General features: G+C 72.8%; 45 protein-coding genes, 1 tRNA gene and 1 pseudogene. 22 read left to right on the plus strand and 25 right to left on the minus strand.

Annotated elements, in window-relative coordinates:
- The 3 genes from E1291_RS09250 to E1291_RS09260 all read right to left on the minus strand — a co-directional run.
- The coding region (locus tag E1291_RS09250) for a chaplin family protein (protein WP_131737327.1) at positions 1-600 on the minus strand (600 nt) is incomplete at its 3' end.
- Between the two features lie 146 nt (positions 601-746).
- Positions 747-1,394, minus strand: a complete 648-nt coding sequence (locus E1291_RS09255; protein WP_131737328.1) for a hypothetical protein — start codon at positions 1,392-1,394, stop codon at positions 747-749.
- Between the two features lie 99 nt (positions 1,395-1,493).
- On the minus strand, positions 1,494-2,804 hold the full coding sequence (locus E1291_RS09260; protein ID WP_242614040.1) for a M20/M25/M40 family metallo-hydrolase: 1,311 nt from the start codon (positions 2,802-2,804) through the stop codon (positions 1,494-1,496).
- Positions 2,805-2,929: 125 nt separating this feature from the next.
- Between E1291_RS09260 and E1291_RS09265 the strand changes: the two genes are divergently transcribed.
- Positions 2,930-3,015: transfer RNA gene (locus E1291_RS09265), tRNA-Leu, on the plus strand.
- On the opposite strand, the gene E1291_RS09270 is transcribed toward E1291_RS09265, so the two are convergent.
- Positions 2,980-3,567 (minus strand): transposase, encoded by a 588-nt coding sequence (locus tag E1291_RS09270; RefSeq protein ID WP_131737329.1) that lies wholly within the window; start codon positions 3,565-3,567, stop codon positions 2,980-2,982. The two genes, E1291_RS09265 and E1291_RS09270, sit on opposite strands and share 36 nt — an antisense overlap.
- A 465-nt stretch (positions 3,568-4,032) precedes the next feature.
- On the opposite strand from E1291_RS09270, the gene E1291_RS45060 reads away from it, so the two are divergent.
- The 3 genes from E1291_RS45060 to E1291_RS09290 all read left to right on the plus strand — a co-directional run bounded on the left by E1291_RS45060 (position 4,033) and on the right by E1291_RS09290 (position 5,219).
- The gene (locus E1291_RS45060) at positions 4,033-4,224 is read left to right on the plus strand and encodes a hypothetical protein (protein WP_370770965.1); all 192 of its coding nucleotides are present in this window, start codon (positions 4,033-4,035) and stop codon (positions 4,222-4,224) included.
- Between the two features lie 171 nt (positions 4,225-4,395).
- On the plus strand, positions 4,396-4,599 hold the full coding sequence (locus E1291_RS09285) for a cold-shock protein (protein WP_131737330.1): 204 nt from the start codon (positions 4,396-4,398) through the stop codon (positions 4,597-4,599).
- A 320-nt stretch (positions 4,600-4,919) separates the two neighbouring features.
- Complete coding sequence (locus E1291_RS09290; RefSeq protein ID WP_131737331.1) at positions 4,920-5,219, plus strand: hypothetical protein; 300 nt, start codon at positions 4,920-4,922, stop codon at positions 5,217-5,219.
- A 406-nt stretch (positions 5,220-5,625) separates the two neighbouring features.
- On the opposite strand, the gene E1291_RS44550 is transcribed toward E1291_RS09290, so the two are convergent.
- The 3 genes from E1291_RS44550 to E1291_RS09305 all read right to left on the minus strand — a co-directional run bounded on the left by E1291_RS44550 (position 5,626) and on the right by E1291_RS09305 (position 7,542).
- The gene (locus tag E1291_RS44550; RefSeq protein WP_131737332.1) at positions 5,626-6,189 is read right to left on the minus strand and encodes a LysR family transcriptional regulator; all 564 of its coding nucleotides are present in this window, start codon (positions 6,187-6,189) and stop codon (positions 5,626-5,628) included.
- A 63-nt stretch (positions 6,190-6,252) separates the two neighbouring features.
- Complete coding sequence (locus E1291_RS09300; RefSeq protein ID WP_131737333.1) at positions 6,253-6,549, minus strand: hypothetical protein; 297 nt, start codon at positions 6,547-6,549, stop codon at positions 6,253-6,255.
- Positions 6,550-7,146: 597 nt separating this feature from the next.
- Positions 7,147-7,542 (minus strand): STAS domain-containing protein, encoded by a 396-nt coding sequence (locus E1291_RS09305; RefSeq protein ID WP_131737334.1) that lies wholly within the window; start codon positions 7,540-7,542, stop codon positions 7,147-7,149.
- A gap of 845 nt (positions 7,543-8,387) precedes the next feature.
- Between E1291_RS09305 and E1291_RS09310 the strand changes: the two genes are divergently transcribed.
- A complete protein-coding gene (locus tag E1291_RS09310; protein WP_131737335.1) occupies positions 8,388-8,873 on the plus strand; it encodes an STAS domain-containing protein in 486 nt (161 codons plus the stop codon).
- A gap of 71 nt (positions 8,874-8,944) precedes the next feature.
- Here E1291_RS09310 and E1291_RS09315 read toward each other — a convergent pair whose 3' ends face one another.
- The 5 genes from E1291_RS09315 to E1291_RS09335 form a co-directional block, all read right to left on the minus strand.
- Positions 8,945-9,712 carry a GAF and ANTAR domain-containing protein gene (locus E1291_RS09315; RefSeq protein WP_131737336.1) on the minus strand — a complete coding sequence of 256 codons (768 nt, stop codon included), beginning with the start codon at positions 9,710-9,712 and terminating at the stop codon, positions 8,945-8,947.
- A gap of 88 nt (positions 9,713-9,800) precedes the next feature.
- Positions 9,801-10,433: a GAF domain-containing protein gene (locus E1291_RS09320; RefSeq protein ID WP_131737337.1), complete on the minus strand. Its 633-nt coding sequence runs from the start codon at positions 10,431-10,433 to the stop codon at positions 9,801-9,803.
- A 602-nt stretch (positions 10,434-11,035) separates the two neighbouring features.
- A complete protein-coding gene (locus tag E1291_RS09325; RefSeq protein WP_131737338.1) occupies positions 11,036-12,196 on the minus strand; it encodes a N(5)-(carboxyethyl)ornithine synthase in 1,161 nt (386 codons plus the stop codon).
- 216 nt (positions 12,197-12,412) lie between these two features.
- A complete protein-coding gene (locus E1291_RS09330; protein ID WP_165495033.1) occupies positions 12,413-14,113 on the minus strand; it encodes a SpoIIE family protein phosphatase in 1,701 nt (566 codons plus the stop codon).
- A gap of 203 nt (positions 14,114-14,316) precedes the next feature.
- Positions 14,317-14,535, minus strand: coding sequence for a DUF5994 family protein (locus E1291_RS09335; RefSeq protein WP_131737340.1), 219 nt, complete (start codon positions 14,533-14,535; stop codon positions 14,317-14,319).
- A gap of 483 nt (positions 14,536-15,018) precedes the next feature.
- On the opposite strand from E1291_RS09335, the gene E1291_RS09340 reads away from it, so the two are divergent.
- From E1291_RS09340 to E1291_RS09365, 6 genes are all read left to right on the plus strand, one after another.
- Positions 15,019-15,423 carry an STAS domain-containing protein gene (locus tag E1291_RS09340; protein WP_165495034.1) on the plus strand — a complete coding sequence of 135 codons (405 nt, stop codon included), beginning with the start codon at positions 15,019-15,021 and terminating at the stop codon, positions 15,421-15,423.
- 127 nt (positions 15,424-15,550) lie between these two features.
- Complete coding sequence (locus tag E1291_RS09345; RefSeq protein ID WP_165495035.1) at positions 15,551-16,162, plus strand: GAF domain-containing protein; 612 nt, start codon at positions 15,551-15,553, stop codon at positions 16,160-16,162.
- A gap of 379 nt (positions 16,163-16,541) precedes the next feature.
- Entirely contained in the window at positions 16,542-18,089 is a 1,548-nt protein-coding gene (locus E1291_RS09350; RefSeq protein ID WP_131737343.1) for a TIGR02677 family protein, read from the plus strand.
- A complete protein-coding gene (locus tag E1291_RS09355; RefSeq protein ID WP_131737344.1) occupies positions 18,086-19,264 on the plus strand; it encodes a TIGR02678 family protein in 1,179 nt (392 codons plus the stop codon). The genes E1291_RS09350 and E1291_RS09355 overlap by 4 nt, the downstream gene beginning before the upstream one ends.
- The gene (locus E1291_RS09360; protein WP_242614041.1) at positions 19,261-23,322 is read left to right on the plus strand and encodes a TIGR02680 family protein; all 4,062 of its coding nucleotides are present in this window, start codon (positions 19,261-19,263) and stop codon (positions 23,320-23,322) included. Before E1291_RS09355 ends, E1291_RS09360 begins: the two co-directional genes overlap by 4 nt.
- Entirely contained in the window at positions 23,319-24,560 is a 1,242-nt protein-coding gene (locus E1291_RS09365) for a TIGR02679 family protein (RefSeq protein WP_131737345.1), read from the plus strand. The genes E1291_RS09360 and E1291_RS09365 overlap by 4 nt, the downstream gene beginning before the upstream one ends.
- 86 nt (positions 24,561-24,646) lie before the next feature.
- On the opposite strand, the gene E1291_RS09370 is transcribed toward E1291_RS09365, so the two are convergent.
- The gene (locus E1291_RS09370; RefSeq protein ID WP_165495036.1) at positions 24,647-26,203 is read right to left on the minus strand and encodes a long-chain-fatty-acid--CoA ligase; all 1,557 of its coding nucleotides are present in this window, start codon (positions 26,201-26,203) and stop codon (positions 24,647-24,649) included.
- Between the two features lie 523 nt (positions 26,204-26,726).
- Here E1291_RS09370 and E1291_RS09375 point away from each other — a divergent pair.
- The 4 genes from E1291_RS09375 to E1291_RS09390 all read left to right on the plus strand — a co-directional run bounded on the left by E1291_RS09375 (position 26,727) and on the right by E1291_RS09390 (position 29,838).
- Complete coding sequence (locus tag E1291_RS09375) at positions 26,727-27,365, plus strand: zinc-binding dehydrogenase (protein WP_207400646.1); 639 nt, start codon at positions 26,727-26,729, stop codon at positions 27,363-27,365.
- Positions 27,366-27,377: 12 nt separating this feature from the next.
- Positions 27,378-27,797, plus strand: a complete 420-nt coding sequence (locus tag E1291_RS09380) for a hypothetical protein (RefSeq protein WP_131737348.1) — start codon at positions 27,378-27,380, stop codon at positions 27,795-27,797.
- 60 nt (positions 27,798-27,857) lie between these two features.
- On the plus strand, positions 27,858-28,496 hold the full coding sequence (locus E1291_RS09385) for a GNAT family N-acetyltransferase (RefSeq protein WP_131737349.1): 639 nt from the start codon (positions 27,858-27,860) through the stop codon (positions 28,494-28,496).
- 172 nt (positions 28,497-28,668) lie between these two features.
- Positions 28,669-29,838 carry a hypothetical protein gene (locus tag E1291_RS09390; RefSeq protein WP_131737350.1) on the plus strand — a complete coding sequence of 390 codons (1,170 nt, stop codon included), beginning with the start codon at positions 28,669-28,671 and terminating at the stop codon, positions 29,836-29,838.
- Positions 29,839-29,909: 71 nt separating this feature from the next.
- Here E1291_RS09390 and E1291_RS09395 read toward each other — a convergent pair whose 3' ends face one another.
- The 10 genes from E1291_RS09395 to E1291_RS09435 all read right to left on the minus strand — a co-directional run bounded on the left by E1291_RS09395 (position 29,910) and on the right by E1291_RS09435 (position 42,351).
- Positions 29,910-30,575: a response regulator gene (locus E1291_RS09395; RefSeq protein WP_131737351.1), complete on the minus strand. Its 666-nt coding sequence runs from the start codon at positions 30,573-30,575 to the stop codon at positions 29,910-29,912.
- Positions 30,572-31,972 carry a sensor histidine kinase gene (locus E1291_RS43180; RefSeq protein ID WP_131737352.1) on the minus strand — a complete coding sequence of 467 codons (1,401 nt, stop codon included), beginning with the start codon at positions 31,970-31,972 and terminating at the stop codon, positions 30,572-30,574. Before E1291_RS43180 ends, E1291_RS09395 begins: the two co-directional genes overlap by 4 nt.
- Before the next feature lie 132 nt (positions 31,973-32,104).
- Entirely contained in the window at positions 32,105-32,932 is an 828-nt protein-coding gene (locus E1291_RS09405) for an ABC transporter permease (RefSeq protein ID WP_131737353.1), read from the minus strand.
- Positions 32,929-33,882, minus strand: a complete 954-nt coding sequence (locus E1291_RS09410) for an ATP-binding cassette domain-containing protein (RefSeq protein WP_131737354.1) — start codon at positions 33,880-33,882, stop codon at positions 32,929-32,931. Before E1291_RS09410 ends, E1291_RS09405 begins: the two co-directional genes overlap by 4 nt.
- 71 nt (positions 33,883-33,953) lie before the next feature.
- Entirely contained in the window at positions 33,954-36,464 is a 2,511-nt protein-coding gene (locus E1291_RS09415; protein ID WP_131737355.1) for an FtsX-like permease family protein, read from the minus strand.
- Positions 36,464-37,207, minus strand: coding sequence for an ABC transporter ATP-binding protein (locus tag E1291_RS09420; RefSeq protein ID WP_131737356.1), 744 nt, complete (start codon positions 37,205-37,207; stop codon positions 36,464-36,466). Before E1291_RS09420 ends, E1291_RS09415 begins: the two co-directional genes overlap by 1 nt.
- 286 nt (positions 37,208-37,493) lie before the next feature.
- Positions 37,494-40,298, minus strand: coding sequence for a glycoside hydrolase family 2 protein (locus tag E1291_RS09425; RefSeq protein ID WP_165495037.1), 2,805 nt, complete (start codon positions 40,296-40,298; stop codon positions 37,494-37,496).
- Between the two features lie 189 nt (positions 40,299-40,487).
- Positions 40,488-41,381, minus strand: coding sequence for a superantigen-like protein SSL4 (locus tag E1291_RS09430; RefSeq protein WP_131737358.1), 894 nt, complete (start codon positions 41,379-41,381; stop codon positions 40,488-40,490).
- Between the two features lie 89 nt (positions 41,382-41,470).
- On the minus strand, positions 41,471-41,626 hold the full coding sequence (locus E1291_RS41885) for a hypothetical protein (protein WP_165495038.1): 156 nt from the start codon (positions 41,624-41,626) through the stop codon (positions 41,471-41,473).
- 11 nt (positions 41,627-41,637) lie between these two features.
- Positions 41,638-42,351, minus strand: coding sequence for a class E sortase (locus E1291_RS09435; protein WP_131737359.1), 714 nt, complete (start codon positions 42,349-42,351; stop codon positions 41,638-41,640).
- 139 nt (positions 42,352-42,490) lie between these two features.
- Between E1291_RS09435 and E1291_RS09440 the strand changes: the two genes are divergently transcribed.
- Together E1291_RS09440 and E1291_RS09445 are read left to right on the plus strand one after the other, a co-directional pair.
- The gene (locus E1291_RS09440; protein ID WP_131737360.1) at positions 42,491-43,681 is read left to right on the plus strand and encodes an HtaA domain-containing protein; all 1,191 of its coding nucleotides are present in this window, start codon (positions 42,491-42,493) and stop codon (positions 43,679-43,681) included.
- A 276-nt stretch (positions 43,682-43,957) separates the two neighbouring features.
- Positions 43,958-44,464 (plus strand): YegP family protein, encoded by a 507-nt coding sequence (locus tag E1291_RS09445; RefSeq protein WP_165495039.1) that lies wholly within the window; start codon positions 43,958-43,960, stop codon positions 44,462-44,464.
- Positions 44,465-44,597: 133 nt separating this feature from the next.
- Here E1291_RS09445 and E1291_RS09450 read toward each other — a convergent pair whose 3' ends face one another.
- Positions 44,598-46,118: a sugar transferase gene (locus tag E1291_RS09450; protein ID WP_242614042.1), complete on the minus strand. Its 1,521-nt coding sequence runs from the start codon at positions 46,116-46,118 to the stop codon at positions 44,598-44,600.
- 27 nt (positions 46,119-46,145) lie between these two features.
- Positions 46,146-47,450: a glycosyltransferase family 4 protein gene (locus tag E1291_RS09455; protein ID WP_131737362.1), complete on the minus strand. Its 1,305-nt coding sequence runs from the start codon at positions 47,448-47,450 to the stop codon at positions 46,146-46,148.
- A 241-nt stretch (positions 47,451-47,691) separates the two neighbouring features.
- Here E1291_RS09455 and E1291_RS09460 point away from each other — a divergent pair, with 241 nt between their 5' ends.
- The 5 genes and pseudogenes from E1291_RS09460 to E1291_RS09480 form a co-directional block, all read left to right on the plus strand.
- Positions 47,692-48,471: an Ig-like domain-containing protein gene (locus E1291_RS09460; RefSeq protein ID WP_131737363.1), complete on the plus strand. Its 780-nt coding sequence runs from the start codon at positions 47,692-47,694 to the stop codon at positions 48,469-48,471.
- A 2-nt stretch (positions 48,472-48,473) separates the two neighbouring features.
- Positions 48,474-49,484 carry a sulfotransferase gene (locus tag E1291_RS09465; RefSeq protein WP_131737364.1) on the plus strand — a complete coding sequence of 337 codons (1,011 nt, stop codon included), beginning with the start codon at positions 48,474-48,476 and terminating at the stop codon, positions 49,482-49,484.
- Positions 49,481-51,100, plus strand: a complete 1,620-nt coding sequence (locus E1291_RS09470; RefSeq protein WP_131737365.1) for a hypothetical protein — start codon at positions 49,481-49,483, stop codon at positions 51,098-51,100. The genes E1291_RS09465 and E1291_RS09470 overlap by 4 nt, the downstream gene beginning before the upstream one ends.
- Complete coding sequence (locus tag E1291_RS09475) at positions 51,097-51,585, plus strand: hypothetical protein (RefSeq protein ID WP_131737366.1); 489 nt, start codon at positions 51,097-51,099, stop codon at positions 51,583-51,585. Before E1291_RS09470 ends, E1291_RS09475 begins: the two co-directional genes overlap by 4 nt.
- A gap of 202 nt (positions 51,586-51,787) precedes the next feature.
- Positions 51,788-52,170 (plus strand): annotated as a pseudogene (locus E1291_RS09480) (ornithine cyclodeaminase family protein); the annotation flags it as partial.

Below are 52,170 nucleotides of genomic sequence, written 5' to 3' on the forward strand. Positions count from 1 at the left end.
ACCCGAGCGGCGCGGGGCCGCGACGAGCGCCGGACCGTCGCAGGTCGCCGCGGCGTTGCCCGCGATGGCCGTGGCGTTGCCGCAGACCGAGACGGGGGCGCGGCCGGGGGCCTCCACCTGGTTCCCGCCGAGGACGGCGAGATCACCGCCGGTGGTCCGCGTGCCGGATCCGCCACCGCCGTGGACGGCCGCTCCGCCCGCGCACTCGGCGCGGCCGTTTCCGACGGCGTTGCCGCAGACCTCGGCGGGCGCCGACAGCGGCGCCTTCACCTGGTCGCCGGACGTGACGCCGTTCTTGCCGGAGGTCGTCAGCCCACCCTGGGCGGCGGCCGCACGACCCTTGTGGGGTGCCTTGCGTCCGCCTCGGGCGGCGTTCGCGACGACCGAACCGGACGAGCATCCGGCCGCGGCGTCGCCCGCGGTGGCGATGGCGTTGCCGCAGACGTTGATCGGAACCTGGCCCGAGATGTCGGCCTGGTTGCCGCTGAGGACGCCCGCGTCGCCGCTCGTCGCGTCGGCGAAGGCGGTGGCGGGGACGACGCTGACGCCGAGAGCGACGAAACTCGCGGTCAGCAGGGTGCCTCTGGCCCACGTGCGCATAGTGCTCCGTTCGGGGAGATGTGATCGGAAGGAGGACGAGACGTGCGTCACCGACGCACCGATCTCGTGGGGGTGACGTGCCGTCCAGGCACGTCCCGGACCGGCCCGAGCCGCACGGGGTCCAGGTCCGGAGCCTGCGGCCGGGACTAGTCGGGCGCGAAGGACGGCTCGTCCGCGGCGGTGCGGACGGCCGGGGGCACCGGGCGGAGGGCGGGCGGCGGCGAGACGCGCGGCCGTCCAAGAGCCCAGGCCGGGGCGCCGGGGAGCCCGACGGGCCCGCCGGACGGGGAGAGACCGCCGATCTTCGAACGCGAGTCGGCGGGCGCGTGAGCCGGGGCCACGGGCGCGGGCGTGTGCCTGACGCGGCGCATCTGCGGCGCGGCCTTCTCCTTACGCACCCCGGCACTCCGCGCGAGATGCGGACGCTGAACACGCGGCGCATGGGCCCGCGGCAGGGGCACCGGCGCCTTCGCGGGCCGCCGATGACGGGCCGGGACGGCCTGCACCGGCGCGGCGTGCGCGTCCGGCACGGGTGCCATCACCACCGGGCGACGGGCCACCTCGGGCACGGAAACGGGCATGGGCACACTGGGCGTGACCACCTGGTTCACGACGCGTCCCAGCACGGGCGGCGCCGCCCTCTCGACGATCTCGGAGGTCGCGGGCAGCTCGTCGGCGTGCGCGACGCCGCCCAGCAGCCAGCCCGCGATCACCAGCCCGGCGACCGCGAGCAGCCTGCGGAGGACGCGGCGCAGCGGGACGGGAACCGCCCGCGCCCGCGCCACGTCGTCCACTTGTTCGCCTCCACCCGGTCAAGGACGGCCCAACCGTCCCTTACACATGGTGACCGTAGCACCACGGATCGCACCGGTGGCGGCAATCGGAGGAGAAAATCAGGACCGATCAAGGAAATGGTCGAGGACCCGGACACCGAAGCGCAGCCCGTCCACGGGAACGCGCTCGTCGACCCCATGGAACATTCCGGAAAAGTCCAACTCTGGGGGAAGTCGCAGCGGAGCGAAACCGAAGCAGCGCATCCCCAGCCGGGCGAACGCCTTGGCGTCCGTGCCGCCGCTGAGGCAGTACGGGACGGGCAGGGCGCCAGGGTCCTCCGAGGTCAGAGCCGCCTCCATCGCCGCGACGAGCGCCCCCTCGTAGTCCGTCTCGAGCGCGTGGTCGTGATGGACGAAATCCCGCTGTACGTCCGGTCCGAGCAATTCATCCACGGTGGCGAAGAATTCCGCCTCATACCCGGGAAGGAACCGTCCGTCCACCTGAGCGCTGGCACTTTGCGGAATGACGTTCGTCTTGTACCCGGCGTCCAGCCGCGTGGGGTTGAGCGTGTTCTTGAGCGTCGCCCCGATCATCCGCGCCAGCGGCCCGATCTCCGCCAGGCACTTCTCCGGCTGCTCGGGATCGAACTCGACCCCGTACGCCAGGCACGCCCGCTCCAGGAAGGACCGGACGGTCTTGGTCAGCCGCACCGGGAACTCGTGCGTCCCCAGCCGCGCGACCGCCGCGGCCACGGCCGTCACCGCGTTGTCGGGATGCACCATCGACCCGTGCCCCGCGGTCCCCTTGGCGGTCAGGTTCATCCACGCGATGCCCTTCTCCGCCGTCTCGATGAGGTACATCCGCCGGTCACCCGGAACGGTGAGGCTGAACCCCCCGACCTCCCCGATGGCCTCCGTGCACCCCTCGAACACCTCCGGGTGCTCGTCCGCGAGCCACTGCGCCCCCCACTTGCCCCCGGCCTCCTCATCGGCCGTGAAGGCCAGCACGACGTCCCTGGGAGGCTTCCTCCCCTCCCTGAGCCGCTGCCGCGCGACCGCGAGGATCATCGCGTCCATGTCCTTCATGTCCACGGCCCCGCGGCCCCAGACGCACCCGTCGGCGATCTCCCCGCCGAACGGATCCCGCGTCCAGTCCTCCTTGCGCGCCGGCACCACGTCCAGGTGCCCGTGCAGCAGCAGGGCGTCGCGCGTGGGGTCCTCCCCCTCGATCCGCGCGACGAGACTGGCCCGTCCCGGATGAGACTCGAAGATCTGCGACTCCAGCCCCACCTCCTCCAGTTTCTCGGCGACGTACTCCGCCGCCACCCGTTCCCCGGGCCCGGAGTGGTCCCCGGGGTTACTGGTGTCGATCCGGATGAGCTCCTGGCAGAGCTGGACGACCTCATCCTCAGCGGTCGGCTGCTGGGTCACAATCATCACCTTCACGCCTGGTGGTAACGCGTACCGTCCCATGGTGCCCCGGCGATCGACTTCGCCGCGAGTCGGGACCTTTGGTATGGTGAAGCCCGCCGCGGCCGAGCCGCGGTCTGCGACCGGTCCGGGTGGCGGAATAGGCAGACGCGCTAGCTTGAGGTGCTAGTGCCCTTTACGGGGCATGGGGGTTCAAGTCCCCCCTCGGACACACATCATTTGCACATGTGGAAGCCGGGATCACCCGCGCTTCCACAAGCTGCTTCTGCGGGAAGTACGTCATCCGCAACCCGAGCTTCCGGTACAGCTCCGCCTTGTCGTCAGGGTCCGCGCCCACGACGGCCTGAGCCAGCTCACCGGTGCGGCACAGCAACTCCGCCATCCCATCACGCGCGGGGACCCGATCCACCGGAGTCGCGCGCTGCTCGCCCTCCAACCGGGCCCGTTCCCGCTCGGTCTCGTTGATCCATGCCGCGACCTGGACGGCGTCCGCGCCCGCGTCCAGCACAGCTCGGCACCCCCCAAGACGCCGATCACAGGCGGCCAGCCGCTTGCGCACCTGGGCAACGGCCGGGTTTTCCTGCCTACCCGCCGGCCCCGCCAGCGCCTCGATCGCGGCCTGGACTCGTGCCGGCGAGAACGCCGTGACCAGCCACGCGTGTCGGCGGCCGACACCCGTGGTGCAGACTTTCCTGCGCATGTGCAGCCCCACGATGCGGTGGGTGCGCATCAGCCGTTCCACCCGCTGGTGATTGACGTGCACGCCCCTGGTCGTGCAGCTCGCCGGTGATCCGCGGTTCCCCGTAGGTGCCGCCGGTGTCGGCGTGGATCCTGTGGATCTGGGCGACCAGCACCGCCTCGGCGGCGGCCCGACCGCCCCGGCCGGTCTCGGCGGCCCGCAGTTGTGCCTGGACGGCGTCGAAATCGTCGACGCGGAAGTTGAGGATCATTCGGCCGGGCTCCTCGTTCTTCACCTCGACGTCGTCGCGCTGATCGATGACCGGCAGCAGCCCGGCCAGCCGGTACCCGCCGAGCCCGGTCCGGCGCAGAGCATCCCCGGCCCGGCACCGAGATCGACAGCGAGCCGGACGATGAGGACTACCCGGCCTACAGCACGGGCCGGACCGCCGAGGGCGTCACTCCCGGGTTCCCGCACGGCCTGGACGCCGCGAAACTGTTCGTCCCGCAACGCTCGGCCGGCGGCCTCCGCCGCTACTCCCGCTACCCGTTGCGCCTGGCGCACCGCGCCCGCGATCTGGTCGATCACGGCACCGCCCTGGAGGCGGCCCGCCGCGTCATCATCGTGGAAGACCGGCTCGCCGAAGCCCAGCGCAGCGCAGCAACGACCAACTCCAACATCGCCCCGACCAGAACCCCGCCCAGAAGACCGGAGGGGGCTGACCCCGACGAATTCCGCTGATCTGGTGTAGGGTCAGAACCAATGGTTGTAGTCGAGTTTTGCGAACGTGGAAACGCCCGCGGAGTTCTTCCGGCGGGCGTTTGTCTTTTGGGGGCGACTCCAGGCGGGCGTACGGCCAGCAGCCCGGACCACGCACACACGTGATCCGTCGCCCGATTGAGAGGACACCAAATGACTCAGGGAACCGTGAAGTGGTTCAACGCCGACAAGGGGTTCGGGTTCATCGCCCCCGATGACGGCACCGCCGACATCTTCGTCCATCAGTCTGTGATCGACAGCGACGGCTTCCGCACCCTGGAAGAGGACCAGAAGGTGGAGTTCACCTCCATCCGCGGCCCCAAGGGCATGCAGGCCGACCTGGTCCGCGCGCTCTAACAGCGCGCACCAAGCACAGAGCACCGACGGGCAGGACCGTGCAAGCGGCCCTGCCCGTCGGCGCGACCAAGGCGAAGACCCCGATTGCGCCGATCACTCAGGACGATGTCCTGATCCCACCAGAGCCATCGAAAGAGCTCCTCCCGAGGTGATGACCTCAGGCAGCTCCCCAGGGCAAGCCTCGAGAGGGACTGCCGCGGTATAACGGAAGTCGGCCGTGTAGGCGGGCGGCGGCCTGGCGGGCGTGTCGTCTGGCCGGTCGGTGTGTCCGCCCCTGCATAGGGTGTGGCCACCCCCTTGCACTGAGAGGTACCGGCCCCATGAGGCTCGAGCTCACCAACTACGAGGCCCTGTACGGCTGGGGCGTCGTCAACAACAGTGCCGCTTGGCATGCTCAGCGCAACCGCAAGCCGTCTGCGGCCGAACAGGCCGTGGCGGACATCCTCTTCGCGGCTTACGACTGCCGGACCAGCACCACGACCACGGTCGAGCTCAGTGACGACGAGCGCGCGCGCCTCGCCGAGTTGGTCAGCGAACACATCGCGGCGTGGGTGAAGCGTGGCCAGGAGAACGCCGCAGCACCTCACCTGCGCTCGCTGGTCGTGAAGCTGGACGACTGACCTGCCTGCCGCGGGCAGCCCCGACGAAAGTTCCGCCTCGCCGACGATGTCCTGCCCGTCCCTGCGCGGAAATGGTTTTCCGACGCCCGTAGACTCAGACCCTCCGTAGACGGACCGCAACCGGTTTGTCGGCCCCGTGCACGCGAGGACTGTTCTTCCACCCTGACTCGATCAGAAGTGCGGATGCGGGGTTACCAGGCGGGCGTCGGGCGTGGCCCCAGCGGGTTGGCGCTCACTTCCGTACTCGGTTTCAACCAGCGGCTGGTTGAGTTGGGCGTGGCCAACTCCTTCGTTGCCGGCCAGGACCACCGGGCCCGGCCAATCCCGCGCGGTCGTTCGGGGATACCGCCGGAACGGGCTGAACCGATCACCGTGAGCGAGCCGGGACCGATCGTGGTTCTGGTGGTCAGCCGGTTGTCTGGTGTGCGCTGGTCAGCCAGCCGAGTCGTTCGGACAGGTTGCGGGCGCAGGTGACGATGGCGCGTACGTGGTCGGAGTCGTCGGCCGCGCGCCACAGGATCGACCAGGGGTAGGAGGAGGCCGGTTGGGTGAGCGGGCGCCAGATCGTGCCGGGGAGGGCGGAGATGCAGGAGGAGGGCACGCAGTGGTGGATCACCAGGTCGGGGTGGAGTGCCTGGGCCTCGTGCAGGATCTGCGGCATCGAGTCGTAGCTGGCGTCGACGATGCCCACCCGCAGTGCCGGGGAGGTGCCCTGGGCGGTCCGGGCGACCTGGGCGGCGCGCTCCACGTGAGCCAGGATCCGCCGCGCCTCGACCAGGAAGGCCGCGCCCGCGGGGGTCAGAGCGACGTAGTGGGTGGTGCGGTCCAGCAGGCGCACGTCCACTTCCCGTTCCAGCCGCTGTATCTGCTGGCTCAGCGCCGACTGCACGATGTGCTCGCGGGCCGCCGCGCGGCCGAATTTGAGCTCCTCGGAAACGGCGACGAAGTAGCGGAGCTGGCGCAGTTCCACATCTCCCACCTTCTGAGCTGGAACAGCGAGACCCGCTCACCGAGCCTACCCCGTGGCACTGCTCTACAGGGGTTCGCTGATCCAGTGCCAGACGCCGCCCTCGTGCCGTGCGCGGACGAGTTGCCCGCCGCTGGAATCGGCGAGCTCGGCGACCGCCCGGATCAGCTGACGATGGAAGTCATCGGGCGGACGGGCGCCGGACGAGCCTTCCAGGAGGGTCACACTGACCTTGGCGTCATCGCGAAGCTGCGCGGTCAACCGCCCGGTCTCGTCCAGGCGGAGCATCACGATCGCTTCAGCGCGAACGATGTCGTGGCCGGCGCTGGCCGCGACCCATACCTCGGTCACCGTCCCGCTCATGGACCTCATCTCCTCGGCTCCGTCAGCTCCCCTACCCAACATAAACGGTTCGACATCACGTCCGTCAAACACGGGCGTCCAGAATCGGGGCCACTACCGGTTGAACGGGCAAGGGCGCGACCTTTGTGCGGAGTCCCGCCACCCGCTCCCGGTTTCGCACGCTCGCCGTCCCTGGTCTGGCTGGTGACGTCCCCCTGTCATCTTCTGAAGAGAAAGGACGTTCGGAAAACGGCCGCTTCCCCCACTGCGGACCAAGGGTTGAATGAAAGTGCACGGGCTTGCCGACCCGGTGGCCGTACTCTCCGCGGTGCGCCGGGGCCGCCGGCCGGCCGCGACGGCCCATGGAAGCGCCGCCCCGGCAGCGCTTCGGCCGCACTCGCGGCACCCGGGGCCGTCACCCCGAACCCAGTGACCGTGACCAGGATCGGCGAAGGGAGCCCGATGACCATGAAGGATGACTACCTCGGGCTGATGAGGGGGCTCATCGGCGGCATGGCCATTGCGCTGGCCCTCATCTGCGCGCTCATCGCGGCGGTCGCCGTCGTCGTCTCCTGACGGTTTGCCGCATCTCCTCTTCTTGCGCAGGCGTGATCGCGGTCATGCGGCGAATCCGGCGTGGACGTCCAGGGCGGGATGGACGGTGAGTACGCGGTCGAACCCGGTGACGCGGAGTAGCCCGGCGACCTGCGGGCCGGGGGCGGCAAGGCGCACGACGATGCCGAGCCCGTCGGCGCGGCGCCGGATGCCGACCAGCACGGCCAGTCCGGCCGCGTCGGCGGACGTCACCTCGCTCAGGTCGAGGATCAGCAGGCGCCCGCTGCGCCCCAACACGCCGAGCAGGTGCCCGCGCAGCGCTGGAGCGGCGGCGCCGTCCACCTTGCCCGACAGCGCGATGATGGTGTGGCCGGGGCGCGGGCGGGCGGGCATCTCGACTTCGTCGAGGGCCCGGACCGGGCTCCCGGCAGCGGACGCGGTGGCGGTGGGCGTGGTCATGGTGATCTCCGATCGTCGGTGGGCGGGAGTGGCGGTCCCGAGGAGGTGAGGGCGGCCGGCGGGCCGGGGAGGCGGTCGTGCCGGTAAATCGCCGGGTTCATCGATGCCTCGGCTTCGGCCCGGGGCGTGGCGTGGCGGCCGGGACGGTGCACAGGTTGACGCGGCGGCCGTCCCCGGGAGGAGTCGCGGGGGCGCGGCCCGCAGCCGAGGATGGCGACAGGCTGATCTCTCGGCGGAGGCGGTTCGGTTCGGTTCGGTGTGCCGGATATTTTCATCCTACCCGATAATTGCCAATATGCGAAAAATAGAACGAGCCTGGGCGATTCACTCGCGCACCGGGGCCCGCGGCTCCCCGGAGTGCGAGAAACCCGCCTCCATTTCCGCCGATTTCCGGTCGAGGCGACGGATTATCAGCGCGAGTGATGGGGTGTACATGGATTGACCGTGTCCATCCTCGGGTCATCGCGCTTGACTGATATGTGGCCGGTCCAACTGCCTGGGAAAACTCGGCCTGCCCACCTGCCACCGGCCGGCCTTCGTTCCGCTGGACGGTGCGACCGCCGGGCCCGGCTACGTGCGAGCCGCCCACGCCTCCACCGCGAAGCCGCTCACGGGAGATCCTCCGTCCTGGGCAGGGGCCGACCCGAGTCCTTCAGGGCTGGAAGCGCCTGGACCGGCCGGAACTCATCGTGTTGCCGAAGGCATCGCAGCTCGCCTCCACATTGAAGGGTCGCAGGGTTAGACCGCTGATCGTGCGCGGCCTAAGCTGGTGCGACGGCGGCAGTCGTCTGTCGGCCGCTCCAGACCCTGGCGGCGTAGCGCACACGCTCCAGGGAAGGGTCGTCATGACGGCATTCGAATCACCACCCCCGTCCTTCGTTCGACCGGCGGCGTGGACGCTGCGCGACAGCACGACCCGCGACCGCGTCCGAACCGGGGCGCGGGTCGGTCTCCGGCGGACGGACGTCGACTGCGGCGCCGGATCGACGGTGATGCTGCTGGCACTCGCCGGGGAGGTCGACGCGGCCAACAGCGGCTGGCTGACCGTCCAGCTCAGCGCCATGATCACCAGCGCCTCCACCGTCCACACCGGCGCCGCGCCGAGCAGTGGCGTGGTCATCGACCTCACACTCGTCAGGTTCTGCGACGCCAGCGGCATAACTGCCCTGGTCAAGGCATTCAAACACGCCCGAAATCAGCGCTTACGCCTGGAATTGGCCGGAGCCAGAGGGCGGGTCGACCGCATCCTTCGCCTGACCGGCATCGACGACGTCCTCCACCTGCATGCGGAGCCGAAGGATGCGTTGACAGCGCTGAACAGCCGAACATGACCATCACCGCACGGCCCGGCTGCCGAACACGCATCGCGCCCCTCGTCACCTTCCCCCGTCATCGTCCGCGGTCAGGTGTGGTCGGCGCGGCGACCGGGATCGTTCGGCGGACGCAGGGCGCCCACCACGGCCGGGTCGTCGTCGATGACGGCCTGGGCGAGGTCGGCGAGCTTGCGGTTGGTGTTGCGGGCCTGGGTGCGCAGGGCGGTGAACGCCCGGTCGAGTGAGGTCCGGTGACGTTCGGCGAGCATGCCCTTGGCCTGCTCGATGATCACGCGGCTGTTGAGGGCGATCTGCAGTTGCTGGGACAGCAGTTCATGTTCGCGGGCCGCGCGTTCGCCCAGGATGCCGATGGTGGCCACGTCGGCCATCGCCTGCCCCAGCCCCTGGATCGTGGTCGCCCCGTCGGTGGCCGGGACGGTGGAGGGGGTGGTGAACAGGTTCATCGCGCCGATGACCCGCTCCCGCATCCGCATCGGCAATGCCAGCACCCCGCCGTAACCGGCGTCGAGCGCCGCGGGAGTGAACAGCGGCCACCGGTAGGCTTCGGCGGCCAGGTCGGCGACCCTGATGGGCCGGCCGGTGGCGAAGCAGTCAAGGCAGGGGCCCTGCCTTGACTGGAGCTGGAACAACTCCAGCAGCCGGCTCTGTTCGCTGGAGGCCGCGACCACCTGCAGCTCGTCGGCCTGGTCGGTGAGCAGGATCCCGGCCGCCTCCACGTCCAGCAACTCCACGCAGCGCTCGGCCAGCCGGTGCAGGAACTCGATGAGATCGAAGTCGGCCACCAGGGTGTCTGCCAGCTCGACGAACACCTCAGCGAGTCGTTGTTGCTCTGGCATGCCTGCTCAGTCCATTTCCTTGGCCCAGTAGCTGGGGTGCCTTGTCGTGTGACGCTGTCCGTCGTCGACCGCGGTGGCCATCGTGTCGTCAGCTATCAGGGAAGTCGTCGGGATGAAATCGCAGCCGCCGGTCCACCACCTGGCGGGCCAGCCGGGCCAGTGGAACGCCTTCGCTGAAGGCGCGGGCGCGCAATGCCGCGAACGCGTCCTGTAGGCCGACGCCGAGCTGAACCGCGACCATCCCGGTCGCCTGGTACACCTCGATCCGGCCCTCGCCCGGCCCGCCCAGCGGCCACGCCCCCTGATCCGAGCCCGCCCCGTTCAGCGGAGGCCAGCCGGCGGCCAGCATCACCGCCACGGCGGTACGGCACAGCGTCACCGCGTCGGCGACCTGTTCCCCGGTCAGCGGCCCCGGCTTCGCCCGGTACAGGGTGAGGGCACCCAGCCGGATCGCCCCCGCCTGCAGCGGGAAGGCGAACACCGCCCGGGCCCCGGCGGCCGTGGCCACCGGCGCGAACATCGGCCACCGGGAGGCCCCGGCGGGCGCGGACACATCGGCGACCAGCACCTGACCTCCGGAGGCCCCCGCCTCGATGCCCGGACCTTCCCCCAGGGTGAACTGCTGCTCGTCCAAAAGCGCGGCCACCGCGTCGGTGGCGTGCGCCCGCTGCCGCCGGTCCGGCCGGGCCGCCACGGACAGCCCCGCCCCGTCAACCTCCACCGCCACCACGGCGGCCCGGCACACATGCGCGGCCGATACCGTCTCGCCGTCCGCGCACCCGGAGACCAGCGCCCACAACCGGGCCGCCCGCGCCTCGCCCGCCGCTGGTATCGCAGCTCACCGCCTCACCCTGCCCGAGGCGACCGAATGGCCATGCCCTCACCCAGCCTGCCACAGCTTCCCGCACGGGCGTGGACAGGGCGCTCACCCCATCGCACGACGATGGTGTGACCGCGAGCGTGACGACGGACGTTCCACCCCTCGGTACCGCCTCGTCCCGGAGCCGGGCGGAGGCGGCTCTGCGGCGTCACCTATTGCGAAACGGGGTTGCTCCAGTCCTACACGCGCAGGTGCTGCGGCGTCTCCACGCGGTCGGCGGGCCTCTACGCCCCGAACTGGAGAACTGACTTCGCCGCAGGTCGCCGTCGCCGGGATTCTCGAACCCGCCTACGACGTCGCCGGCGACAACCTCCTCCTCATCGGACGGCGCGGCGGCACCGCCGACCACCTCGCCAGGCCGCCGCCATGACGCCCGCCGCCCGTGTTCGCCGATACCGTCCGCCGATCCGTGGCGTCGCGGCGGACGGATCGCCTCACCGCGGTCAGAGCCGGGAGTGCGGGTAGGCGGGTGAACGGTGCTGGAAGGACAGGATGTCGGGGTTCTGGACGACGCCCTCACGGATCTCCACGGCACGCTCGAAGGTCTCGCCGGTCCCCCGGTCCGAAGGGCCGTCGAGGACGGCGCGCAGATGCGGCAGCAGCGCCTCGCTGATCTCCCAGGTCGCCGAGTCCCACAGGTAGGACGGGCTGTGATCCACGCCGTAATGACGGACATTGCGGCCGACCGTGTACATAGGGTCGTCGAACGAGGTCGGGCGGGCCCACTCGAAGCCCATCCCCGCATCGCAGGACACGTCGATGACAAGGGCGCCGGAGGGGAAGTGCGACAGGTCACCGTTGGTGGCGAACATGAGCGGGGTGCCGGGGTCCTGAAGGACGCAGTTGACGATGATGTCGTGCTGGGCGAGGAAGGCGGCGGCCGGCACCAGGCCGTCGTCGGTGAGGACCCGGGTGAGGGCCGGGTCGTCCGGGTCCCGATCGAAGTGGACGATCCGGGCCGAGTGGATCGGCGAGCCGACCGCGCTCACGCCCCGCTGCGTCAAGATGTGGACATCATGGACACCGTGCGCGTTCAGGGCCGTGACCGCGCCCCGCCCGGTCGCGCCGAAGCTGATGACGGCGGCGCGCCGCCGCCGGCCGTAGGCCCCGGTGGCACCGGTCAGGGCGAGGGCGTGCAGCACCGAGCAGTACCCGGCGAGCTCGTTGTTCTTGTGGAAGACGTGCAAGGCGAACCCGCCATCGGACGTCCAGTGGTTCATCGCCTCGAACGCGATCAGCGTCAACCGCCCGTCGATGGCGAGCTGGGTGATCTCCGGGTCCTGGACGCAGTGCGGCCACCCCCACAGGATCTGACCAGGACTCATCTGCTTGAGGTCATCGGGTTGTGGTTTGAGTATCAGGACGACGTCGCAGCGGGCGATGACCTCGTCGCGGGGCAGCAGCCCGGCGACATGCGGCGCCAGGTGCTCGTCCGGGATACCGAACCGTTCGCCGTATCCACGTTCGAGATAGACGCGAGAGCGGAGCGCGGGGTCGAGCCGGTCGAGGTGCAGCGGGTGGATCGGTTGCCGGCGCTCGTTCTCCTTGCCCGACCGCGCGGTGACTCCGAGCGTCGGGCCGGTCGGCGTTCCGCCGCCGTTCAAAGGGCGGTCAGGACATGGGGGCGGTGGGGAAATGAAGCGTCCCCGCCGGCGTGGTTTCGGGCGGACATGGAGTCTCCGATCGTTGACCGGTGGAGGTCCGGACCGTCCCGCCGGGCGGGTCGGTCGGCGTCGCCGCCACAGGACCGTATTGCCGGCTGCCCGCAGTGTACGCGTGCGTCGCCCGCCTCCGGCCGGCCCGCGCCGCGACCGTGGTCGTCAGCCGGGGACGCGCAGGGCCAGAAGCGCGACGTCGTCCTCACCGTTGGGCTCCACGCGCTCCAGGAGCTTGTCGCACAGTTCGGGCAAGGGGAGTTGGGCCAGGTGGGAACCATGGCGGCGGAGGCTGGTGAGACGGTCGGACAGGTCGGAGTCGCGGGTTTCGACGAGGCCGTCGGTATAGAGCATGAGGGTCGAGGACGGCGGCAGGACGCAAGTGCTGTCGGGGCGGGTCCCGATGAGGTCGGGGGCGCCTAGCAGGATCCCGTGCTCCTCTAGGAAACGCGTGCCGCCGTCGTGGGTGATCAGCAGGGGCGGGGGATGGCCGGCGTTGCACCAGTGGAGGTGCCATCGCCCGGCCGGGTCCTCTTCGACGCGGCCGAACACGGCGGTGGCGAGTTCGGCCTCGCTGACGGCGGCCATGACGCCGTCCAGTCGTGCCAGCACGGCGCTGGGCGGCTCGGCCAGGTCCCAGGCCAGGGCTCTGAGCATGTTACGGACCTCGGCCATGCGGGCGGCCGCGCGCAGGTCGTGGCCCACGATGTCCCCGATGACCAGTCCGGTGCCGCCGCCGGGCAACGCGAACGCGTCGTACCAGTCACCGCCGACCCAGCTGACCTGCGTTGCCGGCACGTACCTGGCCTCCAGCCGCAGCTCACCCGGCTGCGGCAGCGGTGTGAGCAGGTTGCGCTGCATCGCCTCGGCCATGTTGCGCTGCTCGGCGTACATGCGTGCGTTGGCCAGCACCAGACCGGTGCGGCGCGCGACGTCCTCCACGACAAGCCGGTCGTCCGGCCCATAGACCTGCCCGGGATACGAGTAGCCCAGCGTCAACGCGCCGTAGGTCTCACCCCGGGCCGCCAGCGGGGCGATGATCGCGTTCTGGGCGCGCATGGCCTGGAAGAATTCGTACTGGGCGGCGCCCAGCGGTTCATCAGAGCGCACATCGGCCTCGCCGCTGACGACGACCGCGCCGCCGCCGCGCAGCACCTGGGCCAGCGGTCCGCGCGGTATCCGCGGGAGGGGCGGAAGCGGCCCCTCAAGCCCGGCGATGTCGGCGGGCGAGAGTTCGTGGTGCGTCGCGGCCACCCGCTCGACGCGGCCGTCGGGAATCGGCAGGTCGACCTCGGCCCACGCCCCCAGCGCGGGCACCACGAGCCGGACCAGCCGCCGCAGCAGTTCCGCCTCGTTCAACGTGGACGACAGCACCGTCGTGATCTCGGCGACCAGCCTCAGCCGGGAATTGGCCCGCTGCACCTGCGCCATCCGGTCGCGCCGCTCGCGCTCGGCCGCGACCCGGTCGGCGGCGTCCTGGAAGACGATGACCAGCCCGGCCACCACGCCCGTCTCGGGCTGGTCGCTCTCGGGCCGGTCACCGGCGTAGATCGGCGCGGACGACCAGGAGCACACCACCAGCCGCCCGTCGCGATGGGCGAATCTCTGGCCTTCTCCGTGGTCGGGGACACCGGTGCGCAGCACCTGCACCAAGCGGCAGTCCCGTTCCGGCGGGACGTGCCCGTCGGCGTCCCGGTGCAGAAACCGGTGCATCGGTCTTCCGAGCACCTCGTCGCGGGTGTAGCCGAGAAGCTGCTGCGCGCGTGGATTCCACGCCGTGATCCGGCCGGACTCGTCGGTGGCGAGAACCCCGGAGTTCATGGCCTCCACGAGACGCTCAAGAGTCGCGCCCGCTCGATCGTCCACCTGCCCGGCCATCCTCACCCCCTAAATCGGACATCAAACTCATTCCCCTCGGTGCACCTCGAACACGTCGGCGCAGGTCGTCCCTCAGGAGGGTGAGACGCCCGAAAGGCCTTACCCGGCCTGAGGGCCGCCGGCACGGTCCGACCGGGGCGAGCGGCGGAGCGGGTGAGGCGAGTGCGGGCTTCGGCGCGACTCGCCACCGGTCACGGGCGAGCGGCCGGGTCCGGTGGAATGGCCATGGCGGTCAGCAGTTCGGCGAGTTCGGCGGCGGTGTCGTGGGATCGCGGCCACCAGCCGCCGTTCATGATCCCGCGTTCGGCGTCGCCGGGGGCCGGACGCAGGCGTGCCGCGGGCGGTGCCACGAGCTCGGACACCGTGGTCGTGGCGATTGGAGAGGCGGGCCGTGCGGTGTCGCGGGCCATGAAGGGCCCCATTCTCGGTCCGTACGGAACCGGTTCGTGTATCGCCGAGACGTCGCCGGCAGGGCGGCCCGCGCTCGAAAGGTCCGCGGCACCCGCGAGTCTACGTGACCGCAGGCACGCGACCGGACACGCGGACCTGCCGACCTCCGGCCGGACGCCCCGGATGAGCCTCACCGGGATGGTGTCGATCGACACGGTCGCACACATCGTCTTTACGATGTTCCGGACGACGACTACGGCAGTGGGGCCCGCCCTGGGGCGCGGCCGGGCGTCCAGGCAAATGGCCCGTTGGCAGGGCCAGGGCGTAGACTCGTCGTGACGAGGGTTCTCTCGATGCGGGCGGCCAAGACCGCGTCCCCTGGTTTCTCGATTCTCGGCCCCTCTCGGGCCAGACAGGTCCGGCGTTATGACGCCGCTACACCATTCCGCCCAGTCGGCCGGCGCGGGTCCGTTCACCGACGGGGCACCGGCCCGGGTCAGGCCATGATCCGTGACCTACGAACATCCGGATCGCAGATCCACCCTTCTACCGGCGGCCCGGCCCGTGAACGGCTCTCCGACCACATCCTCATCGCCGTCAGCGGCGGACTCGGCATCGCCTCCACCCCGTCCCTGCGGGAGCGCCTGGACGTCGCGCTGCGCGACCCCGGCATGTACGTGATCATCGACCTGTCGGGCATGACGTCCTGCGACGCGTCCGGGCCTGCGACGCTCGTCGGCGCACGACGGCGGATCGAGGCGAACGGCACGCCCCTGCCTCTCGCCCGCCCGCGTCCGCAGACGGCCGTGCCGTCGCGGGCCGCCGGGCTGTTCCGCGCTTTCATCGTCCGTCCGTCCGGCGTCGGCGCGTGGACCTCCGGGCCGGAGGCGCGATCGGCCGCGGCCTGACCGCAGGATGCGGGCACGGGGGACGCTCGCATACACCCAGGCACGATGCCGGACCGAGGCCCGGGCCGGCGCCCAAGGCCGAAACAAGGGTCGGCCTCCAGCCGGACGAGGAGAGCGTGATGACGACATGAACGGCAACGAATCGTCCGCGACCGGCTGGGGGCCGCCGAGCGTGACCCGCGGCGCGGACAACAGCCCGCGCGTGGCCGCGTCGTTCGACCTGATGGCGGCGGTTCTGGACGGAATCACCCTGCCCGACCTGCTGACCCGCGTGGCCGAGCAGGCCCGCGCCATCGCGGGCGTTCCGCTGACGTTCATCGCCCTGCCCGCCGAGGACACCGCCACCCTGCGGATCGACATCGCGGTCGGGATCGGCAGCGACCGCGTCCGCGGGCTGACGGTGCGGCGCGGCCGCTCGATGCTCGGCCGGGCGTTCAACTCCCGCCGGGCCCTGTCCGCGCGCATCGTGGCCGACCAGACGCTCAGCACCCTGCCCGCCGGCCCGATCCTCATCCTGCCCCTGGACACCGGGGAGGCCACGCGCGGAGTACTCGCCGTCCTCGGACGGCCGGGCACCGAACCGTTCAGCCCGTCCGTCGCCCGCCAGTTGCTGCTGTTCGCTGACACCTCCGCCCGCCTGGTCCAGCTCGCCGCGGACCAGCGTGCGCCCACCCGGCGGCCAGACCCCGCGGGCGAGCGGATCGTCACGCTCCACCGACCGCTGCCCAGGCAAATGTGACACGACCCTAGGGCGGGGTTCACGACCCCACGGGAGGCGTCCACCCCCACCGGCAACGGCGGTACCTCTGAGCAGGCCGACCTCGTCCAGCAGCGCGGTGAGCCGCCTTTCTACCGCGACATGGACTCCGGGCCGCGGAGAGATCCGTCCACTGGAACGCCTCCCCGACCGGCTCCCGATCACCGTCCTTGATCAGGGTCTCCATCATCGCCGGCAACACGTCGTTTCGGCCGAACGGGTGAAACATGACCGCGACCCCCGGCCTGGATGGCGAGGCGCCGTGTCTCACGCTCCAAGGCCCGCAGCAGGTGACGGACGAGTGGTGCGGGTGTGTGGCGAAGTCGGCACGCGCACCGGGTTCGGGGGTGACAATGGGGTGATGACCGATCCGGGGTCGGGGGGAGCGGAGCCGCAGCCCTTCGCGTATCTCAGTGCGCCGAACGCGGCTCTCTATCGGGATGTGCTGTGCTCGTTCGCGCGGGCTAAGGAACGGTTCATCGTCCATCTGCGGCCCGAGGACGTGGCGGCTGAGTTGGGGCGCGACAGTGACGAGCAGCTCGCGCAGGCGCTGGACAGGCTCGTCGAGTGGGGCAATCTGCGGGCCGACGCCGATACCGGGCGGGTGACGTCCGTCGAGGATTTTCATCGCAGGCGGTTCTTGTTCCAGCTCACCGCGGCCGGGCATGCCGCCGAGCAGGCCATCGCTTTCTACGAGGAGGCGATCGGGCAACGCGGTGTGCTGCAGTCGGTGGCGCTCGCCGACATCGCCGACCAGCTCGCCGCCCTGGCGGCGCTGGCGGCCGAGGACGCCCCCGATCCGGCCAAGGTTCACCTGCTGCTGCTGACGCTGGCCGACCGGTTCGGCTCGCTGGCCGACAACGCCCAGGCGTTCATGTCGTCGCTGCGGCGGGCGATCGACTTCTCCGACGGCGACGTCGAGGGGTTCATCGCCTACAAGGAAAGGCTCATCGAGTACATCAACCGGTTCATCGCCGACCTCGCCAACTCGGGGGCGCACATCGCGCGGCTGCTGGACGAGGTCGAGGAGCGGGGCCACGAGCGGCTGCTCGGCCTGGCGGCGCGGCGGGAGGCCTCCGACGCCGTCCCCGACGGGGCGGACGCCGCCGAGGCGTTCGGCCGCGCCGAGGCCGAGGCGCTGGAGTCGTGGCGCAACCGGTGGCGGGGTCTGCGGGACTGGTTCGTCTCGGGCGGGACCGACCGCCCGTCGCAGGCGCGGCTGCTGCGCCAGTCGGCGGTGACGGCGATCAAGCAGCTCCTCGACACGGTGGGGCTGCTGAACGAGCGGCGCTCGGGGCGGTCGGACCGGTCGGCGGACTTCCGGACGCTGGCCCGCTGGTTCGCCGAGGCGCCGGACGAGGCGGCGGCGCACCGGTTGTGGCGGGCGGCGTTCGGGCTGACGCCGGCACGGCATCTCACCGTCACCGCCGCGACGGTGGCGGCGTGGGAGGAGGAGGCGCCGCAGGGCCGGCCGTGGGCGGACGCGCCGCCGGTGCGGATCTCGCCGCAGCTGCGCCGGACCGGTTCCTACGAACGGCGGGGCAAGCCCAACCGGGTCCAGGACCGCTCGGCGATGCGCCGGTTGCTGCGCGAGCGCGCCGACCGGGAGGCCGCGGAGACCGCGGCGGCGCGCACCCGGCTGCGGACGAGCGGCCCCGTCCTGCTGTCGGACCTGGGGGTGCTCGACACCCGGGCGTTCCGGCTGTTCCTGTCGCTGCTGGGGGACGCGCTGGCGGCGCGGCTGCCGGGCGACGGCGAGGTGAAGGCGGTCATCGCGGACGGGTCGATGGAGGTGCGGCTGTCGCTCGTCCCGGACGGCGGCGAGGTGCGGATCGTGACCGAGGACGGCGTGCTCAGCGGCCCGGAGCATCTCATCGAGATCACGGACCTGTACGAGGGACCGGCATGAACGACCCCGCCCTGAGCGAGCAGGACGCCTCCCGGCGGCGGGCCGCGTTGCGGGCGCTGCTGCGGCGGCCGCTGCTGACGGTCGAGTCCGATCCGCAGGATCTCGTCCTCGTCCGCCGGTACCAGGCGGAGCTGCGCGACTGGCTCGGCAAGGAGACCGGCTGGCGGCTCCAGGTGGACGCGGAGACGGCGCGGCTGTTCAAGACGGCGCCGACGCTGGACGACGGCACGCACCCGGCGCGCGGCAAGGCCGGGGAGGCCTTCGGCCGCCGCCGTTACGTGGTGTTGTGCCTGGCCTTGGCGGCGTTGGAGCGCGCCGACGCGCAGACGACGCTGGGCCGGCTCGCGGAGGAGGTGCTGAACGCGGCGGCCGAGCCCGATCTGGCGTTCCCGTTCACGCTGGACAGCCGGGCGGAGCGGTCCGACCTGGTCGCGGTGGTGCGGCTGCTGCTCGGGTGGGACGTGCTGCGGCGGGTGTCGGGGGACGAGGAGTCCTACCTGTCGGCGACCGGGGACGTCCTGTACGACGTGCGCCGGGTGGTCCTCGCGTCGTTGCTCACCGGGGTCCGGGGGCCGTCCACCGTGACCGCGACGGGGTTCGAGGAGCGGCTGGCCGAGCTGACCGACGAGGCCGTCCCCGACACCGACGACCTGCGGAACCGGGCGCTGCGGCGCGGCCTGACCCGCAGGCTGCTGGAGGATCCGGTGGTGTACTACGACGATCTGGACGACGCGGAACGGGCGTATCTGGTGTCCCAGCGCGCGGCGATCACCCGCCGGATCGAGGAGGCGGCGGGGCTCGTCACCGAGGCCCGGGCCGAGGGCGTGGCGATGGTCGATCCGGACGATGAGCTGACCGACGTGCGGATGCCCGAGCAGCGCACCGACGGGCATGTGACGCTGCTGATCGCCGAGTACCTGTCGGGGCGCAGCTCGGCAGGGCGGGACGAGCTGGTCGCGTTCGTCCGGGACGCGGCCGTGCGGCACGGGTCGTACTGGCGCAAAGGCGTGACGGAGCCGGGCGCCGCCGAGGAGCTGCTGGGCATCGCGCTGGAGAAGCTGGCGGCGCTGCGGCTGGTGGAGACGCTGCCGGGCCGGGTCCTGGCGCGTCCGGCGATCGCGCGTTACGCCCTGGAGGAACCGACCGTACGGGAAACGAGGAGGGGCGCGGAGTGAACGGGGCTCCCGTCGCGACGTCCGAGCGCTGGAAGCCGCTGCGCGCGGGGCTCGTCGACATGTTCTACTACGACGTCGAGGAGTTCCGGTTCCACGACGGGCGGCTGCTGCTGCGCGGCAACAACGGCACCGGCAAGTCGAAGGTGCTGGCGCTGACGCTGCCGTTCCTGCTGGACGGCGAGTTGTCCCCGCACCGGGTGGAACCCGACGGCGACCGGCAGAAGCGGATGGAGTGGAACCTCCTGCTCGGAGGCAAGCACCCGCATCCGGAACGGCTCGGTTACACCTGGCTGGAGTTCGGCCGCCTTCACCCGGACGGCACCGGGGAGTACCGGACGCTCGGCTGCGGGCTGAAGGCGGTGAAGGACCGGGGGATCGTCCGGCACTGGTTCTTCGTCACGTCCCGCCGCGTCGGTGTGGACCTGTCGCTGGTGTCGGAAGGGGGCGTGTCGCTCACGCGGGAGAAGCTGCGCGACGCCGTGGAGGGGCACGGGCTCGTCTACGACCGGGCGTCGGACTACCGCCGCGCCGTCGACGAGACGCTGTTCGGCCTCGGCGAGCACCGCTACGAGGCGCTGGTCAACCTGCTGATCCAGCTCCGCCAGCCGCAGCTGTCGAAGAAGCCGGACGAGCGGCTGCTGTCCCGGGCGCTGACCGAGGCGCTGCCGCCGCTCAGCCCGGCGCTGGTCACCACGGTGGCGGAGGCGTTCCGCGGCCTCGACGAGGAGCGCGCCGCGCTGCACGCCCTGGAGGAGGCGCACAGGGCCGCCACCGACTTCCTCGGGCATTACACCAGGTACGCCCGGATCGCCGCGAAGCGGAAGGCCGCCGGGCCGCGAGTCACGCACAGCAAGTACGAGCACCTCAACCGGGACCTCACCGACGCGGACGCGAGCTTCGCGGCGGCCCAGGCCGACCTGGACGAGGCCGGTGGGCTGCTGGAGGAGCTGGAGGCGGAGAAGGTCCGGCTGGAGGCGCACCGGCGGGCCCTCGAAGCGAGCCCGGAGATGCGTGACGCGAAGCGCATTGAGGAGATCGGTGACGAGGCGGGGCGCAGGGACACCTACGCGGCCCGGCTCGAACGCGACCGCGACGCCCTGTCCGGTGAGGTGGAGCGCAAACAGTCCCGGGCCGAGAAGGCGCGGTCGCGCGCGGACGAGGCCGAGACCTCCTTCGCCGCCGTCCGGGACCGATCGGCGGCACTCGCGGACGCCGCCGGATACGGGACCGCCCACGCGGAGGCCGTGCAGGGCTGGGAGACCGATCTCACCGAGGCACAGCACGCCACCGGTGCGCTGGCCGACAACAGGTCCCGCGCCCTTGACGAACTCGGCCGGCTGATGTCGGCGGTAGCCGAGGCCCGCGCGCGCTTGGAGACCGCCACGGCGGAGGCGGACCGGCTGCGCGCCGAGTTGCAGGCCGCGGACGAGCGGATCGGCGACGCCGACGCGGAGACCCAGGCCGGGGCGGCGAACCTGCTGGGCGAGTACGTCGGCTACCTCGGCCGGCTGACCGAGATCACGGTGGACGACCCGGACGCGGTCCTCGCGACGCTGACGGACTGGGCCGAGACCGCCGAGGGCCGCAACCCGGCCGCGACCGCCGTGGACGACGCCGCCCGCCAGGCCACGGAGGCACTGGGCCGCCTGGCCGCCGACGCCGAGACCCGGCTACGGACCGAAGGCGAGACCGAGAAGTCACTCAAGGAGGAGATCGAGCGGCTGGAGTCAGGCGGCCTTGATGTCCCGCCCGTCCCGTATACGCGCTCCGCCTCCCGTGAAGGAAGGCCCGGCGCGCCGCTGTGGAAGGTCGTCGACTTCGCCGCCACCGTGCCCGCCGACCACCGGGCGGGGCTGGAGGCCGCGCTGGAGGCGTCCGGCATCCTGGACGCGTGGGTGACGCCACAGGGCACGCTCCTCGGTGAGGGCGACACGTTCGTGGTGACCGGCGAGCCCGTCCAGGGGCCGTCGTGCGCGCTGGTCCTGCGTCCCGCGATCGACCGCGCCGACCCTCGGACCGCCGTGGTGAGCGATGCCGCCGTGCACGCCGTCCTCGCCGGGCTGGGCCTCGGTCCGGGCGCGCGGACGTGGGTGGCGGTCGACGGCCGGTGGGCCAACGGCGTTCTCGGCGGCGCCTGGCACAAGGACACCGCCGGCTTCATCGGTGAGGGCGCCCGCGAGGCCGCCCGCCGCGTCCGGGTCGTCCGGCTGCGCGCCGACCTCGCCGCCACGCGGTCCCGCATCTCGGCGCTGAACGCGGAGCTGGACGAACTGGGCGCGCGACGGGAGGCACTGGCCGCCGAGCACCGCGCAGTGCCCCGCGACACAGCGCTGCGCGAGGCCCACGTCAAGCTCGCCGAAGAGCACCGCAGGCGGCGGAAACTGGACGGTGAGCACACGCTCGCCCAGGAGGTCGCGGGACGGCACCGCGACGAGGTCTCGGCGGCGGCGGAGAGGGTCGCCGAGTTCGCCTCGGACGTCGGCCTGCCGGACGGAGGGCCGGAACTGGCGCGGGTGCGCGAGGCGGTCGGCGACTACCGGCTGGCGCTGGCCGGGCTGTGGCCCGCCGCGGGGACCCTGCTGTCGGCGCGGGAGACCGTCCGGGAGGCCGTGGGTGAACTCGCGCTCGTCCGGGACCGCCTGGGCGAGGCGGCGGAACGGGCGGCGGAGACGCGCCGGCAGGCCGAGGCGGCGGCCGAGCAGCACCGGGCGCTGGTCGAGACGGCCGGCGCCGCGGTCGACGAGCTGTTCCGGCTGCTGGAGGAGGCCAAAGTGGCGCTCACCGCCCGCGATCGCTCCGAAGCGCGGGCACGCGAGCGTGAGCGGTCGGCGCTGGAGCGACGCGGCAAGGCCGCGGGAGCCCGCGACACGCTCCGGGAACAGATCGGGGAGGCGTCGCAGCTTCGGGACAGGGCCGTGGCGGAGTTCCGCGCGTTCGCCGCCACCGGCCTGCTCCACGTCGCCGTGCCCGGCCTGGAGGTTCCCGACCCGTCCCAGGAGTGGGCGGCCAACCCCGCCGTGATCCTCGCCCGCGCCGCCAACGGCGAACTCGAAACGGTGGACGGCGGAGACGGGCCCTGGGACAGGGTGCAGAAGAAGGTGGCCGAGGAGCACAAGCTTCTGTCGGACGCGATGTCCCGGCACGGTCACTCGGTCGGCCTGACCCTGCGTGACGGGATCATGGTCGTGGACGTCGTGTTCCAGGGCCGCGGCCGGGACGTCCCGGGCCTGGCCGCCGCGCTGGAGGCCGAGACGGAGAACCGGGCGCGGCTGCTGTCGGCCCGCGAGCGGGAGATCCTGGAGAACCACCTGCTGAACGAGGTCGCGGGCACCCTCCAGGAGCTCATCGCCGCGGCCGAGGACGAGGTGCGGGAGATGAACGCCGAGCTTACGTCCCGCCCGACGTCCACCGGGATGCGGCTGCGGCTCGTCTGGAAGCCCGCCCGGGACGCCCCGGACGGGCTGGACCGCGTCCGCGACAGGCTGCGGCAGACCATCGACGCCTGGTCCGCGGACGACAGGGCCGCCGTCGGCCGGTTCCTGCAGGAGCAGATCGCCCGCGAGCACGCCGGCAACCCGGCGTCCGGCTGGACCGAGCAGCTCACCCGGGCGCTGGACTACCGGTCCTGGCACGCGTTCACGATCCAGCGGCTCCAGGACGGGCAGTGGCGCCCCGCGACCGGGCCGGCGTCCGGCGGCGAACGGGTGCTCGCCGCCTCGGTGCCGCTGTTCGCCGCCGCGTCCGCGCACTACAAGTCGGCCGGCAACCCGCACGCCCCGCGGCTCGTCGCGCTGGACGAGGCGTTCGCCGGCGTCGACGACGACTCGCGCGCCAAGTGCCTCGGGCTGCTCGCCACCTTCGACATGGACGTGGTGATGACCAGCGAACGGGAATGGGGCTGCTATCCGCAGGTGCCCGGCCTGTCGATCTGCCAGCTGTCCCGGCGGGAGGGCATTGACGCCGTCCTGGTGACGCCGTGGCGCTGGGACGGCCGGGAACGCACCCGCGCAGGCCTTCCCGAGCCCGAACCCACCGAGCAGGAGGGGCTGTTCGGATGACGGACGCCGACCGCCTGCGGCGGCTGCTCGGCGGTCCCGACACGGCCTGGCTGGTCAAGCGCGTCCGGCAGCGGCTGGAACGCGGCGGCGCGCTCACCGGGACCGTCACCCTGGCCGGGGCCGTCCCGGCCCAGCGGCGCGCGGTCGAACTGCTGCTCGGACGCCGCGCCGGGACCGGCGCGTCGCTGTCGGTGTCGCTCGACGAGGTCGACCGCGTGCTGCGCGGCAGCGGCGCCTCGCCCGGCGGGCTGGCCGCCGCCGTGGAGATCCTGGACGGCCCCGTCCGCGATCTGGCCCGCGAGCAGGCCGCGGCGGACACCGCCTGGGCCTCGGCGTTCGGCCCGCTGGACGAGGCGATCGCCGCCCGGCCCGAGCTGGCCGAATGGCGCGGGCGGCTGGACTCCTCCGGCCTCGTCCGCCGCCTGGCCTCCGGGCCCGAGGACGCCGCCGGCCTGCTGCGGCACCTGGCCTCGGTGGTACGGGCGCTGCCCGCCTCCGGTGTCCCGCTCGGCCTGTTCGCCGCCGAGACCTGCGGCAGCGCACACGCCTTGGACGACGGCCGGCCGCTCGCCACGCTCGCCGTCTCCTGTGCCCGTGCCCTCGGGGGCCTGCCGTTCCGGGCGGACGGCGGCGCCGAGTCCCGCCGCGAGACCTGGGCCGCGGTCGGGGTCCACCTGGACGAGCTGTCCTCCACCGTCCTGTGCCTGGGCCTACCGGGCGACGCCGGCACCGCGACCGGCCGGATGCTCGCGGCGATGCGCGGCGAACCGGTGTCGCTCACGCTGCGCCAGCTTCGCCGTCACACCGCCCCCATGCCCGCCGGCCTGGTCCGCGTCTGTGAGAACCCCGTGGTGCTCACCGCCTCGGCCGACGCCCTCGGCCCGGCCTGCCCGCCCCTGGTCTGCTGCAACGGGCGTCCCTCGGCCGCGGTGTGGCGCCTGCTGGAGCTGCTCTCCGAGGGCGGCGCCGAGTTCGCCTACCACGGCGACTTCGACTGGGGCGGCGTCGCGATCGCCGCCGCCGTCCGCGACCGCGTCGGCTGGCAGCCCTGGCGCTACGACGCCGCCGCCTACCGCGAGGCGGCGTCGGACACTCCCCTGGCGGGCCGCCCGTCCCTCACCCCCTGGGACCCCGCGCTGGTCACCGCCATGACCGAACGCGGCGTCCGTGTCGAGGAGGAGCAGGTGCTGCCTGACCTCATCACCGACCTCCGGGCGGACGTGTCTTCGGGTCGCTGAGGGTGTGCGCCCGGGGCTTCCGGTCCGCCACCTGACCGCGTTCTCAGAAGTACGAGCCTCCGGGCCTGCGGCCTTCCGCCACGCCGTTATCCGACCTCGCGATCGCCGCCGGCCCAGTAGGGGGCCCGCAGCACCCGATGCAGGATCTTTCCCGCCCCGTTCCGCGGCAGCCCGGCCGGGAATCCGAACGTCTTGGGGATCTTGTAGCTCGCGAGCCGCGCGCGCAGCCACTCCCTGACGTCCGCCTCCGTCAGCACGGCACCGGGCACCGGCACGACCTCCGCCCGGACCACTTCGCCCCACCGCTCGTCCGGGATCCCGAACGCCGCGGCCTCCAGCACCTCGGGATGTTCGAGCAGCGCGCCCTCGATCTCGGCCGGGTAGATGTTCTCGCCCCCCGAGATCACGATGTCCTTGATGCGCGCCCGGAGATAGATGTAGCCGTCGTCGTCCAGGTGGCCCGCGTCGCCGGTGCGCAGCCAGCCGTCCGCGTCGATGGCCTGCGCGGTCGCCTCGGGATCGTTCCAGTAACCCTTCATGATCGACCTGGCGCGGAGGGTGATCTCGCCGAGCTCGCCCGCGGGCAGCACCCGGCCGTCCGGGGCCACCGCGCGGGCCTCGACGCCGCGCAGCGGACGTCCCGCGGCCGACAGCCGCGCGCCGCCCTCGACGTGGTCCGCCGGCGGGAGCACCACGACGGCCCCGGACGACTCCGTCACGCCGTAGTTCTGCGCCATGCCGCACCCGAACACCTCACGGCACTCGTTGAGCAGCTCGGCCGAGATCGGGCTCGCCCCGTAGGAAATGCACTTCAGGCTCGTGAAGTCGCCGGGCCCGATCCCCTCCACCTGGAGCAGGATCTTGAGGGCCGAGGGCACGATGAAGAGCCGGGTGGCCCCGTGCCGGGCGATGTTGCCGAGGAGCTCCCGCGCGTCGAACTCGCGCTGGACGATCAGCTTGGAGCCGTAGGCCAGGCCGCTGATCGAGAGGGCCACGCCGCCGATGTGGAACAGCGGCATCGCCAATACCACGACCTCGTCGGTGTCCCATGAGGCCCAGATCTCACCGGCGGGCTGGTTCGTGCGGACGTGGATCAGGCTGTCACCCGTCAGCATCGCGCCCTTCGGAACACCGGTCGTCCCCGAGGTCAGGAGGACGAGGACGACGTCGCCCGGATCGACCTCCGCCTCCGGCTCGGCGTCCGGCTGACCCGACGCCCACTCCCACAACGTGCCGGCAGGACCGGCGGCGTCGAGCGCGAGGACGTGCCCGACTCCCTCAAGCCCCGCGGCCACGCCCGCGAACTCCGCCTCGGCGAAGCACAACGCGGGACGCATCTTGGCGGTCACCGCGCTCAGCTCATGCGGCGTCAGGCGCCAGTTGAACGGCAGGAAGACCGCGCCGATCTTGGCGGCGCCCCAGAAGACGAAGAAGAAGTCACTGGAGCTCTTCCCCAGATAGGAGACGAGGTCGCCCTTGCCGATCCCGTGGCTCAGCAGCGCGTGCGCGACCTGGTTGGCACGCCGGTCCGCCTCGGCGAAGGTGATCCGGGCGTCGCCCTCGACCAGCGCGACCCGGTCCGGCCACAACTCGGCGGCCCGGGAAACGAGCCGGCCGATCGTCGTCGGAATCCCGTCCTTCATGGAAGCCTCCATCTGCATCGCCACCACATCGATCCTCGTTCGCGGACCGGTCGACCATCCTGGCGCCCCGAACGTCCCGCCGAGCGGGCAGGTCGTGCTTGTCACACCGGGAGCGTCGGCGTCACGCCCAGGGCGTCAGCGGCGGAACGGCCGCAAGGGTCGCGCGAACGGGCTCGCGTAGCGGAGCGTCGAGTTCGCGGAACGGTGCGACGCCCGGACGGGCTCGTGCGCACCGGTGTGCGTGAGACCGACGCGGTACTCGTGGTCTTCGACCCTGGTTGGCACGCCGATCCTCATAGAGGAAGGGTCGACCGCTCAGGCGGGATTGGTCGACGGATCGAAGTGCTAAGCGGCCTCCCACCGACATGTACAGAAGTAAGAGGCCCCCACGAGCCGCCGCGAACGCGAGCGGCCGAGCCGCGGCTTCTCAGCCTGCCTTCCCGACTGCGCCGGCGTCGTCGCGACGTACGCCGCCCGCGGCGGGGACGGCCTGATCACGCAGGGCGGCTACTCGACGCACATCGTGGTCGACGAGAACTTCGTGGTGCGGATCCCGGACTCGCTCGGCCTCGACGTGGCCGCCCCGCTGCTGTGCGCGGGGGTGACCACGTACTCGGCCCTGCGGCGCAACGGCGCGGGCGAGGGCACCGGCGTCGGGGGCGTCGGCCTCGGCGGGCTCGGCCACCTCGCGGTCAAGATCGCGCACGCGATGGGCGCGCGCGTGACCGTCCTGTCCCGGTCGCTCGCCAAGCGCGACCGCGGCCTGGCGCTGGGAGCCGACGACCACCGGGCGCTCGCCGACCCGGCGACCCTCGCCGAGCTCGCGGGCGGCCTGGACCTCCTGGTCAACACCGTGAGCGCGGACCTGGACGTGAACGACCTCATGGGGTTGCTCGGGGCCGGGGGCGTGCTCGCCTACGTGGGCGTCCCGGAGAACCCGATCTCGGTTCCGGTGCTCGCCATGGAGGACCGCGGTCTGACGATCACCGGGTCGTCGATCGGCGGCATCCGGGAGACCGAGGAGATGCTCGCCTTCTGCGCCGGGCACGGCATCGGCGCCGACGTCGAGGTGATCGCGCCGCACCAGATCAACGAGGCGTACGAACGGATGCTCGCCTCCGACGTGTACTTCCGGTTCGTGATCGACATGACCGCGCTTTGAGAGGAGCCACCAATGACGGCCTCACGCTCGCCGAACGTCTTCTGCTCCTCCGCGCTCACCGCGACGGCCGGCACGATCCCGAACCCGGTCGCGGCCGGCGGCGCCTCGCCGGCCGGGCACGATCCGCTGTGCGCCGGCCACGAGCTGCGGACCCCGCTGGCGGCCCTGCGGCTCCAGCTGGAGGAGGCGCTGCGGTACCCCGGCGAGGTCGACTCCCACGCGGCGCTCACCGGCGCGCTGACCGCCGCCGAGCGGCTTGAGACCGCCATCACCGGGCTGCTCAGCCGCACCCAGGGCACCGATGAAGGCTCATGCGTCCGGCTCGTCGATCGCGAAACCGGAATCCATGCACCGGCCAGTGCCGACGAGCGAGCGGCGGTGGAGCACCGTCATGGACGGACCCTCCATGACCACGTGTCGGCCGCGCCGTGACCGGCCCGACCGGTGAGACCGTGATCCGGGAGGTCAGGAAGATCGGCTAACGTGCGCCTGGTGACCGTCGTTCCCGTGCTCGCCGACCTGCTGGCCGAGGCCGCCCAGGGACGGCCGCCCCTGCCGGATCACGGCCCCACGATCGTGCCCCAGCCCTCGTCCCGCGACGCGGGGATCATCGCCTTCACCGGCCACAACGTGATCTTCGCCGACGTTCCCGCCGACTGGCTTCGCTCCCGCCTGACGCCCGGCGACCTGGCGGCGCCCCTCAACCCGCCGTTCCTGCGCGCCCTTGAGCGGCGGATGGACCGCCGGGTCGACAACATCGACGTCCTCGCCCTCGCGCACCCCCTGGACGGCCCGCCGTCCCTGCCGCTCAACGAGATCACCGACCACCGCACCCCTCGGCTGGACCGTGCCCGCCGCTTCCGGGACGACGTCCGGGCCTGGACCTGCCCGGGCGGCGTCCTGATCCTCGGGCACGGCGTCGCCGGCCGCCTGGAGATCGCCGTGGAGATCGACCCGGCCGCCCGCGGCCGGGGCCTCGGCCGGGCCCTCGCCCGTACGGCCCGGCACCTCTCCCGCGAGCCGCTCTGGGCGCAGATAGCGCCCGGCAACGCCGCCAGCATCCGGGCCTTCCTCGCCGCGGGCTTCACCCCCATCGGCGCCGAAGCGCTCCTCACCGCCAACCACGGGTGACGTCGGCATAGGACAGTTACAAAAGGCGAATACAGGACGCCCCCGGATCGTGAAGACGAATTCCGATCATCGACCACGAATATCCGGAAACGATATCCGCCAACGGCTGGACGCCGACGTCGGCGCGCGTTTACCATCCACCTTTCTTGCGCGCCGCCGCTCAGGAGAAGTTATGCCGGTTTTAACCACTCCGTCCGCCGTTGCCGCACTCGCCGCCGATATCACCGTCGGCCAGATCAGTACACTTTGCGATCAGAATGAGGACGTATTCTCCCTCCTCACGGTCGCGGAGGCGACGCTCAACCGGGTCCCCGCCTCGGTCACGCAATGGCTCTGGTCGCCGCGGGTCTGCCGCGAATGGGAACTGGCCCTGGTGATCCAGGAAGGCACGCACCAGCTCTCCTGGTGGAAGAGAATCATCACCGTGGGGTTCGACCACCCCGACACGCGGTTCGCCGACCGCCGTCTGATCTCCATCCGGCAGCGCCGCCTGGAGGCCCACCGGATCGTGGCCGCACGACGGCACGAGTCACCGCCCCGCGGGGACGCTCCGCTCACGCCGGGCGCTCGAACCCTCATCGATCTCGACGACCGGCGGTTCCGGGACCTGGTCGCCCGTGACGTCCAGCGCGTCGAGGACGCCGAGGACCTGTCCCACCCCGCCCTCCTCTCCCGCCGGCGCGAGGCCCTGGTCAGCCTGGCCGAGGAGACCTTCGGCCAGCTCGGGATCAGACCCGGCCCGCACCACCGGCACACCGCCTTCGCCGTTCCCGACCGGCACCTGATCCATGCCCGGCACGACCCGTCCGCCGCCGGGTGGACCCCGAAGCTGACCTTCCTGACCCACCTGCGCGCCCGGCTGGTCGAGTGCGAGTACCTCTGCGGCGACCCGCGTCCCGCCGCCCGGCCCCCGGCACCGGACGACACGCGTCCCACCGGCCCCTCCGCCCTCGACGCCGACGCCCGCCTGCTGAGCCTCTACGGGTGGGACGTCAGGTGGATCTCCAACGGGCGGCGGGTCTGGCTGGACGCCTGGTACGAACCGAACCGGCGCAACGTCGGCCGGCTCATCGTCACCGTCTCCCGCCGCAGGGCCTCGGGCACCGGGAAGTGGGGCCGTCCCACCTATCTCTTCCACGGCCGCGGCCAGCGCGGATACGTCAACCTCACGGGCCGCGACGGCCTCGAGTACCTCGCGCGCACCAACCCCCGCGCGACTCCGGCCCGCTACTTCAAGAGCATGGTGCCCAACACGGGCGATCACCTCAGAGAGCTGATCCCCCCGGACGGCTACCGATGGCGCCAGCCCTACCCCCCAGATCTCCACAACCCCCCGACCTGACCCCCTCGCCAACGCCCGCGGCAAAGCCCGCCCCGCGACACTCCGAGCTGATGACCTGACGGCCTGATGACCTATGGGGTCTCTTCGACGAGGCCCGCCTCGTAGGCGACCAGGGCCGCCTGAACCCGGTTCCGTACGCCCAGCCGGGTCAGGATCGTGCTGACGTGGGTCTTGACCGTGCCCTCGACGACGTGCAGACGGCGGGCGATCTCCCCGTTGGACATGCCCGCGCCGAGCAGCGCGAGCACCTCGCGCTCCCGGCCGGTGAGCGCGGCGATCCGGTCGTGGGCGGCGGCGATCCGCGCCATCCGGCCCGCGCCGCCGAGTTTGGTGAGCACCCTGCGCGCCACCGCCGGGGACAGGTAGGCGGCGCCGTCCGCGGCGGCGTGCACGGCGGTGATCAACTCGCGCGGGTCGCCCGCCTTCAGCAGGAACCCGCAGGCCCCGCCGCCGAACGCGCGGGCGATGCGCAGGTCGTTGCCGAAGGTCGTCAGGACGAGCACGGACGTGCCGGGCACCGTCCGGACGATCTCGGTGGTCGCCGTGAGGCCGTCCACACCGGGCATCTGGATGTCGAGCAGCGCCACGTCCGGGCGCAGCCGCTGGGCGAGGTCGATCGCCTGCCGGCCGTCCCCGGCCTCGGCCACCACCTCGATCTCGGGGACGACGGCCAGGATCGCGCGCACCCCGGCGCGCACCACCGCCTCGTCGTCGGCCAGCAGCGTGCGGATCGTCATGGCGTCCCTTCTCCCGGCCCGGCGTACGGCGGCTCCGCTTCCGCGCCGTGCGGTGCCCTCGCGGGTCCGGTGTGCGGCAGCCGGGCCGTGACCTGGTAGGCGCCGTCGCGTTCGCCCGCCTCCAGAGTGCCGCCGAGCAACAGGGAGCGCTCCCGCAGCCCGGTCAGCCCACGCCGTCCGCCGCCGGGCACCCCACCGGATCCGCGGCCGCGGACGTCTGACCGCCCGGCGGCCGGACGCTCATTGCGGACGGTCACCACCGTCTCTGCCGCCGAATGGTCGATGTCGACCGTCACGGCGGCACCGGGCGCGTGCTTGGCGGCGTTGGTGAGCGCCTCCTGGAGCACCCGGTACGCCGCGCGCTCGACCGCGTCCGGTGGCCGGTGCCGCTCGCCGCCCACCCGCAGGTCGATCCGCATCCCCGAGGCGCGGGCGCGGCCCACCAGCCGCCGGACGTCCCCGTGCGCCGGATCCCGGCCGGGACCGCGGGCCGCGCCGTAGGCCGTGCCATCGGCCGCGCCGTAAGCCGGATCATGAGCCGTGTCGTGCGCGGACGCCGCGGCCCCGGCGCCGACGTCCACGCCGGTGCCATCGCCGTCGACATCGTCGGTTTCGGTGTCATCGGTTTCGGCGTCGTCGGTTTCGGTGTCGTCGGCCAGCACGCCGACGATGTCGGCCAGCCGCTCGGTGGCGGCGGTGACGGCCGCGCGCAGCTCCCCGAACACCGCGCGGCGCGGCTCGTCGACCTCGGGGGAGACCTCCAGGGCGGCGACCCGCAGCGCGATCAGGCTCAGCTCGTGGCCGAGCGAGTCGTGCATGTCCTGGGCGATGCGGGCCCGCTCGCGCAGCCGCGTCCGCTGCGCGACGACGCGCTGCTCCCGCTCGAGCTGCGCCACCTGGGCCCGGCTCGCCCGCACCAGCTCGCGCTGCCTGCCGCGGTCCCGGCCGAGGAGCGCGGGCACCAGCCCGAACAGCGCGCACATCGCGGCGCCGAACACCAGGGAGTCGGGACTGGCGGCCACGGCCACGGCGGTGCCGGTGGACACCGCCGCCGTCACGGCCGCCAGCGCGGCCGGCGGCCATCGCGGCGCGCGGCGGGTCACCCCGGCGTACCCGGCGTGGCAGGCCATGAGCGCGAGGGCGGCGAGGCAGGTCAGCAGGATCGGGGTGGTCCGCTCCGACGGGGTGGTCAGCGCCTGCCCCATGACGACCGCCACGACGACGAACAGCGACAGGGTCGGGTACCGGTGGCGCAGGCACACCGCGACGCCCGCGGGGACGGCGGTGACGAAGAGCTGCCCGAGGCCGAGCCCGGCCTTGCCCCACAGCGAGTTCTCCGCGACCGCGGCCAGCACCAGGGCCGGCCCGGGCAGCACGGTCCTCAACAGCCGCCGCATCGACGTCCCCCCTGCGAATAGGGAGCGGCCTCGGAGCCCGTCCGGCCGCCTTCGCCGGTCCGCCACGACCTGGCCGCCGCGGTGAGACCGGTGGCGGGACCGGCGGAACGCTCGTCGACCACGGAGCCATGGTCATACATCGCGCCTCCGCAGCGCCAGGTGTCCGGCTGCGTGGGCCAGCCCCGCCCAGGCCGCCAGCAGCGCCAGCGCGACGCCGCGGCCGTACGGACCCGTCGTCCCGTACATGAGGTGCAGGCCCGCCGGACCAGGGAGCAGGTTCGCGACCCCGACGAGCGCGTCCGCCTTGGGGAGCATCAGCCCGACCGGTACCACCAGCAGGACGACGACGGCCGCCGTCAGCGTGCCCGCCGTGCTGCGCATGACCGCTCCCAGGCCGATGACCAGGACCGACACGAGCGCGAGGTAGGCACCGATGGCGAGCGCGTGCGCGATGACGTCGCCGCTGCCCGTCCGCGCGCCTTCTCCGCCCATGGTCACCACCGCCATGAGCATGCCCAGCGGGGCGAGGGCGGCGCCGACCGCGAACAGGACCAGCGAGACGACCAGGCTTTTGGCCGCCAGCATCCGGCCGCGTACCGGGACGCACAGCAGCGTCGTGCCGACGGACCCGGTCGCGTACTCACCGGCGATGCTCAGCACGGCCGGCGCGACGAGCGCGAACTGCGACATGTACAGCGTCCCGCCGACCGCCGTCTCCGGGGGCGTCATGTTCGCCGCGTCCGCCGCCGCGCCCTCCCCCTGGGAGCGTCCCGCCACGCCCACGATCACCGAGTAGGCGGTCTGCAGGGCGACGGCGGCGAGGAGGCAGAGCCACGTGGACCGGACCGTCCACAGCTTGAGCCACTCCGCGCCGAGCGCCCCGGCCAGGCCGCCGCCCACGGGTGGGCCGAGCGCGGGCTGCCGACCGCCGCGGGCCGGTGTGCCCGTCTCCGCGGTCATCGCTCTCCCCTTCCGCCCGCGCCGGCGCCGTCCTGCGGCAGCGCCGTGGTGTACTCCGCACGTCCGGTCGTCAGGCGGAGATAGGCGTCCTCCAGGGAGGAGGTCACCGCGCGCAGTTCGTGCAGCCGGACCCCCATCTCGTGGGCGACGTCGCCGGCCTCCTCCACGGTCGCGCCGTACACGGTCAGAGTGCTCGCGGCGGACCTCTCGACGGTGCGCCCGGCCGCCCGGAACCGGCATTCCAGCGCGGTGAGGCCGCCGGGTTCGGGGCCGCGGACCCGCACGACCGCCGCCGCGCCGGTCGCCACGATCGTCTCGATCGGCTCGTCGGCGATCAACCGGCCCCGGCCGAGGACCACGAGGTGGCCGGCGGTCAGCTGCATCTCGCTGAGCAGGTGGCTGGAGATGAGGACGGTCCGCCCCTCGGCGGCCAGCGAGCGGGCCAGCCCGCGCACCCAGCGCACCCCCTCCAGGTCGAGCCCGTTCACCGGCTCGTCGAAGACGCAGATCTCCGGGTCGCCGAGCAGCGCGCCGGCGATGCCGAGCCGCTGGCTCATGCCCAGCGAGAACGTCCCGGCGCGGCGTGCCGCGACCCGCTCCAGCCCGACCATGCCGATCACCTCGTCGACGCGGCGGCGCGGGATCCCGTTGCTGCGCGCCATGACGCGCAGGTGGTGGCGGGCGCTGCGGGCGGGGTGCAGCGCCTTGGCGTCCAGCAGCGCTCCGACCTCGCGCAGCGGGTACCGCAGCGCCGCGTACGGGACGCCGTTGATCAGCGCCGCCCCGGCCGTCGGCCGGTCATGGCCGACGATCATGCGCAGGGTGGTGGACTTGCCGGCGCCGTTCGGGCCGAGGAAGCCGGTGACCCGGCCCGGCCGGATCTCGACCGAGAGGTCGTCCACGGCGGTAGTGTCACCGTAGCGTTTGGTCAGCCCCTTGAGAGTGATCATCAGGTCTCCGTCTCGCGCGAAGGGCCGCCCGGCGGGGGTCGGCCGGGCGTGCCGGGTCTCGGCGGCGCGGGTCATTCGGCGGCGATCGCCACCAGGACGTCGGTGCGTGCGGCCCGCCGTGCGGGCCACAGCGCGGCGACGATGCCGACCAGGCTGAGGCCGCCGATCGCCAGCGCGATCGTCCCGACCGGGACGGTGATGTCCCACAGCCGCTGCCCGAGCGCGACGTGCTGGAGCACCGCGCCCACCGCGACGCCCACCAGGACGCCCAGGACCGCGCCGAACAGGCAGATGACGATGCTCTCCACGGCGATGGTCGAGCGGATCAGCGACCGCCGCGCGCCCACCGCCCGCACGACGCCGATCTCCCGGGTGCGCTCCATCACCGACAGCACCAGCGTGTTGACGACGCCGAAGACGGCGACGACGATCGCGACGCCGAACATCGCGTACATGAGCGTGAAGGCGATCCGCTGCTCGTCGAGACCCTGCCGGGCGAGGCCGTCCCGGTCGGTGACCTCGACGTCGGGCCGGTTCGCGAACGCCCGGTCGATCGTCTGCCGGACGGCCCGCGGGTCGGGGCCGGTGGCGTAGATCGTGGTGACGCTCTGGCGCAGCGGCGCGGGGATCCGGGCGACGTCGATGAACAGGCTCGCCTGCAGCTCGGTGGCGTCGTAGACGCCCACCACCCGGGTCTCGATCGGCCCGCCCCGGCCGGGGAGCAGCGTGAACCGGTCACCGAGCCCCAAGCCGAGCATGTCGGCCTGGTTGCGGGAGATCACGGCGCCCTGCGTCAGGTCGGGCACGCCCTTGGTCATCTTCGGTGACAGCACGGTGCGCAGCGCCGCCGGCTCGATCGCGGAGATCTTCCGCTGCGTCTCGCCGCCGGAGTGCCGCAGTTTGACGATCATGTCGCGGCCGCCCGCCACCGCGGTCACCCCCGGCAGCGACCCCACCGTGCTCATCTCCGCCGGGGTGAGCGTCGACTCGCCGCCCGCCGCCGACCGCAGCGCGACGGTGCCGGGCGGGGTGTTGGCGCGGGTGGTCGAGCCGACCAGCGCGGTGAACGTCGCGCTGAGCGTGGCGAACGCGCAGACCAGGCCCAGCCCGATGGTGATCGCGGCGGCCGTTCCCGCGGTGCGGTGCGGGTCGCGGGCCGCGTTGCGCACGCCCATCCGCAGCGCCGCGCCGCGGCCCGCGACGAGCCGGGCGACCGGGTTCAGCACCGCCTCGGCGATGAGCGGGGCCAGCAGCAGCACCCCGACGGTGGCCAGGACCGCCCCCGCCATGCCGACGATCCGCGCCTGGTTGGACACGCTCGGCGCCGCGGTGACGAGCACCAGCACGGCGCCGAGGACGATCGCCCCGGTGCCCAGGACGACGCGCGTCCGCTTGGTCTCGCGGGGGATGGTGCCGTCCACCCGCAGCGCCGCCACCGGCGGGACGGCCGCGGCGCGCCGCGCCGACCCGTAGGCCGCGAGCACCGACACCACGACGGCGACGGCGTAGCCGAGCAGGATCGCGGTGGGGCTGACGACGTAGTGCAGGTCCTCGCCGGTCCGCATGAGGCCGAGCAGCAGCGGCCCGAGCGCGGCGCCGAGCCCCGCGCCGAGCGTGCCGCCGATCAGCCCGAGCACGGTGGCCTCGACGATGAGCGAGAACCGCACCTGCCGCCGCTTGGCGCCGACGGCCCGCAGCAGCGCGTACCGCCGCCGCCGCTGCTCGATCAGCATGCCGAAGGTGTTGGCGATGACGAACATGCCGACCAGCAGCGTGACGGCCGCGAACGGCAGCATGGTCAGCCGGAGGTCGCCGGCCTCCTTGTCGGCCTGCCGCTCGGAGGCGGCGGCGAGCTGCGCGCCGGTGCCGACGGCCCGGTCGGACGGGACGGCGGCGCGCGCCGCGGCCGCGATCGTCTTCGGGGCGGCGCCGGGACGGGCCGTCAGCTCGACGCGGTGGAAGGCGCCGCCGAGCAGGCTCCGCGCGGTCGCGTCGTCGTAGGCGACCGACGGGACCCGGTCGGCGGGGGTCTGGGTGTCCGCGTCCACGGTGGGGCCGAGGTTGCGGTAGTCGAAGACGGCGGTGACGGCGGCCCGGTCGGAACGGCCGTTGGCCAGCAGCACCGTCACGGTGTCCCCGACCTTGACGTGGGCTTTCTTCGCCGCGTCCGCGCTGAGGGCCACCTCGCCCCGCCGGGACGGCGCCTTGCCGTCCTTGATCCGGAACCGGTCGGCGCCGACCCAGTTGGTGCCGGCGAAGTCGGGCACCGTCTCGGCCTTGACGAGCTTTCCATTGCGGCCGACCAGCCCGGCGCGCGCGATGAGCACGCCGTCGGCGCGGGCGACGCCCGGCAGCCGGGACAGCCGGTCCCGGTCCGCGGCGGTCAGCTCCGGCTGGTTCCCGGGGCTGCGCACGACTGCGGCCACGCCCGAACGCTGTTCCCTGGCCGCGAGCGTGGCGGCGACGGAGTCGCTCACCACCCAGGCGGCTACGGTCGCGGTGACGCCGAGCACGATCGCCACCAGCGTCATCGCGAGCCGGGCCTTGTGCGCGCGAAGGTCGCGCAGCAGGCTCTTGAGCATCAGCGGCCCACTTTCTCCAGCGCCTTCATGCGGTCCAGCACCGAGTCGGCGGTGGGCTCCGCCATCTCGTCGACGATGCGTCCGTCGGCCAGGAACAGCACACGGTCGGCGTAGGCGGCGGCGCTCGGCTCGTGCGTCACCATCACCACGGTCTCGCCCAGCTCGTCCACGCTCCGCTTGAGCCGGCGCAGCAGTTCGGCCGAGGAGCCCGAGTCCAGCGCGCCGGTCGGCTCGTCTGCGATCACCACCTCCGGCTCGGTGACCAGCGCCCGCGCGCACGCGACCCGCTGCTGCTGCCCGCCGGACAGCTCCGTCGGCCGGTGGTGCAGCCGCTGCCGGAGCCCCAGGGCGTCCACGATCCGGTCGATGACCTTCTGGTCCGGCCGCCGGCCGGCGAGGTCGAACGGCAGCGTGATGTTCTCCAGCGCGGTCAGCGTCGGGAGCAGGTTGTACGCCTGGAACAGGAACCCGACCTTCTCGCGGCGCAGATCGGTGAGCTGGTCGTCGCTCAGCCCCGACAGCTTGGTCCCGCCGATCCAGACCTCGCCGCCGTCGGGCTTGTCCAGACCCGCGACGCAATGCATGAGGGTCGACTTCCCGGATCCGGACGGGCCCATGATCGCGGTGAACTCTCGTTTCTCGAAAGCGACGTCGACGCCGTCGAGGGCGGTGACGGCCGCGTCTCCCGAGCCGTATCTCTTCGTCAGGCCCGAGGCCCTTACAGCGGCATTTTCCTGCGTCATGATCCGAAGTCTGCGCGGGGCGGCCTCCGGGAGGCATCGGCTGATCGACCCAGCGGCCCCTTGACGAAAGTCAGGGTCGGCCCGGCCGGAAAAGCTCGTCCATGTCCGGCTCCCGCCCGACGACCGGAGAGCCGACCCGCAGCACGGCCGGGCGCCCGGCGCGCCGCCACTGCCGAGCGGCAGCGTCTCCACCCTGCCGGTAGGGGTGATGACCCCGGGTTCACCGGAGACGGAAGAAGGCCGGACGGGGTTTCTCCGTCCGGCCTTCGTGGGGTGGTTTCGTGGGTCAGTGGGTGCGCTGGGTCTGTTCGGGGACGTTGAATCCGTTGACGCGGACGTCGGGCTTGGTGGTGGCGGAGTAGCGGGCGGTGATGGTCTGCTGCTCTCCCGGCCAGAGCGTGATGTCGTTGTCGCTCCAGCGGATCGGGAGCACCTGCTCACCGCCGGCGAAGAGGTCGGCGCGGGTGAACAGGGCGGGGGTGCCGCCGCGGCCGACGTTGCGGACGGTCACGCTGGTCACCATGTCGCCGCCCTCCCGGTGGGTCGCGGCCTGGACCTCGATGTCGGCGGGCTTGAGGCCGCGCAGGCCGGTCAGGTCGGCGTAGCCGTCCTTCTGGAAGACCGCGAAGCCGTTGGACGGGGTGTACTTGCCGGGCGCGTGGGTCTTGGGCCAGTCGACCTTGTCGGCCTTGGTGGACAGCCAGTAGACGTTGCGGCTGACAGTGGTGGAGCCGCGGGTGAGAGTGAGCTTCTCGAAGTAGGTCGTGGAGATGTCGGCGGGGACCTTCGGGCGCAGGACGGTCCTGACGTCCTGGCCGCCCAGCGCCGCGACGGGCGCGGTGGCGGTGGCGCGGACCCGGCCGTCGATGTCGACGATCTGCGCGGTGGCGCGCAGGCCCTCCTGGCGGGCGCCGGTCAGGTTGGCGACCTTGATGGAGCCGTCGGCGTAGGAGTACATGATGTGCACCGGCTCGTTGGCCTTCTTCGCGCCGAAGTAGACGCCCGGCTGGTCGAAGTCGGAGCCGAACATGCTCCACTGGAGCGACGGCCACGCCTTGTTGAGCATCCAGTAGATGATGCCGGTGCTCGGGTTCGCCTTGTCGGTCGAGTTTCCGATGTAGGACTCGAACTGCGCGCGGGTGGCCTCGTATTCACCGAGCTGGACGGTCTTCTGGTACGAGCCCGCGTCCTTCCAGGGGCCGTACCTGTGCCACAGCGGGGTGTTGTAGACGCCCATCCGCGACAGCCTCGTGTAGTCGGCGTAGAGGAACGTGTGGTACATGTCCTCTCCGGCGGTCTGCCCCTGCGCTGTCACGGGATCCCAGATCTTCTTCTGCTCGCCGGGCGGGAGGAAGCGGTTCAGCGAGTCCTGCGTCGGAATGGTGTTGCCGGTGCTGACCTCGGTGTCGAATCCCCAGGCGCTGCCCGTCATGCTGAGGCTCGGGTCGGCGGTGTTGACGGTCTCGCGCTTGTTGTTCCACAGGGAATTGGGCGGAAAGTAGTTGTAGCCGCCCTCCTTGGTCCCGGCCGGGCCGAGTTTGGGCGAGGACTTGTACTCCGCCGCTGCGACCTGCGGAAGGCGCCAGTCGGCCGCGGCGAAGGCTTTCAGGAAAATGTCCTCCTTCTCCGCGTCGGGGGCCTCGTCGCTGCCCTGGAGGAAGGTGAAGACACTGGGGTGGTCACGCAGCCTTTCCGCCATGGTGCGGGCCTGGTTGGACGCGTTGGCCTTGACGTCGTTCGACCAGGTCGAGGACTTGCCCTCCCAGAGGGAGCAGCACTGCCAGCCCGGCATGACCAGGACGCCGGCCCGGTCGAGCTGCGCGAACATGTCGTCCGGCGGGAAGTTGCCCTCGAATCGGACCGCGTTCAGTCCCATGTTCTTGATGTAGGAGATCTGGGACGCCACTTCGGACGGCGAGTATCGCAGGAAGAGGTCGGGCGACCATCCGGCGCCGCGGATGACCAGCGGCTTGCCGTTCACGATGAACTGCCGGTACCCGTCCTTGCCGTGGGTCTTGCCCGGGACCGGCTTGGTCAGCCGCGAGGTCACCGTGCGGATGCCGAAGTCCTCGGCGGCGGTGCTGGAGACGGCGCCTTCCACGGACGCGCCGAGCGCGAGGTGGTACATCGGCTGGTCGCCCATCTGATGGGGCCACCAGATCGCCGGGTGCTTCAGGTGCAGGCCCGGACATGCCGCCTTGCCGATCGCGACGGTGCGGGTCGCGTGCGCGGGAAGCGTCACCGTGGTCGCGCAGGCGATGCGGGTGGAGCCGCGCGTCACCGTGCCCTTCAGTTCCACCCGCTGCGGCGATCCGGTGTTGTTCTTCAGATCGGCCTTGACGGTCAGGTCGGCGGTGGACAGGTCGGGGGCGTCGTCCTGAAGGACGTGGGCGTTCCGGATCGAGACCGGCCCTTCCTGGACGAGCTGCGGCGCATAGGGAAGCCCGGTGTTCTGATCGGGCGCCATGGGGTTCCAGTCGACCTGGTTCTGGGTCAGGTACCGCATGGGCGTATCGAACTTGGTGATGTCGGCGTCGTTGCGCGAGACGTCGAGCGCGATCGCGTTCGCCCCGTCCCGCAGGTAGGGGGTGATGTCGTATTCGAGGCGCGTGTAGGAACCCTGAAGCCGCGCTCCGCCATCGACCTTCACTCCGTTGATCCAGAGGTCGGCCTTTCCGGAGACGCCGTTCATCACCAGGAACGTGCGACCGCCCTTCCGGGGGTGCACGGTGAGCTGCTCCCGGTACCACCAGTTCACGTCGAACTGCTTGGCCGGTACCTTCGCCATGTTGTCGGAGTGGAAGATGTTCGGATACCGGCCGTTCTCCAGCAGACCCGCCATCAGCGTCCCGGGACGGGACAGCGGCAGCCACCCTTTCGTCGAATACCCCGGCTTGGAGATCTCCGCCCCCGTGTCGCGGGTGTCGGCGGACGATCGGATGGCCCAACCGGAGGTGAGTTCCGTGGTCCCGGCGGACCGGACCGCCTGGACGGCGGGCCGGTTCGCAGGAAGGGCATTGGCCGGAAGGGCATTGGCCGGCATCGCGGGAATCATCGTCCCGGCGAGGGCGACCGCGGCGCAGAACGCCATGGTTCGAGTCCTGGACCCTCTCATGTGTCCGTTACTCCTTTGCTGCGGCGGGCGAGACCCGGTGATCGGGTACCGCCAATGCTCGTGCCGCGGACATGGGGAGGGCCGTAGGGCCAGGACGCCGACAGGGGTGGAGCTAAGCCCACTTTCTCAATTTGCAGGGCTCATTGCGGAAGGGCGGAGCGGCGCCTAGATGTAGCCGTTGCGGCGCAGGCGGACCAGGAAGGTGACGCAGAGGGCCAGCAGTGTGGCCAGCCACGGGGTCTCGGCGATGAGGAACGGCATGAGGGACCGGGTCTCGCTGTCACCGCTCCGGAGCCTGACCGGCATGAGCGGGACGACGGCCGCGTCGGGGGCGGCGATCACGGGCGCGTTGGTCTGCGGGGGCGGCAGCACCAGCGGCGTCGCGGGCGGCGTCTGGAGGGGGGTCAGGGACGAACTGGGGGCGAACAAGGGCAGGGGCACGGTCACCGGAGGCGGGACGGTGGTGTTCGCCGGTGCGGGAGTGGAGGGCGCCGTGCCGTCCGGCCGCTGGACGGGCGTCGTCTTCCCCGGACTGGGCTTGGGCGAGGCCGGGGTGCTCGGGGTCGGCTTCGGGTCGACCGGAGCGGGCGGCTCCGGCGGCGTGACGGTGAGGACGACGCTCCTGCTCTGCCCGGGGGCGTTCGCCGCGTCCGCCGTGACGGTGACCGCGACGGTCGTCCGCTTCTTCACCCAGGACGGGATGACGACCTGGGCGGAGAGCGAACGGCCCGCGCCGCCGACGTCGCCCAGGGAACAGCCGCCCGCGCAGCCTCCAGAGACCGACCCCGGCGACGTGGCGTGGATGCTCGCGGTCGCGTTCTGGAGCGTGCCCGACCCTGCCAGCACCCGCACGGACAGCGAGGTGGAGCCGCCGGGGAGCAGCGTCCTGTCGCCCGCGCTGACGCTGACGAGCAGGGTCGCCGGCGCGGGCGGCTCGGAGGAGGAGGGGGACGGGTCCGGTGCGGCCGGGTCGGCCGCGGCGATGGGGGCGAGGCCCACGGTCAACGCCGCCGCGGCGAGCGCGCCGACGGCGAAGCGGACGGGCACGGACGGCTTCATCGGACCTCCATCGGACGCGGACCCCGTCATGGGACCGTGAGCAGGGGAGATTCCGGTGCCGACGGCGTTGTGGCCCGATGAACGCGCGGTCACTCCACCGTGACGTCGTCGAACGGCAGCAGGCCGTCGACGGCCGGGAAGAGCACGAACCACAGGAACGCGACGGCCGCCGCGGTGAGCAGGACGGCACCGGCCACCTTCACCGGGGCGCGCCCGGGGAGGTGCCGCCAGATCCAGGAGTACATACCGCTTCCCTTCAGCGCGCGGACAGTTCGGCGGGGCGTCCGGCCCGTTTGCTCTGGACGCGGCTGAGCTCCGCCCGGACCACCAGGCGCTGGTAGTTCTCGAACTTGGGGTTGCAGGTGGTCAGGGTCATCAGGCGCCGCCCCGGGCGAGCGCCGGGGCGGTCGGGGTTGCGGGCCACGACCTCGACCTGGGTGGGCCGCACGACCCGCAGGCCGACGACGCGGTAGACGTACCAGCCGGTGCGCGTCTCGGCGATGATCGGGTCGGCGGTGCGGAGCCTGTCCAGGTTCCAGAACACCGACGGCATCCGGTGGCCGGCGATCGCCACGTTCCCGACGTCGCCGGCGCGGTCGCGGCCCGGGTAGAGGCCGGGCCCCTTCGCGAGGGAGGCCGCGCCGACGCCGTTCACCACGACCCACTTCTTGTGGAGGCGCGGGATGTACAGACGCCCTATGGGCTCGCCCCGCCGTGGTACGGCCGCCGCCGCCCAAAGCCGGTCCAAATCGCGGTCCAGCCCATGCTGATCGCGGTCCATCCGCCACGCCTTGCCCCAGAACTCATAGGCCCCGAAAAGCAGGACGACGAGGCCAAGAGTAACGAGAACCTCGCCGATTGTATTGACCCGGCGCGCCCAGTTGGGGCGGGCCGGTGGGGCCTCGGCTCCGGCGTGAAGGCCAGATGAATGCGGGTCAAAGGCACGACGGCCCGGCGGTGGATAATCCATGCAGCAATTCCCTCACCAGCGGCATCAGATGATAATCGACACCTCGGAAGATTCTCATTGTTAACGCCAGGCATCAAGATCGCCACTATATGGCCACGGAGCGGTGGTCTTTTATATTAGTTTCAGAAAGAGGTTGGACATGCACAATCCGCTGTCCGGATCGCCGACGGAATGGTCGGCGCTCGGCCGCGGTCTGGTCGCGATGGGCTCCGCTTTGATCGTGACCGGACTCGCCACCGGAGCCGCCGCCGCGCTGGCCGACGAGCCCGCCGCGCCGGCCGCCGGAACGGCCCCCGCGAGCGTCCTCAGCCCCGTCGCCGCCGGGCATCTGGACTGGCGCCGGGACGTCCCGGACCCCTCGGCCAAGGCCCCGGCGGGCGCGACCGGCCCGAAGGTCGCCGCGAGCGAGGGCGCCACGTTGCAGGCGGACGGAACGTTCCGTTTCCCGGTGAGCTCGGGCTCCTACGACACCGCGTCGGGTTCGGCGACCGTGACGTACGGGGGGAGCGTGGTGTTCACCTTCCCCGACCACACGGTCACGCTGCGGAACCCGATCGTGACGCTCAACGGGCCCCAGGCCGCGGTGAAGGCGGAGCTGACCGAGGCCCCGGCGGCGGGCGGGGCGGCCGGCCGGACGGCGGCGAAGACCGCGTCGCCGGCCCCGGCGTCCGACCTGCTCACGCTGCGGACGAACGGCCTCCCGCCCGCGGTGTCGGGCCGGCAGGTGACCTGGCAGGAGGTCCCGGCCGCGCTCACCCCGGCGGGTGAGAAGGCACTGGGCGGCGACGGCGGCACCGGCGGCGCGAACGGCGCCGGCGCCGGCACCGGCGACGAGGTGACGGTCGCGCTCACGCTCGCGGCGGCGGCGCCCGCGGCGCCCCAGGCCGGCGCGAAGGCCCCGACGACGAGCACGACCACCTCGTCGGGCACGCCCACCAGCCCGTCGAGCACGGCGCCCAGCACCGGCTCGACCGGCTGCGCCACGTCCACGCCGAGCGACTCGTCCTCCCCGACCGCGACCAGCACCACGACCTCGCCGGCGGCGAAGGTGGCGAACGCGGCGGTCGTCGCGGCCCCCACGACCGCCACCTCCACCCCGAGCACCTCGACGTCCCCGACCGGCACCCCGACCGACTGCCCCAGCTCGACCGCCCCCACGAACGGCGGCACCGGCCCGAGCGACGGCGGGACGGCCGGCAACGGGACGAGCAAGCTGCCCAAGACCGGGGACTCGTTCATGATCCCGCTGACCCTCACGGGCGGCGCGATGGTCACCCTCGGCGGCGGCACGATGCTCTACTCCCGGCGTCGTCTCGCGCCGTGGCGGTGACGGCGCCGTGACGGCGTCGCCACCGCCCGTCCCCTGACACCCCGTTTCCCACCAAGACCCGTGTCCTGACCTGGACAAACGGGCCCTGGAAGGACTACAACACCCAGAGGTACCGCGCCCGGAGCGCCGTGCACCGTCCCGTGGGACGGCGCACGGCCGACGGGCGCGCGATACCGGCATGCGCCCCCCGCTCTCGCATGACGGCCCTCACCCGGTGAGGTCCCGGGTGCCCTGGGCCGGTTTCCGCAACGCACTATCGAGAGCAGGTGTTGGCATATGCGCTTCGTGCGCTACCGAACGGCCGAGGGCCTCGTCTACTGGCGGTTCCTGACGGGGAACCACCGGATCGTCGCCGTCTCGCCCCGCGGGTTCGCGAACCCGGACGACACGACGGACGCGATCCGGACCATGCAGGCGCACTCCCTGGACGCGCCGATCGACTTCAGCAGCGACCGCGGCGGCATGTGGACCTGGGCGATGCGGGTGGACGGCATCGTCGTCGCCACCAGCGCGCATCCCTACGGCAGGCGGCGCGAGGTGGACTCGGCCGCCCAGCGGTTCCGGGTGCTGGCCCCGACCGCCGCCGTCGACGAGTGGACGGCCGGACGCGGCGAGCAGCGCCCCGCCCGGCACCGCCGGCGGACCTCCCCGGCGCACGACCCCACGTCCCCGGCCATGATCGTCCACGCGCAGCACGCCGTCCCGGAGCAGACCCCGCTGACCAGGCACGCTCCGCCCTTCCGCACGCACATGCCTCCGCACACGGAGCCCACGGCACGCTGACCCGGCCGAGCACGGCGCCCGCCGCCCACTGAACCCCACTGCCCACTGAACACCGAACCCACTGTCCACCGAACCCGCGGTCCGCTGAACCCACCGCGCGCAACCCACCCGCTCCCACTGGACGCGCCGAAGGTCAGTACGCCCCCCGCGCCCGCACCACCGCTCCCAGCGTCTTCCAGAGGATCATCAGGTCCGCGGCGAACGACCAGTTCTCGACGTAGTACAGGTCGAGCCGGACGCTGTCCTCCCAGGACAGGTCGGCTCGGCCGCTGACCTGCCAGAGCCCGGTCATGCCCGGCGGCACGAGCAGCCGGCGCGCCGCGTCCTCGCCGTAGCCCGCGACCTCCTCGGGCAGCGGCGGACGCGGCCCCACCAGGCTCATCTCGCCCTTGACGACATTGATCAGCTGGGGCAGCTCGTCCAGCGACCAGCGGCGCAGCAGCCGTCCCGCCCGGGTGACCCGGGGATCATCGCGGATCTTGAAAAGCACCCCGTCGCTCTCGTTCGCCGCGGCGAGCGCGGCCCGGCGCGACTCGGCGTCGGCCACCATCGTGCGGAACTTGTACATGGTGAAGGTCCGGCCGCCGAGGCCCACCCGGCGCTGCCGGAAGAACGCGGGGCCGCCGCTGTCCAGCCGGACCCACAGGGCGATGACCGCCATGAGCGGCGCGAGCGCGGTGACCACCGCCAGCGCGAGGACGCGGTCGGCCGCGGCCTTGAGGGCGCGCCGCGCCCCGGCCAGCTCGGGTTCCTCGACGTGGATGAGCGGCAGCCCGGCGACCGGCCTGGTGTGGATGCGCGGCCCGGCGATGTCGGTGAGCGCGGGCGCGACCACCAAGCCGACGCCGCTCGCCTGGAGCTGCCAGCCCAGCCTCCGCAGCGCCTCCGCGCCGAGGCCGGCCGACGCGGTCACCGCGACCGTGTCCGCCTCCACGAGCGCGATGGCGTCGCCGACGGCGGCGAGCGTCCCGGCCACCGGCACGCCGTCGATCTCGGCGGGCCGCACCGCCGGCCCGTACGGGTCGTCTCCATACAGGTCGTCTCCATACCGGTCGTCTCCGTCCGGCAGGCACACACCCACGATCTGGAAACCGGTGTACGGCTCGCGCCGGAACCGGTGGATCAGGTCAGCGGCGGCGGGGCCGCCTCCCAGGAGCAGGACGCGGTGCGACCAGCCTCGGAGCGCGGTGCGCCGGTGATGGAGCCATTTGCGGGCGCCGTAGCGTCCCGCGAGGAGACCGAGGGTGCCCACCGAGAAGGCGGGCACCAGGAAACCGCGCGCCATCGGGACGCGGGCGAGGTAGCAGGCGATGGCGACCAGGGCGGCGAGCCGGAGCCCGGCGGCGGCCGCCCGCCGGTACTCCTCGGCGCCGTAGCCGACGACCCGCGGGTCGTAGGCGCGGGCCATCCGCAGCGCGAGCAGCCACGACACCGCCAGCCCGGGGCCGAGCGGCAGGTACGGGACGCCGGAGAGCGTGGGCGCCCGCCAGCCGAACCGGCCGAGGTAGGCGGCGGTCACGGCGGCGCCCACGGTCAGCGCGTCGACGACGAGCAGCGCGCGCACGTACACCGCGAGCCAGTCCCGGCGGACCCGCCCGCCCGCGTGAAGGTGCGGCACCGCCCGGGGCCGGGCGGCGATCCGCTCGATGGTCACGGCTCGGTCCTCGCCCCGGCCCGATCGTCAGCGGTCGCGGACCAGGCCGGTGCGACCGCCCCGGCCGCCGCCCGGCATCGGGATCGTGGGCGGCTTGGGCTGGGACGGCGGGGTGGTGGAGGGGTGGGCGGGTGTCCAGGGGAGCCGGCCGCGCTCGCCCGCCGGGGCCGGACGGTGCAGGAGCCCGCGGTAGAGGTCCTCCAGCGCGTCGGCCGCGGCGTCCCACGAGTGGCGGCGCAGGACGTCGTCCCGGCGGGCGGCGGCGCCCGCGCGCTCGGCGGGCTGGTCGGCGAGGACCCGGGCGATGGCGTCCCGCAGGCCCGCCGCGTCCCCGGAGGCGAAGACCCGCCCGCCGGGCCCGGCGGCGCCGATCACCTCCAGGTGCGGGGCGATGTCGCTGACGATGACCGGCGTCGCGTGCGCCATGGCCTCCAGCAGGGTGAGCGGCATCCCCTCCAGCGACGACGGCTGGACGAACGCGGCGGCGTGCGCGTAGAGCGCGGCCAGCGCGTCCCCGTAGACGTACCCGAGCAACCGGATCCGCCGGTCGGCGCGGGCCATCTCCTGCAGCCGCCCGACGTAGCCCGCGGTGAACGACGTCCCTCCCGCGATCACCAGGTCGACGTCGCCCTCGATCCCGCGGAAGGCGTCGATCAGCAGGTCGGGCGCCTTCTCCGGGACGAGCCGCCCGACGAACAGCACGTAGCGGCGGGGCCGCAGCCCGAACGCGGCGAGCTCCTCCTCGGCGGGGACCTCCGACGGCGCGTCCACCCCGTTGGGGATGTGGACGGTCAGTCCCCGGCGTTCGCTCAGGTACTCCCGCTCGACCTCCCGGGAGACGGCGACCACGGCGTCCGGCACCCGCTCGCTCGCGCGGCGCGCGGTCCGCAGCACGCCCTGCGCCGCCCGGCCCCACTTGGCGCGCCGGTCGTCGAACCCGTGCACGGTCTGGACGACCCGCGCCGAGGAGAGGTAGCGCGGCAGCGCGGAGCACAGCCCGGGGCCGAGCGCGTGGTAGTGCACGATGTCGGGACGCCAGGGCAGGGCCGCGACCGTGCACGTGAGGCTGTGCACGATCGCGTCGAGGTGCTTGGTGCTGAGGGTCGGGACGTGCCGCAGCCGCATCCCGTCGTAGGTCTCCAGCCGTTCCGGGACGTACCCGGGCCGGCAGAAGACGGTCACCTGGTGCCCCCGGCCGGCGAGCCGGCGGCCGAGATGGGCGACATGGTGCTCGACACCGCCATAGGTCGCGGGCACACCGCGCTGCCCGATCATCGCTATGCGCAGCGGCCGGCCCTCGGCGGGCAGGCGGGAATCCGGCGGGGTTCGCATCGACGGCCTCCGATCACGGCGTGTCCGGCGCCATTCCAGGCCCCGTTCACAGCGGACTCTAGGAATGCACTCCACCGGGCGAAACAATCCGTCGGCGCATTCGCCGCCGCGACGTCGCGCGTTCAGCACGGAAAGTGTCCATTAGCCTCGCGGCCGTCGGGTGTTAACGCTTGAAACCCGCGGCTTCATATGTCCGCGCCCTAGCATGCTGAACCGATTAATCCCGACCACGGGGGAACAGATGAAAATCGGTAATTCCGCGCTGGGCGTCGCGGTCGCCGCGATCCTGGCGGGCGGACTGACCGCCGGTCCCGCCCACGCGGACGACGTCGTCGCGCCCGACGCCGTGATCACCGCTCCGGCCCTGCAGGACGAGGTCTACGGCCGCAAGGCGCTGACCTTCTCCGGAACCGCGACCGACGACACCGGCGTCGCGTCGGTGGGCATCGCCTTCCAGGACCGGAAGAGCCGGCTGTGGTTCCGGCCGGACGGCACGTGGGGCGCCTACCAGCGGTACGCCACGGTTCTGTCCCAGCCCGGCACCGTGAAGACGAACTGGTCCTACACCTGGACCCCGCCCTCCGCGGGCTCCTACGTGGTGCAGGCCGTCGCCAAGGACAAGGCGGGGCACCCCGACAAGGTGCTGCCCTTCCGCCGGTTCGAGGTGGACACGGCCGCGCCGGACACGACCATCAAGATCCCCACGGGGGCGACCACCCAGATCCGCAAGGGCCGCTCCGCCACGATCTCCGGTACCGCGCGCGACGACCACGGCGTCCTCAACGTGTACGAGGCGATCGAGAACCGCGCCACGCACAAGTGGCTGCGGCCCGGCGGGGTGTGGGGGGCCATCTACTGGCACAAGAAGTCCGTGGTGAGGCCCGGGGCGCCCGGGACCGACTGGAGCTTCGGCCAGTCGTTCTCGACGCTCGGCACGTTCACCGTCCAGGTTCGCGCGAGCGACCGCGCCGGACTGGCCGACCCCACGCCCGCGTCCCGGACGTTCAAGGTCGTTCGCTGATCATGCGGCGCGATCCGGCGGCCGGGGAGGCGCCCGGGACCCGGCCGGCGGGGGCCGCCGTCGCGGCGCGGGACGCCCGGACGGTCACCGTGCTGCACGTGACCGGCACGGGACGCAGCGGCAGCACCCTGCTCGGCGGCCTGCTCGGCCAGGTCGACGGCTTCTTCAACGTGGGCGAGCTCGGCTTCCTGTGGGAGCGCGGGCTCGCCCGCGACGGCGGCTGCGGCTGCGGTGAGCCCGTCCGCCGGTGCGCCGTGTGGCGCGAGGTCGTCACCCGCGCCTTCGGCGGGCTCGACGCTCCGGAGACGGACCTGCTCCGCCGGGCGCACGCGGCGACGACGCGGGGCCGGGACGTCCAGGCCCTGCGCCTGGCCGGCCGGCTCCCCCGGGCGTACGGCGGGGAGCTGGCCGAGTACGGTGCCCTGCTGCGCCGCGTGTACACCGCGATCGCCGAGGTGACCGGCTGCCGCGTGGTGGTCGACACCACCAAGCCGGTCTCCTACGGGCACCTGCTCGACCGGCTGACCGGCCTGGACGTCCGGATGGTGCATCTCGTCCGGGATCCGCGGGCGGTGGCGTGGTCGTGGCTGCGCACCAAGCCGGGCACGGGCGCCGACGCGATGGCGACCCGCCCGGCGCTGGTGAGCGCGCTGCTGTGGCGGGCGGGCAACGCCGCCGCGGCCAGGCTGTGGGGCGGCCTGCCGGACCGGTACCTCACGGTCAGGTACGAGGATCTGGTCGCCGACCCGGCCCCCTGGCTGCGGGCGTCGGTGGCGCTGGCCGGTGATCCGCGGCTGAGCGACGAGCCCGCCCTGCCGCTGGTGGACGCGCGGACGGCGTTGCTCACGCCCACCCACACCGTCGCGGGGAACGTCGACCGGCACCGGTCGGGGCGCGTCGAGCTCCGGCTCGACGACGCGTGGGCCACGGCGATGCCCCGCGGCCAGCGCCGCCTGGTGGAGACGGGGACGTACCCCTTGCGGGTGCGGTACGGGTACCGGAGCGGCACATGAGGTTCCCTTCGAGGGGATGGCGCTGTCGCGCCGAGGACGGCTCGGGCCCCGCCGCCGCGGCGATCACCATCGTTCGCCGTGGTGAGCGCCGTGGTGAGCGCCCCGGCCGACGCCGGGGCGCGGGCGGCCGAACCGACCGCCGCCGGTTCCTGGCGGGGTGGTTCTCTCCGAGGAGGACGGCCGCGCTCGCGGCGGGGCTCCTTCTCGCCGCAGCGGGCTGCACGGCGGACTCGGGGGACGACCCGAAGCCCGGCGGCCCGGCGCAGGCGCGGCGGACGGCGCGTCCCGCCCAGCCGTTCGGGCTGAAATGGAACGGCTACGAGCACGACGCCCGCTACGACGGGGTGATCGACTCCTACCGGGGCGGCGGCACCTTCCACGACATCACCTGGTGCGGGGTCGAGCGGGTCCGCGGGGAGCGGCGCTGGGACGCCGAGGACAAGGTGGTGGACGACGCGCTGCGGCACGGCTACGAGCTGCTCGTCCGCATCCGCATCGGCTCGTGCTGGGCCAGCGGCCGCCCGGACGCCCCCGCCCCCCGCACTTCGCCCTCCTACCCGCCCGCCGACCTGAACGCCTACCGGGCGTTCGCCGGCGACCTGGCGAGCCGCTACGCCGCCAGGGGCGTGCACCTCTTCGCGATCGAGAACGAGATCGACACCGCCAACCACTGGGGCGCCGACCCGGCCGCCTACCCCGCCGTCGCCCGCGCCGGGGCCGAGGCCGTCCGGCGGGCCGACCCGCGGGCCCGGCTCACCGACTCCGGGTTGTCCAGCTCCGGCTACGGGATCGCGGTGGCCGAGGCGCTGCGCGCGGCCGGCCGCCGCGACGAGGCGCTGCGGTTCTACCGGGAGTTCGGTGTGCGGCGCGGCGGCGAGCGGTTCCCCGAGGCCCACGACGACGGCGGCCTGCGCGCGGCCTTCACGACTCCGGCGGCCGCGCGGGCCCTCGCGGCGCACAAGGCGAACTTCGGCCTCGACAGGGACCGGGTCTTCGACATCGTCCAGCTGCACTACTACGACCCCTGGCGGCTCGCCGGGCAGGTCGTCGACTACATCCGGCGCGCCGTCCCGGCCGGGACGCCGATCGAGGCGTGGGAGGCGGGCTCCTTCTGGCCGGGGCAGAGGTACGACCCGGCGGCGCACGCCCGCGAGACCGCGCAGCTCGCCACCGACCTGCTGGCGCGGGGCGTGCGGCGGGTCGTCTACCTGCCGCTCTTCTACTCTCCCGGAGCGGTCGCGCCCCAGGAGACCTGGCGCGCCCTCTACACGCGGGACGGGACCGCGCGCCCGGCCGCCGCCGTCCTGGAGAAGCTGCGCGACGCCACCCGGACCGGAACCTGGCGGCCGTACGAGGGCCATGGGCTCAGAGGCGCCGCCGTCGGCCTGCACCGGGAGACCGACGATTCCACCACGCTCGTGCTGTGGAGCGCGGACGGGACGTCCCAGACCCTCACGGCCCCGTCCGCGGGCGGGACCGAACTCACCCCGCTGCCCGGCGGGCGGACACGGACCTGGAACGCCGGCACCGTCACGGTCGGCGCCGATCCGGTCATCATCTCCACGCGGCTCCCGGTCACGGCCGCGCTGGACTGGCTGAACGGGAACGCCAGATGAGCCTCTCCGCGAGTCCTCGCCCGCGCCTCGGCCCCGGCTGGGTCCTCGCCCTGTGCGGCGGCACCGCGCTCGCCGCGTGCGCCGGCACGGGCCTGGCCATGGGCGCGAGCCGGACGGTGACGGTGCTGCCGCTCGCCGCCGCCGGGGTCGCGGTGCTCGCCCGCCTCGCCGTCACCCGGTTCGCCTCGTTCGTGATGGCCGTCCTCGCCGTGCGCACCGCCCTGGACGCCGCCAAGCTCGGCGGCGGGCAGCTGCAGATCGGCAAGGAGCCGGCGGAGTCCGGCGTGCCCGGCTGGCTGGACCCGGGCGCGCTGCTCGGCGTGACGTTCGCCGTCGCCGGAATCGCCTGGCTGGTCGTCCAGGGCCCGCGGGACGCCGGTCCGGCGGCGGCGCCGCGGGCGCGTGCGTGGTGGAACTTCACGGGGGGCCTCCAGGGGGGAGCGGGCGCACCCGGGTGGTGCGCCGGAGGTCACCGCACATCATGAAAGACGACAAAGAGGGGCGGAAGGCGAGAAAGTGCCTAAACGCATCGCAACAGTTGGCACAATGGGTGCGGGAACTCCCGCCGACACAGGGCAGGACGTCCCGTTTCGCCGCCGGACCGTGAAGTGCGCGATCCGGCCACGGGATTCTCGGCACTCGCGCCGCCGACCGGCGCGAGTGCCGCCGGGACGGGAGAATGAGCCGGTGACGCTGCTTCTGGCCCGATCCGACCTGGAGTCGCTCCTCGATCCCGCCGCGTGCCTGGCCGCGCTGCGCCGCGGCTTCACGGCGGCCGGGGGCGGGACCGCCCCGCGCCGGGTGGTGACGGCGCTGCCCGGCCAGGGCTCGGCGACCGCCCTGCTGCCGGGCCTGGTCGAGGGCGTCCCCGCCTACACGGTGAAGGTGAACGCCAAGTTCCCCGGCAGCCGCCCGGCGCTGCGCGGCGTCGTCTGCCTGCACGACCTGCACACCGGTGAGGCGCTCGCGCTGCTCGACTCCGCCACCGTGACCGCCTGGCGCACCGGGCTGGCCGCCGCGATCGGCACGCACGCCCTCGCCCGCCCGGACGCCGCCACCGTCGCGGTGGT

Source organism: Actinomadura roseirufa (genome assembly GCF_900659635.1).
GTDB classification, from domain to species: domain Bacteria; phylum Actinomycetota; class Actinomycetes; order Streptosporangiales; family Streptosporangiaceae; genus Spirillospora; species Spirillospora roseirufa.

What these genes read in the sequence shown, in the direction of transcription:
- E1291_RS09285 (WP_131737330.1), top strand. Translation starts at nt 4,396, where the DNA reads ATGACTCAGGGAACCGTGAAGTGGTTCAACGCCGACAAGGGGTTCGGG.
- E1291_RS09290 (WP_131737331.1), top strand. Translation starts at nt 4,920, where the DNA reads ATGAGGCTCGAGCTCACCAACTACGAGGCCCTGTACGGCTGGGGCGTC.
- E1291_RS09300 (WP_131737333.1), bottom strand. Translation starts at nt 6,549, where the DNA reads ATGAGCGGGACGGTGACCGAGGTATGGGTCGCGGCCAGCGCCGGCCAC.
- E1291_RS09305 (WP_131737334.1), bottom strand. Translation starts at nt 7,542, where the DNA reads ATGACCACGCCCACCGCCACCGCGTCCGCTGCCGGGAGCCCGGTCCGG.
- E1291_RS09310 (WP_131737335.1), top strand. Translation starts at nt 8,388, where the DNA reads ATGACGGCATTCGAATCACCACCCCCGTCCTTCGTTCGACCGGCGGCG.
- E1291_RS09315 (WP_131737336.1), bottom strand. Translation starts at nt 9,712, where the DNA reads ATGCCAGAGCAACAACGACTCGCTGAGGTGTTCGTCGAGCTGGCAGAC.
- E1291_RS09335 (WP_131737340.1), bottom strand. Translation starts at nt 14,535, where the DNA reads ATGGCCCGCGACACCGCACGGCCCGCCTCTCCAATCGCCACGACCACG.
- E1291_RS09340 (WP_165495034.1), top strand. Translation starts at nt 15,019, where the DNA reads ATGATCCGTGACCTACGAACATCCGGATCGCAGATCCACCCTTCTACC.
- E1291_RS09345 (WP_165495035.1), top strand. Translation starts at nt 15,551, where the DNA reads ATGAACGGCAACGAATCGTCCGCGACCGGCTGGGGGCCGCCGAGCGTG.
- E1291_RS09350 (WP_131737343.1), top strand. Translation starts at nt 16,542, where the DNA reads ATGACCGATCCGGGGTCGGGGGGAGCGGAGCCGCAGCCCTTCGCGTAT.
- E1291_RS09355 (WP_131737344.1), top strand. Translation starts at nt 18,086, where the DNA reads ATGAACGACCCCGCCCTGAGCGAGCAGGACGCCTCCCGGCGGCGGGCC.
- E1291_RS09365 (WP_131737345.1), top strand. Translation starts at nt 23,319, where the DNA reads ATGACGGACGCCGACCGCCTGCGGCGGCTGCTCGGCGGTCCCGACACG.
- E1291_RS09370 (WP_165495036.1), bottom strand. Translation starts at nt 26,203, where the DNA reads ATGAAGGACGGGATTCCGACGACGATCGGCCGGCTCGTTTCCCGGGCC.
- E1291_RS09380 (WP_131737348.1), top strand. Translation starts at nt 27,378, where the DNA reads ATGACGGCCTCACGCTCGCCGAACGTCTTCTGCTCCTCCGCGCTCACC.
- E1291_RS09390 (WP_131737350.1), top strand. Translation starts at nt 28,669, where the DNA reads ATGCCGGTTTTAACCACTCCGTCCGCCGTTGCCGCACTCGCCGCCGAT.
- E1291_RS09395 (WP_131737351.1), bottom strand. Translation starts at nt 30,575, where the DNA reads ATGACGATCCGCACGCTGCTGGCCGACGACGAGGCGGTGGTGCGCGCC.
- E1291_RS43180 (WP_131737352.1), bottom strand. Translation starts at nt 31,972, where the DNA reads ATGCGGCGGCTGTTGAGGACCGTGCTGCCCGGGCCGGCCCTGGTGCTG.
- E1291_RS09405 (WP_131737353.1), bottom strand. Translation starts at nt 32,932, where the DNA reads ATGACCGCGGAGACGGGCACACCGGCCCGCGGCGGTCGGCAGCCCGCG.
- E1291_RS09410 (WP_131737354.1), bottom strand. Translation starts at nt 33,882, where the DNA reads ATGATCACTCTCAAGGGGCTGACCAAACGCTACGGTGACACTACCGCC.
- E1291_RS09415 (WP_131737355.1), bottom strand. Translation starts at nt 36,464, where the DNA reads ATGCTCAAGAGCCTGCTGCGCGACCTTCGCGCGCACAAGGCCCGGCTC.
- E1291_RS09420 (WP_131737356.1), bottom strand. Translation starts at nt 37,207, where the DNA reads ATGACGCAGGAAAATGCCGCTGTAAGGGCCTCGGGCCTGACGAAGAGA.
- E1291_RS09425 (WP_165495037.1), bottom strand. Translation starts at nt 40,298, where the DNA reads ATGGCGTTCTGCGCCGCGGTCGCCCTCGCCGGGACGATGATTCCCGCG.
- E1291_RS09430 (WP_131737358.1), bottom strand. Translation starts at nt 41,381, where the DNA reads ATGAAGCCGTCCGTGCCCGTCCGCTTCGCCGTCGGCGCGCTCGCCGCG.
- E1291_RS41885 (WP_165495038.1), bottom strand. Translation starts at nt 41,626, where the DNA reads ATGTACTCCTGGATCTGGCGGCACCTCCCCGGGCGCGCCCCGGTGAAG.
- E1291_RS09435 (WP_131737359.1), bottom strand. Translation starts at nt 42,351, where the DNA reads ATGGATTATCCACCGCCGGGCCGTCGTGCCTTTGACCCGCATTCATCT.
- E1291_RS09440 (WP_131737360.1), top strand. Translation starts at nt 42,491, where the DNA reads ATGCACAATCCGCTGTCCGGATCGCCGACGGAATGGTCGGCGCTCGGC.
- E1291_RS09445 (WP_165495039.1), top strand. Translation starts at nt 43,958, where the DNA reads ATGCGCTTCGTGCGCTACCGAACGGCCGAGGGCCTCGTCTACTGGCGG.
- E1291_RS09455 (WP_131737362.1), bottom strand. Translation starts at nt 47,450, where the DNA reads ATGCGAACCCCGCCGGATTCCCGCCTGCCCGCCGAGGGCCGGCCGCTG.
- E1291_RS09460 (WP_131737363.1), top strand. Translation starts at nt 47,692, where the DNA reads ATGAAAATCGGTAATTCCGCGCTGGGCGTCGCGGTCGCCGCGATCCTG.
- E1291_RS09465 (WP_131737364.1), top strand. Translation starts at nt 48,474, where the DNA reads ATGCGGCGCGATCCGGCGGCCGGGGAGGCGCCCGGGACCCGGCCGGCG.
- E1291_RS09470 (WP_131737365.1), top strand. Translation starts at nt 49,481, where the DNA reads ATGAGGTTCCCTTCGAGGGGATGGCGCTGTCGCGCCGAGGACGGCTCG.
- E1291_RS09475 (WP_131737366.1), top strand. Translation starts at nt 51,097, where the DNA reads ATGAGCCTCTCCGCGAGTCCTCGCCCGCGCCTCGGCCCCGGCTGGGTC.